Source organism: Lysobacter sp. N42 (assembly GCF_004344885.1).
Map to the genome: position 1 here is coordinate 403,700 of NZ_SKFB01000002.1, position 57,368 is coordinate 461,067.

Here is a 57,368-nt window from a genome sequence, read left to right on the forward strand (position 1 = left end):
CACCTTGATAGGTATCCATGTGATCGGGCTCTATATTGGTCACAATAGCGACCATCGGCTGCAAGTGCAGAAATGAAGCGTCGCTTTCGTCTGCTTCTGCAATCAAATACTTAGAAGACCCTAACCGCGCATTAGCACCAGCGCTGTTCAGCAAGCCGCCAATTACAAATGTAGGATCACTGCCTGCCTCGGCAAAAATACTCGCTACTAAGCTCGTTGTTGTGGTTTTACCGTGTGTCCCAGCAACCGCAACTCCATGCCTAAAGCGCATCAATTCGGCGAGCATTTCAGCTCTGCGCACCACTGGAATCAATAGTTCTTTCGCTGCTACAACTTCGGCGTTGTCAGCTTTCACCGCAGACGACACCACCACAACACTTGCGCTAGATATGTTTGACGCCGCATGACCCAACTTAATTTCCGCGCCTAGACTACGTAATCGCGTCGTATTGTTATTTTCAGCAATGTCACTACCTGAAACTTGGTAGCCTTGGTTCAACAACACTTCTGCGATACCCGCCATACCGGCGCCACCGATACCCACAAAGTGAATCACACGCACCCGACGCATCTCGGGTACGGTCACCACTTTAAACGGTTGTTTGCTCGCTAGCATCGTCACTTAGTGTTGCTCCACATTCATTTCAGTATTCATTTCCTCAGCACAAATAGCCGCTACCTTCGCCGCAGCGTCAGGTTGAGCTATTTGTCTGGCATGCTCTCCCATCTCTTTCACTTGTTCTGGGTGAGCCGATAGCTCTTGTAAAACTTGAGTTACATGCGCACAAGTAAACTCGTGTTGTTTAATCAATCTTGCCGCGCCTGCGCTCACTAGTTCACCTGCATTTTTAGTCTGGTGATCGTCCACGGCATAAGGATAAGGCACCAACAAGCTTGCACGGCCAACGCAGGCCAACTCGCTACACGTTAATGCTCCAGCACGGCAAACCACTAAATTTGCATTTAAGTAAGCCGCTTTCATATCTTCAATAAATTCAACAACTTCACTTTTAACGGTGTCATTATCAATGGCGCTATATGCCGTCAATACTTGCTCGCGCTTACCTTTCCCCGTTTGGTGTAGCACGCTAACCTTTCCGCCAGTCCATTGACTTAAAACTTCAGGCATTACTTCATTCAAATGTTGAGCACCTAAACTGCCGCCAACCACTAAAATTTTTAATTCTATTTCCGGCAGTGGCACGGCCTCTTGCATCAGATGAGCGATGTCTTGACGCACAGGGTTTCCTACCCATTCACTTCTTTTTAACTGTTCACTGGCGCCACGAAAGCCGAGTAACACTCGCGCAGATAATGGCGCCAGTAATTTGTTCGTCATACCCGCTGCAGCATTTTGCTCATGAATAATCAGCGGTATACCTTTACTTTTCGCAGCAACGCCCGCAGGACCAGCTGTATAACCACCAAAACCCAGCACTAAGTCAGGCTTTTTCAGCGCCAAAAAGCGACGCATTTTAATCACTCCTGCAAGCAAACGGAAGGGGGCAATTAACCACCCTAACGCACCTTTACCGCGAACGGCTTTTTGCTCTATTCCGGTAAAGTCGAACCCCGCCTTTGGCACCACCTGTGCTTCCATTCGATCTTCCGTGCCTAACCAGCTAATTGTGAAGCCAGCGTCTTTGAGCTCTTGCGCAACCGCAAGTGCTGGAAATACATGTCCGCCCGTTCCGCCTGCGGTAATCAGTACATGCTTCATGCCTGACCCTCCGCAGATTTCCACTTAAAACCATTTCGCACTTCATAGTCGATGCGAAGTAGCAGGGCTACACCAATACAGGTCACCATCAAACTACTTCCGCCATAACTTACCAACGGTAATGTTAAGCCTTTGGTTGGTATTAAACCTGCAGACGCACCTACGTTCACCGCTGCTTGGAAGAAAAACCAAATACCAATACCGTGTGCTAGATAACCTGCAAAAGGCTTTTTCTGACGTAACGCTTTTTGTCCCAACATCAGCGCCTTAAGAACTAGAACCAATACCAACGCAATAACTGCAACCACGCCAGTAAAACCAAGCTCTTCACCAATAACCGCCATAATAAAGTCGGTGTGAGCTTCAGGTAAGAACTGTAACTTCTGAACACTATTACCTAAGCCCTGACCAAACACATCGCCACGCCCAAACGCCATGAGCGACTGCGTTAACTGATAGCCACTGCCGAATGGGTCTTCCCACGGGTCAAGAAATGAAGTGACTCGGCGCATCCGGTATGGCTCGAAAATAATTAAGCCAATGAACAGCACCAACATGGTTAACGCCAACGCAATAAAGTGAGGAATTCTTGCGCCTGCAATAAACAACATGGCCATTGCTGTAACCGTTAATACAATAACCGAGCCCAAATCTGGCTGAAGAAGAATAAGGAAAGTAATAATCCCCATAACCAGCAGTGCTTTCATAAATCCGCGCCAGTTCTTTCTTACTTCATCATGTCTGCGGTTAAGGTAACTTGCCAAAAATACAAAGAAGAATAGTTTGGCAAACTCTGCAACCTGCAACGTTAGTGGACCTACCTTCAGCCAACGAGTCGCGCCATTTACGGTATGACCAATCACTAGTACAGCCATTAACATCACGATTGCGACCACACATAAAAATAAGTTATGACGATCCCAGATTGCCGTGGGCACAAGCAACGTTACGGTTGCCATAAAGCCACTCACCAGCAAGTAAAAGCTATGGCGAAATACAAAGTGGAAAGGGTTGCCTGTTAATCGCTCAGCCACTGGCATCGAAGATGACGCCACCATAATTAAACCGAAACTCAGCAGGAATATTGCGCACCACAGCAATAAGCGATCAAACGCTTGCTGGTCATTGCCACCATTCCAGAAGCTTTTCAGCCCCTGCAACATCGAGTCGTTGGCACTCATAGTTAGGTCTAGCTGCTGTTCATTAGCTGCCATAAGCAACCTCCACAGCCTTCTTAAATGCCATACCTCGGTGCTTGTAATCTTTAAACATATCAAGGCTTGCGCATGCAGGAGAAAGCAAGACCACAGCGCCTTTATTCAACTGTCCTTTAGCCGCTTCTACGGCTTCGTCCATAGTTTTTACCGTTATGGCACCTTCTTTCAGCACGGCTATTTTGTGACCGTCGCGCCCTAACGTAATAAGCACATCCACTTGTTCTAGTACTGGAGCTAATACACTTAAGTCTGCTCCTTTGGCATCACCACCAGCAATGAGTATCAGCTTCCCTTTTACATCGGGTCGCATACCGTTAATCGCAGCAATGGTTGCACCAGCATTCGTTGCCTTTGAGTCGTCAATCCAACGCACACCAAAGCGGTCAAAAACCACCTCACAACGATGAGGTAATGCTTTAAAATCCTTAATCAGTTTTACTGCGTCCGCTGGTTCTATACCCAATGGGCGACAAAGCCCACATGCAGCCATAATGTTGAGCCAGTTATGCACACCGGCAAGCGGAAGGTCGCGTGTGCGAATCAAACGAAGTCCGCGCCAGCTCAACCAAAACTCATTCTTCTCTTGTTGCAAACCAAAGCCGTCGGGTAATGCGCTGCTGCCAAACTTGGTATTTCTAGATTTAGCTGAGCTACCGCGTGGTTTTGTAAGTGCGTCGTCGCAATTCCATACTCTACTTTTTGCGTGGCGATATATACGTTGCTTAGCACGTTGATAGCCGCGCTCATCATCGTAACGATCTAAGTGGTCTGCCGTTATATTTAAAATACAGGCGGCTTCGAGGCGCAAACTTTCGGTAAGCTCCAGTTGGAAACTCGACAATTCCAACACAATAGCTTCGTACGCTGGCTTAGCAAGCAGTAGATCTAAAGCTGGAATACCAATATTGCCACCCATCGCTGCTCGCATACCCGACTTCTTAAGGATGTGGTAACAAAGCTCCGTGACCGTCGACTTACCATTCGAACCAGTCACTGCTATTACAGGCACTTTGACGAACCAGGCCATCATTTCGATATCAGAAATCAATCGAATACCTGCGTCTGCAGCCATGCGCAAGTTACCAAAACGCGTGTCTAAACCTGGGCTTACAACAATCAGGTCTGCAGCAAGTAAATGCTCTAACGCAAAGTCACCAAAATAGGCCTCAACCTGACTGAGCAGTTCAGGGGCTTCTTTCGCTCCCGGCGGTTCTGCTCGAGAGTCTAAAACTACCGGAACCACGCCTTTTGCAAGCAAGAAACGCGCACACGCAACACCAGTCATGCCGAAACCGGCAATCACGATATTGTCATACTGTTTCAAGTTTGCTTGCATCAATATGTTCCTTATCTAAGCTTCAGCGTCGCTAAGCCAATAAGCACTAAAATGAGTGAAATAATCCAAAAACGAACGATTACTCTAGGTTCAGGCCAACCTTTCAATTCATAGTGATGGTGAATAGGCGCCATTCTAAAAATACGTTTCCCGCGCAGCTTGTAAGAGCCTACTTGTAGCATTACCGACACGGTTTCCATGACGAACACACCGCCCATGATAAATAACACCAACTCTTGGCGAACCATTACCGCGATAACACCCAGTATTCCGCCCAATGCTAGTGAGCCAACATCGCCCATAAACACTTGCGCTGGGTAAGTGTTAAACCAAAGAAATCCGAGTCCTGCCCCCACGATGGCTGCACAAACTACAGTAAGCTCCGCAGCTTCTGGAATATAAGGTATTTGTAAATAAGCTGAGAAGTTTACGTGCCCTGTGACATACGCAAACACACCTAACGCGCCAGCAACCATAATAGTGGGCATAATCGCCAAACCATCTAACCCGTCGGTAAGATTCACGGCATTACTTGTACCTACCATGACGAAGTAAGCTAACAAAATGTAAAACAAGCCTAGCTGCGGCATAACGTCTTTGAAGAAAGGCACTAACAAGCTTGTTTCAGCAGGTTGCTGGGCACTAAAGAACAGGTAAGTAGCAACCGTGGCGGCAATCACGCTTTGCCAAAAGTACTTCCACTTCGCGGGTAGACCGCGTGGATTTTTACGCACCACTTTTCGGTAGTCGTCGATAAACCCAACCCATCCGAAGCCAAGTAAAATCGCCAGTACAGCCCATATATAGCGGTTGGTTAAATCAGTCCATAACACCACTGACACCAGAATGGCTCCGAGAATCAGAATGCCGCCCATGGTGGGTGTACCAGACTTACTCAAATGACTCTCTGGTCCGTCATCACGCACAACTTGACCCATTTGCAGCTTCTGCAACCCGCGAATAAGTGCAGGGCCGAGCCAAAGTGAAAGAATCAGCGCAGTAAGTACACTGAGTATTGAGCGCATGGTGAGGTACGAAAGAACGTTAAATCCAGACGCTACCGTTGCTTGTAGAAACTCTGCTAGCCAAACTAACATGCCTCTTTCCCCCGACTATTTTTATTATTTTGAGAGGGCGCATAGCTTTCTAATAAGGCTTCGACCACACTTTCCATGTGCGCACTGCGCGATCCTTTGACTAAAATCGTAAGCTCTGAATGTTCCGCTATTTGCTGATGAAGAGCTGCAATCAACTCTTCTTTATGCTCAAAGTGCTTACCACCTCGACCATTAAATACTTCACTCGCACTTTGGCTTAACACGCCCAGTGTGAACAACGCATCAATACCCGAGTGAATCGCGTATTCGCCAACTTCTTCATGGTAGCCTCGTGCGTTTTCACCGAGCTCGCCCATGTCACCAAGCACAAAGATACGCTTGCCTGGCAATGTTGAGAGCACGTCTAGAGCTGCGCGAACTGAGCCTACGTTAGCGTTGTAGGCGTCATCGATAATACGCAGTCCTACTTTTGGCTCGTGTACCCACATTCTTCCGGGTACCGGTGACAAGCCGCCTAACCCTCGTACGACTTGCGCTATAGGAATACCCAGTGCAAAGCAGCAAGTTGCGGCAGCCAACGCGTTATTCACGTTATGCTTGCCCGGAATATTGAGGCGTACAGCTTCGCGTTGGTGCGGTGTACAAAGTGTAAACTGCGCACACCCATGACTATCTACAGAAACATCTTCAGCCCACACATCGGCTTCTTTATGCTGTGAGGAAAACAGCTGATGTCTTTTGTCTGCAAGCTCACGCATCCAAAACTCATGGAACTCCGAGTCTGCAGAAGTAACTGCCGTTCCTGTATCGCCAAGGCCTCTAAATATTTCTGTTTTCGCTCTCGCTATACCGCAAATATCACCAAAACCTTCAACGTGTGCGGGCGACACATTATTAATCATGGCTACATCTGGTTTTGTAAGTCCCGTGGTGTAAGCAATCTCACCCCGGTGATTCGCCCCTAATTCAATCACTGCATACTGATGTTGAGGTTCTATGCGTAGCAAGGTTAAAGGCACTCCAATATCATTATTGAAGTTACCTTGAGTGGCTAAAACTTCTCCTTGCTCGCGCAAAATACTCGCAAGCATTTCTTTCACTGTTGTTTTTCCGCTGCTTCCTGTTACCGCTATAGTTTTCGGTGCGACTTCATCCTTTACCGCTCCAGCTAGCTGCCCTAAAGCATGGCGTGTGTCAGCAACAATAATCTGCGGAATACTCAAGTTTTGTTGCGACTCAACAATCAGTGCGGCTGCACCTTCAGCTTCAGCTTGCTCAGCAAAAGTATGGCCATCAAAGTTTGGTCCCTTAATGGCGATAAACAAATCTCCCGATCGAATTTGCCTGCTGTCGATAGTTACGCTTTCCACAGTCACGTTCTGTGAATTCTCAGGAACAAGTTCACCCTGCACGGCTTCTGCTATCCACTTCAAGCTAACCTTAATCATGAGCTGACTCCTCGATGAGTTGTGTCACGTAGGTTCTTTCGTCGTAGTCTGTTCTTCTTGTGCCGATCACTTGGTAGGTTTCATGCCCTTTACCTGCAAGCACCGCTACATCGTTCGGCTTTAATTTTGCTAATGTCTGGCGCACTGCATTGGCGCGCCCTTCCGTTGCCTCGTATGCAATACCACCCGGCATACCCGAGACAATATCGTTAATTATCTGCTGAGGATCTTCAGTTCTAGGGTTGTCATCCGTAATCACAATACGGTCTGCAAATTGAGCGGCAACTTGCCCCATTTGCGGACGCTTACCACGGTCGCGGTCACCGCCACAGCCAAACAAACACCAAAGTTCACCTTTGCAATGTCTGCGCGCAGCTTGCAATACATGATCTAACGCGTCTGGCGTATGCGCATAGTCAACAATAGCGAGCGCACCATTCTGTAATTTGAAAGTTTCCATGCGACCAGGAACCGCCGTAAGTTCGCCAATAAGCGCACCTAACTCTGCAAGCGACATCCCTTTTGCTAATGCTGTCGCGCACGCACCCAAAATGTTGGCAATATTGAACTCACCCAACAATTGAGTATGGGTTCGCACGCTTTCATTCTCCCAGTTCAACGTGAATCTTGAACCTTCATGGGTAAATTCAATGTCAGTGGCGACAAGCGTGTTTGGATTACCCAGCCATTCGTCATTCAAGCTAAAGCCGATGGTGTCTTGTTGTCGCCACTCGCGAATAATCACATCATCTAAGTTCACAACTTGAATGGGTGAATGAAACTCGGTAAATAAACGTTTTTTAGCGCTTTCGTAAGCTTCCATAGTGCCGTGGTAGTCAAGGTGGTCACGACTCAAATTAGTCGCTACTACACCGGCAAATTGAATACCTTCCACACGGCCTTGAGCTAGCGCATGCGATGACACTTCAATACACACGCAAGCAGCGCCTTCGGCGCGTAAACTCGCCAGCCGTTGTTGTAAAGTCACGGGATCTGGCGTAGTTAATGTTTCTGGAATTAGCGCTTTGATCATGCCACTACCCACGGTGCCAATAACGGCGGTAGGCGGTGTAACGCGGTCAAACAACTGAGCCAGCAAATGACTCACCGTAGTTTTACCATTGGTGCCAGTTACGCCATAAACGTCCATACCCTGTGAGGGATAACCATAGAAGTGACTAGCCAGTTTAGATAGGTGTTTAGACAAGTCTGGAATATGAATCATAGGCACAGACTCAATGTTTTCGATTCCCCAATTCGAGCCTTCTGCCAACACCACAATCGCGCCTGCAGCTACAGCACCACTTATAAAGTCCCTGCCGTCTACATCGTGCCCGGGAACTGCAATAAAGGCATCACCGACAGCTACTTTTCGACTGTCTAATTTCAGTCCTTTCACGTCGATATCAGGAAGCTCGAGCGTGCAATGTAAAACGTGAAGTAAGCTATTCAGTTTCATTGTGAACGCCCTCCACTAAATCCTGCAACACGTACACCAGAGCCTTCCACCGCGTCTGGAGCTATATTCAAAATACGTGTCGCTTGCTCCGCAATAGCTGAGAAAACAGGAGCTGAAACACTGCCGCCGTGGTAACTGTCACCAGCTGGTTCATTAATCATGACAACAATGGCCAGTTGTGGGTCATTGGCAGGAATTAATCCAGCAAACAGAGCTACATACTCATCCCCATAACCACCAGCAATCGCTTTTCGTGTTGTTCCCGTTTTACCTGCAACACGATAACCAGGAACTTGCGCACGAGATCCTGTACCACCCTCTGCTGTAACTTCTTGCATTAGAGCCACGACTCGTTCAGTAATGTCTTCTGGAAACACTCGTACTGCTTCTGCAGGTTGCTCGCGACGTAAAATACTTAGTGGGCGGCTTAAGCCTCCACTACCTAAAATGGTGTACATCTGCGCCAGCTGCATCGAGGTGGTTGTTAAACCGTAACCATAAGAAAGCGCCGCAATTTCATGTTCCGACCAGCGTGTGCGATGGCGAAGTTGACCCATAGCCTCGCCAAATAAAGCGGTTCCAGTGTCATTACCAAAGCCAACCGAATAGTAATTCTCTAACAGTTCGTCGATACCCAAATCGAGCGCTAGTTGCGACGTACCGACGTTACTTGAGCGAGCGAGTACGCCGCCTAATGTCAACACACCTTCATTCTTAGCATCTTGAACCCGTCGACCACCTACTGTCATCCAGCCCGGGCTTGTATCGATTAACGAAGATTCGTCGTACTCGCCACTCGCTAGTGCCTGCATAATCACCAAAGGTTTTACCGTTGAACCAGGTTCAAAGGCATCGGCAATGGCGCGATTACGAATTTGATGAGGTTGCAAATTACTGCGGTTATTCGGGTTATAGGAAGGGCTATTCGCCATCGCTAGCACTTCACTGGTGTTCACGTCGACAATAACCACCGAACCCGAGGTTGCTTGGTGATAGCCCACAGCTCTTTTAAGCTCTCTATACGCAAACGTTTGAATGCGCTGGTCAATGCTAAGTTCAATAGACTGCGGCGGTTGAGCTTCGGTAACTTCAAGCTCTTCAATTACACGACCCTGGCCATCTCTACGATAGGTTCTTTGTCCTGCTGTGCCAGTTAAATATTCGTTGTACAACGCTTCTACACCATCAAGTCCGGTTCCATCGATATTGGTAATGCCCACAAGATGCGCAGAAATTTCACCGGTTGGGTAAAAACGTCTCGACTCTTCTTTTAACGAAACGCCTGGAATATCCAATTCGCGAACGTAGCGCGCTACAGCAGGAGTCACCATGCGCTCAAGGTACACGAAACGTCGTTCCGGATTTTCAACTTTACCTAATAATTGCTCTAACGGCGTGTTAAACACTTCAGCTAGCGCTTCCCAACGACGCATGTCATTTAAACCGCCTTCGTTATGCACACGCTGAGGATCGGCCCAAACTGTTTGTACTGGAACGCTGACCGCAAGCTCTACGCCATTTCGGTCGGAAATTGTGCCGCGCTGCACGCGGTCTTCACTTACGCGAACCGTTCGTAAGTCGCCTTCGTGGCGCAAGCGGTCTGGCTCAATAACCTGAATATATGCAGCACGAGCAACAAGCGCGAAAAACACCATGCCCATGCACAGTAAAATAGTGATAAAGCGCCCTTTCATCGGCTCTGGCCGTAAAATTTTCTGGTTGCGTTTTATTGCCATGGTACAAGCACCTCCTGTTCTTCATCAGGACGGTTCATACCAAGCTCGTTGCGTGCAATAGTCTCAATGCGACTATGTTCACTGAGTGCATTTTGCTCAACAAGCAAGTGGCGCCACTCTACGTCGAGTTGGTCTCGCTCTTGTAACAACGACTCTCGCTCGCCCATGAGTTCACGGTAGCTGTGCGTTTGGTAAATAATCGTTAACGCACTTGCTATCGCAACCACGGTAAAAAAGAGTAGGCCTCGATAACGCTTTAAGTCGCGGTACAAAGCCACGACTAATTGGTTATGAATAGGAAGTTCGAATTGCATGAGCTTTTTCATGGTAAACGCTCCGCAACTCTGAGTACCGAACTGCGACACCGAGGATTTTCAGCTATCTCCTCCACGCTGGGCTTTATAGCTTTACCCACCAATTTCAGTTTTCGGTGATCTGGAATTTCGTCTTCTCGCAGTGGTAAACCCGCAGGTATTTGTTCCCGTTGACTCAACCGACGCATCAAACGTTTAGTCAGTCGGTCTTCCAAGCTATGAAAGCTAATAACAGCTAAGCGTCCACCAGGGCGTAACACATCTACCGCCGCTTCTAACGCAAGCTCTGCTTCCTGTAACTCTTCGTTGATAGCAATACGAATCGCTTGAAACACACGTGTTGCAGGGTGTTTATGACGTTCTTTCTTGGGACTAGCGTCTGAAATAAGCTGCGCCAACTGCGAGGTTCTTTCTAATGGCTGCTCTTCTCTCTTCTCGCATATAGCACGAGCGATACGACCAGCAAACTTTTCTTCTCCATATTCTCTGAAGACCCGCGCCATTTCACCCATTTCAGTGGTAGCTAACCACTGTGCGGCCGAAAGCCCCTGCTCAGGGTTCATGCGCATGTCTAGTGGACCATCATTCATAAAGCTGAAGCCACGATCGGCATTGTCTAATTGTGGGGAAGACACGCCTAAGTCGAATAGTACTCCAGCTACTTGCTGTGTAAGGTTGTTTTCCGCTGCAATGTGGGGAAGCGCAGAAAACGCTGTGTGGAAAAAAGTAAACCGAGGATCGTGCGCTAATTCTTGAGCAGCCTTAGCGGCAGAAGGATCACGGTCAAAGGCGTACAAATGCCCTTGCTCGTTAAGTTGACTTAAAATGGCACGACTATGCCCACCGCGTCCGAAGGTTGCGTCGATATAAATCCCAGCAGGATCAATAGCGAGACCTTGTATAGACTCGGCGAGCAATACAGAGATGTGCTGCGTCGACTGTGCCATTATAATGTGAAATCTTTGATTCGATCAGTTAACGTCAAGTCGTCTGCTTGCTCGGCAGCCATATCCGCGGCTACCTGCTCTTGCCAAGCTTGTTCATCCCAAATTTCGAATTTATTAAGCTGGCCAACGAGCATAAGCTTTTTGTTCAGTTGAGCATGCTGTCTAAGGGTAGGTGCAATAAGAACACGACCATTCTTGTCCATATCACAGTCTTCCGCATAGCCCAGTAGCAACCTTTGCATACGACGCTCTGCGGGGATCATGCTGGAAAATCCAGCTAAGCGTTGTTCAATCACTTTCCATTCAGGAAGCGGGTACAGCAATAGGCACGGTTGTTTAGTATCAATCGTGCATACAAGTTTCCCCTCGCAATCAATAGACAATAAGTTACGGTACTTAGCTGGGATAGCTAAGCGACCTTTATCATCAAGACTGATTGAACTAGCTCCACGGAACATAATGATTTTTTAGTCGGATCGATAACGATCCACTTTTCTCCACTTTTCCCCACAATGATACAGTCTAGGTCTCTCGATGATCCTCGTCAAGAAAAAATAAGAATAATATTTAACCCACAAACGCCTTGTTTTACGCGCGATCTACAAGTGTGTGATTTCATGTGGGAAATAGTGGAGGAAGTGGGTATATATAATTTGTATAGTTGAACAATTAGACTATAACATCGAATATGGTTAAAACGCTTCAGCGACTAGGGCTTTTGGGTGCATTTACAACGTAATATCGCCGTTACACTATTAATCGCGCTAATCTTCAGCATTATTGTGTTCCGTGTAGTACAAATTGAACAGCGTCGTGACGCGGAGCTTACACGCTTTAACGCGCTTCAAGAATTAAGTACCGTGCGCGCTCGCATTGAGGGCCTTCTCGACGCCAACTTGTTGAGTATGCGCAGCCTGCAAGTCGAGTTCAGCTTAAATCCGGAAGTGAACACCCAACGCTTCAACGCGCTAACCAGCCAACTTTTATCTGGTGAACTCCATACCCGCCACGTTGCCATTGCTCCGAACCTAGTCATTTCCAATGTATTTCCACAAGAAGGCAACGTAGGGGCATTAGGCTTAGATTACCGAACCATTCCTGAGCAATACGCTTCGGTACAAGCCGCTATGCGTGCTCGCGACATTGTGATTAATGGGCCAATAACCTTAGTGCAAGGTGGCGAAGCATTGATTGCGCGTGTTCCCGTATACCACCACGAGACAGACGAGTTCTGGGGCATCATTTCACAGGTTATCGAGCACGAAAGCCTACTCGAAGACGCAGGGCTGCATCAAAGCGAGCGATTCGATATCGCGATACGGGGTGTAAATGGTACCGGAGAGCAAGGTGCGCATATAAGTGGCGCGGAAGCCATTTGGCAACAGTCTCCTGTTGTTTCTCATGTTGCGCTTCCGTCTGGCGTGTGGACTTTAGGAGCATTCCCTAAATCAGGTAGCTGGCAAGCTCCTATTTCCACCTACACACTGCACTGGCTTTCTGGCGGTTTAATCACAATACTATTTAGCTTGCTCGTTTTCTTCTTGCTCAATAGCTTTTGCCGATTACAGTCTGCTTTTGAAACCATTAGTCACCAAGCTCGCTACGACAGCCTCACTTCATTACCCAATCGGCACTATTTTATGCAGGTGCTTAACGACACCATCCGCGAGAAAGCGCGAACCAAGTCGGCCCTTGCGGTTTTGTTTATCGACTTAGACCACTTTAAAGAAATAAACGACTCTTTGGGTCATGAAGCCGGTGATGAATTATTGGTGAAAGTTTCTGAACGCTTGAAAACTTCGTTACGCGGTAGCGACTTAGTGGCTCGTTTTGGCGGCGACGAATTTGTAGTAATGTTAAAAGATCTTGAGGACCCGTTAGACGCCGAACTGCTTGCCAATAAAATTCTAAAAGTCCTGAGTCCCGTCATTGAAGTAGCAAGCCACGATGTCATTATTCAAGGCTCTATTGGCATTGCCATTTTCCCCAACGACGGAGATTCGGCTAGCGACCTTATCAAACACGCCGACTTAGCCATGTATGCCGCGAAGTCTTCTGGGCGAGGCACGTCATACTTCTTTAACGACTCATTGCGAAGTCAAGCTGAGTCGCACCTGCAGTTACACCGTGAGATATTGAAAGGCCTGCAAGAAAACCAATTCCGCGTATTTTATCAGCCCATAATCGAGTATTCGGATCATGCTCCAAATGGACAGGTAGTGAAGGTAGAAGCACTTATACGCTGGCATCATCCTGAATATGGAATCGTAAGCCCAGCGCATTTTATTCCTATCGCTGAGAAAACAGGAACTATTCGGGAACTAGGCGAATTTGTGCTTAAACAGGTATGTGAGGACTATCACAAGTTATCTAACCAAGGCATGTGCCTTCCTGTTTCAATTAACCGTTCTTCTAGAGAGTTTAACGACCCACAAGCAGCCAAGAACTGGCTTGAAACCATCGACGCCATGCAAGTGCCAAGACATGACATTACCTTTGAAATCACAGAGTCGATTCTTATGCCCGACAAAGAGCGACAGCATCAAATGCTGGAAGAGTTAGCTCAAAGCGGCGTAACACTCTCTATTGATGATTTCGGTACTGGGTATTCGTCGGTGACTTATTTACGAAATTTCCCAGTCAAGCAATTAAAAATTGACCGCGCTTTCTTAATTGGAGTGCCTGAGAGCCCTCAACAAGTTGCTTTAGTTGAAGCGATTATGAAAATGGCTAAAGCATTGGAACTCGAAGTAGTGGCCGAAGGAATTGAGCAGCAAAACCAAGCAGATCGCTTAAAGCTTATGGGTTGCCACTTTATGCAGGGTTTTCTTTACGCCCGCCCTGTCGCTTTAGAAGACTTAGTTAGTATGTATCACCCTGAAACAGGGTTTGCAGCGGAAAGAGTTGGAGTCGGCCAGTAAGCCGGGTTTTGTCGTGGGCAATCATTCCTCTACGACTACAGTCACCTGCAGCCTCTAGCAACCTACCCGGATCCGATGCGGGCCACAACGAGGATCCCTATTTGGTCTTGCTCCGAGTGGAGTTTACCGTGCCACAAACTGTTACCAGTTGCGCGGTGCGCTCTTACCGCACCCTTTCACCCTTACCTGTGCTCGCAAGCGAGTCATCGGCGGTTTACTCTCTGTTGCACTAGTCGTCGGCTTTCGCCGCCCAGGCGTTACCTGGCACCCTGCCCTTTGGAGCCCGGACTTTCCTCCCCTTGCATAAGCAAGCAGCGATTGCCTTGGCCGACTCCGCAGCGGAGTATACATGAGCACCGGAATAAGAGCTATAAATTCAGCTTATATAGCTCGTTTGCACTTAGGTCATAATGCTGGGCAACTATCTTGGCTGCTTTCTTCGGAGGCAACTCGGCACGAAGTGCCTCAAGAAGTCGTATAGCTTCTTGCGGAATATCATCTTTTTGTGGCGACTGACCCGCTATCATCAGCACCATTTCACCCTTTTGCTGATTCGGATCTTTTTCAATTTTCTCCGCTAATTGCTGTGCGGTTCCCGAAAGGAAGGTTTCGAATTGTTTGGTAAGCTCTCGACCAAGAACTATTTCTCGTTCATCGCCCAAAACTTCTGAAATGTCTGCCAAACAATCTAAAATCCGCCGCGGTGCTTCGTAGAAAACTAGCGTTTCTGTAGCTTCGGCATAGTTCTTTAATACTTTTTTACGCGCCCCACTTTTAGCAGGCAAAAAACCGCAGAATTTGAACTGGTCTGTAGGTAATCCCGACCCCGCAAGCGCAACCACAGCGGCGCAAGGGCCTGGTAAACTGACCACCTGAATATTGTGTTCGCGACAACCTCTTACTAACGGAAAGCCAGGGTCGCTAATTAACGGCGTTCCAGCGTCGCTAATCAATGCAATAGATTGTCCTTCCAGCAACTTAGCCACCACGGAATCAACTTTCTGGCGCTCATTGTGCTCGTGTACTGCAAACAAAGGAGTAGTGATACCAAAGTGGCTTAATAACGTTTTCGAATGACGCGTGTCTTCTGCCGCTATCGCATCAACCTCCTCAAGCACACGCAATGCCCTAGAGCTCATGTCTTCAAGGTTGCCGATTGGTGTGGGCACAATATAGAGAATTCCCGCTGTCATTGAACACCTTTGTTTGTCTGTGGACGCCTAGCAGTTTATAGTATGCACAGGCTAATTATGGAAGAGAATTGCATTGTGCCAAAGAAGCTGTTTACGTGCATCGCTATTTTAATACTTACAGGTTGCGGAAGCACGCCTGAACCTGTTGAAACAGTTACTCCTGTAACGGTTGAACCCGAACCTGTAGAAGTTATTCCTCCTACGGCAGAAGAGTGGCTAGAAATGGCGCAAGAAACTACGTCTGCCTACGAAGCCCAGTCTAACCTGCTCATGAGTGCGACTGAATTCCTAAACGAAAACCGCCATCATCATGCCGGCGCGATTCTCACCCAAATGACTCCGCGCTTGTTACGACCAGAAGAACTTCAAAAGTACCGACTACAGCGTGCACGTTTTTTCGTGGCGATTGAAGACTGGGAATCTGCCGAAAGCATGATGACAGACCTTGTTCCACGATTAAGTGACATCGAAGATCAATTACAGGGCATGCAAATCAATTATCAGCTGGCGGCAGCAAAAGAAGCGCATTTCTCTGCAGCTACCCAGCTTATAGCGTTACAAGAAGCTACAGAGGGTAATGACCTCACACAAGACATTTGGAATCATTTACGCAAAGTACCAGTCGACGTATGGCGCGAAGATGTGAGAGCCCGAAACGATATTGAACGTGGCTGGTTCGAGTTCATGAAAACACTCACGCGAGCCCTAGATCGCTTAGAGAACATGAGTTTCGCTATCGAAAGCTGGCAGACAAACTACCCAGACCATCAAGCGACGCGCATCGCGGCTGACATTCTAGGTAACCCAAGTTTGAGTACCCTGGCTCAACGAGTAGCAGTTTTACTACCACTTTCAGGCCAGTACGCGGCACAGGGCGAAGCTGTTAGATACGGTATGCTAGCTGCCCTCTCTCAGCGTGGTCAGGTCGACGTTCGATTTATTGATACTAGCCAATTTAATCGTGACGAAATCGCAGAGCAGCTAGAATTATTCGACGCACAAGTTGTCATTGGGCCTTTAGATCGCCCAGCTGTACAGCGCGTTGCAGGAATTGAAGATCGTCAGTGGTCACAGCTCACTTTGAACCATGCGCCAGACGATATTCAACTCGACAATACAGCATATTTCGCACTAGACCTCTCCGCAGAAACGCAAGCAGCAGCGTATGCAATGAACTTAAATGGTCATCGCAACATTTTATTGCTTGGACCAAACAACAACAGAGGTCAGCAGCTTGCTGAACTATTTACCGACTTTTGGAGTGATAACCACCCACGCGAGTCAGTCGACGCGCACTTTTACAGCACCAGTAATGAAATGCGTGACGTGGTCAGGCAGTCTATGGGCGTGCAAGCTAGTGAAGATCGCCAAGCATATCTTGAAAGCCAATTTAGTGGTGAAGACATTGAAATGGAATTTCGTAGTCGCCAGGACATCGACGCTATTTACCTACTTGGCGATGCGACTCAAGCAAGATTACTTAAACCATTTATCGACGTAAGCATCAGTGCGTTTGCCAACCGCATTCCGGTATACGCTAACTCTACCGTGAACCGCGAAGCTGTTACCGAAGGCGAAGCCGACCTTGATGGTGTACTGTTCTCAGATGCACCGTGGCTATTACCAAACCACGAGCAAGCCGATCTTCACCAAGAAATGGTGGGACTCTTAAATGGTTGGGACCGAAACCAACAACGGCTTACAGCAATGGGTTACGACAGTATTCGTTTGGCGCCACGCTTTAATTTAATGCGCCTTATTCACGGTTATGAATACAACGGATTAACTGGTCGATTACGGATAGAAAACAACACAGTGGTACGTCGATTATCTTGGGCTACGTTTGAAGGAAGTACAATTCAAATGGAGCCTATAGGTTATGTCAACGAAGCAGGTCGGCGATAATAACGAAACCATCGCGTTAGAATTCTTAGAACAACATAAACTAGAACTCGTTACACGAAACTTTAAAGTAAATGACGGTGAAATTGACCTTATTATGAGGCACCGTGATTACTGGGTGTTTGTCGAAGTTAAATATCGAGCAAATAACCACTTTAGAGACGTAAAAGAGATTTTAACGACCGAACAACGTGCCAGAATAAGAAGAACAGCAAGGTTATTTTTATATCAACATCAGATAAATGAACACGACACACGGTGTCGCTTCGACTTTGTTGGTGTTACAGGCAAACCCTTTGAAATTGAATGGTTACAGGACGCTTTTTGAATGAGCCAAGAAACAATTCAAACGCTTTTTAATGACAGTATTCAAACTCAAGTTGCGACCGCAGATAGCTTAGGCGACATAATCGAGTCAGCAACCTCTAAACTTGTTGCCGCTCTTTTGAATGGCAACCGTGTATTTAGCTGTGGCGACGATAGTAGTCAGTTTGTCGCGGCACATTTTGCAGAGCTACTCGTGCATGGCTCTGAACTTGAGCGCCCTCCTTTCCCAGCCATTCACCTTGTCAGCCAAGCCCGGGACTCCGTCAATCAGGAATGCTTTTCTAGACAAGTGAGTGCACTTGGGCAAGAACGTGATGTGCTAGTGGTGTTTGTTTCACAAAAGCAAAGTGAAAGCCTACACCAAGCCATGACAGCTGCAGTGTCCAGAGACATGCAGATTATTACCATTACGGGTGAAGACGCAGGAGAAATAACAGGCTTACTCGGTCCGAACGACGTAGAAGTAAGAATACCTTCAAACTCGCGCGCTAGAATTGTCGAACAACAGCTCTTCTTAAGCCAAACCTTTTGTGACCTGATTGAAAATCAAATATTCGGGGGTATGTAGTATGAATATTTTTAGGCTCGCTCTGGCACTCACATTTTTAGCGCTACTATCAGGTTGTGCGGCGGTGGTTGTTGGCGGCGCTGTTGCTACCACTTCAGTCGTACTAGATACACGCGATGTAGGTACACAAATCGAAGACTCTGGTATGCGCCTACGGTTAAGCAGCTTAGTGAATAGTAACGAGACACTAGCAGAGCAACGCATTCGAATTGTTCCATTCAATGGCGATGTGTTATTGGTAGGCCAAGTTGCTTCTGAGAGTATGAAACGACAAGCCGAACAATTGGTTCGTGACAGTAACGAAGCCATGAACGTTTTTAATCAATTGACCGTTGGCGAGATTTCATCGCTGGCAGATCGCTCTCAAGATACTTGGATTACTACAAAGGTTAAAACGTTATTACTCAGAGCACCTGAATACGACACCGCAGGCATCAAAGTAGTAACTGAAAACAATGAAGTGTATCTACTAGGGTTGGTTGACGAACCTACAGCAGCGCACGCAGTCGAGGTAGCTCGAAACGTTCGAGGCGTAACCCGAGTTGTCGACGTACTATTTAGAGAAACAACTAACTAGTTATTTAATCACTTTTAGAGTTGGCTTACCGCGAGGGGGTGGCGTTGGTTCATCTCCGTCGCCATCATCTGATTCTGACTTGCCTTGCCCCAATTTGCTCTCTCCTGCATCATCAGGAACAGGCGCGAGCTCTACGTCTCGTCCACTCTCCGGATACTGTGCTTCAGGGTCGTCATAGGCTTGTTCTGGCTCAAATATTGAACCTGCACCGTTCTCGCGCGCATATATGGCTAGCAAAGAACCATAAGGCGCGACAACTTTACGAGGAACACCACCAAAACGTGCTTGGAAGCGCACGTCGAAATCGCCCATTTCAAAAGCAGTTGTTGCTTCTGGATGTACGTTCAGAACGATTTGACCGTCCTGAACGAACTCTTGTGGCACTTCGGCACCCGGCCAATTCGCGTCAATTACAATATGCGGGGTCATTTGATTGTCTAACAACCACTCATATAGGGCACGGACTAGATACGGACGTTTTGGTGTCATATTCATAACTTACTTATGCTTTACCAAGCTCGCGCTCGGCTTCGGTCAGTGAGTCTTGGAACGACTGACGTTCAAATACACGTAGCATGTAACCTTTAACTTCTTTCGCACCCGCACCCGTTAGTTCGATGCCGTACATAGGAAGTCTCCACAATAATGGAGCTAGGTAGCAGTCTACTAAAGTGAATTCTTCACTCATAAAGTAAGGCTGGTCAGCAAATGCAGGAGCTAACGCTAAAAGGCTTTCTTTAAGCTCTTGGCGCGCTTGTTCTGCTTTCTTACCACCTTTCAAAATCACGTCTGTGAGCGCATACCAGTCGCGCTCAATGCGATACATTGTTAAACGGCTAGTACCGCGGCTAACAGGGTATACTGGCATAAGTGGAGGATGCGGGAAACGCTCATCTAGATACTCAACAATGATACGCGCGTTATAAAGAACTAAGTCGCGGTCAACCAAAGTAGGTACATTGTCTGGGTATGGATTTAATTGCGTTAAGTCTTCTGGCACGTTGTCGCTTTCTACGAAGTTGATTTCGTAAGTTACGCCTTTTTCGGCAAGCACAATACGGGCCTGATGGCTGAATAAATCGTCACGACCTGAATATAAAGTCATAACCGAACGTTTGTTGGCAGATGCAGCCATGTTTTTCTCCATTCTATGCAAACAGCAAAGGGGGCGATAAACGCCCCCGTATTCTTATACGTACATTGGAAAGCACGTTACTACTTGATATCTCGCCAATATTCTTTCTTCAGGAAGATAGTCCACAGTAGCAATACAATAAGGAAGCCAATGACGAAGTAACCTAAACGTTTACGCTCAAGTTGCATTGGTTCACCCATGTATACCAAGAAGTTAGTTAGATCTAACATTGCTTGGTCAAACTCTTCTGAGCTTAGTCGGCCGTTGCCGTCTGAACGAATACCTACGTAAACGTCTTTCATTTCACCGTCAACCATGCGGCGTTCCCAAGTTTTACGTGGCGTGCCTTGTAGTTCTTCAAGAACCCACGGCATACCTACGTTTGAGAACACTTCATTATTCACGCCAAAAGGACGAGCCTGGTCAACGTAGAAGCTCCGGAAAAAGGTGTACAACCAATCAGCACCACGAACACGCGCAACCATTGTAAGGTCTGGAGGCGCAATACCGAACCACTCACCCGCGGCTTCAGTGTCGATAGCTGAATACATGTGGTCGCCCACAGCTTCGCCCGTAAACTGCATGTACTCTTCACCCAACTCTAGCGGAATACCAATGTCGTTAAACGTTCTTTGGTAACGCTGGTACTGAGCGTTGTGACAACCCATGCAGTAGTTCATGAAAATTTGTGCGCCACGCTGTAACGAAGCATTGTCCGTTAAGTCAATCTCAGCTTTGTCTAGTGGCCCACTATAGCCGGCTGCGAAAACCGCAGACGGCATAATGAACGCCAGAGCTAGAAGAAATCTTTTCATCATTTCGTCAACCTCTCTGGAAGTGGCTTGGTTTTTTCGTTCTTACTGTAGAACCAAAGGAACACAAAGAACGCAAAGTATAAGAAGGTAAAGATCTGCGCTAATAGTACGTAGATACCTTCTGCAGGCTGAACACCCAAATAACCAAGCACAATAAAGCTAATCACAAACTGTGTCAGGTTCGCCTTGTGGAAACCGCTACGGTAGCGCGTAGAGCGTACTTTAGCGCGGTCGATCCAAGGAATAAGGAACAAGAACACAATTGACGCGAACATCAAAATTACACCCAGTAGCTTAATCGGTACTGCGCGCAAAATTGCGTAGAACGGCGTGAAGTACCATACCGGAGCAATATGCTCTGGAGTCTTCATTGGGTTCGCAATTTCAAAGTTAGGTGGCTCTAGGAAGTAGCCGCCCATCGTTGGCGCGAAGAAGATTACCGCAGCAAACAGGATTAAGAATCCAGCAAGGCCAACTAAGTCTTTCACCGTGTAATACGGGTGGAAAGGAATTGAGTCGACGATGTCGTATTTACTTGTGTAACGTTCGTGGAATTCAAACTTCGACTGTTCTTCTTTAGGAATACTTCCTTTCTTACGCTTAACTTCAACGCCGTCTGGGTTATTCGAACCCACTTCGTGAAGTGCAATAAGGTGTAAGAATACAAGAATAACCAGTACCAACGGCAACGCAATAACATGCAATGCGAAGAAACGGTTTAGCGTAGCGCCAGAAATAACGTAGTCACCACGTATCCAAGTGGTTAGTGCGTCACCCACATAAGGAATAGCACCAAACAAGGAAATAATAACCTGGGCTCCCCAGTAAGACATTTGTCCCCAAGGTAGGATGTAACCCATGAACGCTTCAGCCATCAACACGAGGAAGATAAGCATGCCGAAAACCCACAGCAATTCGCGTGGCTTCTGGTAAGAACCGTACATTAGACCGCGCATCATGTGTAAGTATACAACCACAAAGAATGCAGAAGCACCTGTGGAGTGCATATAACGCAGCAACCAACCGTACTCTACGTCACGCATAATGTATTCAACAGAGCGGAACGCATCTTCAGCACTTGGCGTGTAGTTCATAGTTAACCAAATACCAGTAACGATTTGGTTAACAAGCACGACTAGAGCCAATGAGCCCATTAAGTACCAGAAGTTAAAGTTCTTCGGAGCAGGATACTGAGTCACATGCAAGCGCATGGTGTTGGTCATTGGAATGCGCTTATCGATCCATTCAATCAATGCTTTCATTACGCATTACCTCCATCTTCACCAATCAGTACCGTTGCATCGTCAATGAAGTAATGCGGTGGTATAACTAGGTTGCTTGGCGCTGGAACGCTTTTGAATACACGCCCCGCGATATCAAACCTAGAACCGTGACACGGACAGAAGAAACCTGATTCTACGCCGTCTGCTGTAGCAAAGTTCTCCGGCATAAACGTAGGTGAACAACCTAGGTGCGTACAAATACCAACCGCAATAAACCACTCTGGGTTTCTTGAACGGTGTTGGTTTTGCGCATATTCAGGCTGCTGTGGCTTTTCTGATTGCGGGTCACGAACTTGATCGTTCGTAGTATCTAAGCTCGCCAACATTTCCGGCGTACGGCGCACAACCCATACAGGGCTACCACGCCATTCAGCACGTACTAGCTGACCTGGCTCAACTTTATCTATTTTCACTTCAACTGGCGCACCCGCAATTCGCGCTTTAGCGCTCGGGTTCCACGAAGCTATAAAAGGAACGGCTGCACCGACTGCACCGATAGCACCTACTACTGAGGTTCCAACAGTTAAGAAACGGCGGCGGCCTTTATCTACAGGCGCATTGCTCATCCATCTTTCTCCAATTTTGGACGCTGTGCGGCTATTACCGCAGCACAAGTACCTAATACTCGCGACAAAAAAATGCCACACGATCATAAAGAAAAGCCCTTGCTTTTACAAGGTAATTAACCCCCGAAACGAACACCAAAACACAAAAAACCCGGCACAAGGCCGGGTTTTTGAAAAATTCTTTGGCGTTGAAAAATTAACGCTTCGAGAATTGTGGGCGCTTACGCGCTTTGTGAAGACCGATTTTCTTACGCTCAACTTGACGCGCGTCACGAGTTACATAACCCGCACGACGTAAGTCACCACGTAGAGCTTCGTCATATTGCATCAACGCACGCGTGATACCGTGACGAATTGCACCTGCTTGGCCAGTAGTACCACCGCCAGTTACAGTGATGTGCAAATCGAATTTATCAGCCATTTCCAACAACTCTAGAGGTTGACGAACAACCATACGCGCTGTTTCACGACCGAAGTATTCTTCTAAAGTTCGGTTGTTGATCTTGATCGCACCGCTACCCGCGCGCAGGAAAACCCGCGCTGTAGAGCTTTTGCGACGACCTGTACCGTAGTATTGAGTATCTGCCATAGTCATCTGCTCCGTTAAATTTCTAGGGTTTTAGGTTGCTGTGCGGCATGCTTATGCTCACTGCCCGCATATACTTTAAGCTTGCGGAACATTTCGCGACCTAGAGGTCCACGAGGTAACATTCCTTTTACAGCAGCTTCAATGATCATTTCAGGTTTTTTCGCTTGAAGTTTTTCAAAGCTGATTGACTTCAAACCACCTGGGTAACCACTGTGAGCGTGATACATTTTGTCCTGTGCCTTGTTACCAGTCACAGCGATCTGCTCAGCATTGATTACGATAATGTAGTCACCAGTGTCAACGTGTGGCGTATAAATAGCTTTATGTTTACCACGTAAACGACTTGCGATTTCAGTTGCTAAACGACCAAGGGTTTTACCCGCAGCGTCAACAACATACCAGTCGCGTGTTACACTTTCCGGTTTTGCAACAAAGGTTTTCATTTTAAATACCCAGAATTCAATTAGTTAGCCGTGGCTTCTCCGAGCTTCCCCGCGAGAATGCCGCTTAGTTCCCTAAGGTGCTTAGCACCAACCGCGTTGGGAAAAACGCAGGGGAAGTAACGTGGGCAGCGCGGAGTATACAGAAATTCAATGGCTAGATCAAAGCGTTTTGCGCATTAAATAAGCGTGTTTATGCTTTGTGTGCGTACCCCAAATATTCACGCGACTGCATTTCTAATAAGCGGCTTAAACAACGCTTAAACTCGAACGTTAACTTGCCACCCGCATAGATATGCTCTAAATCTGTCTCGCCCGACATAATCAGCTTTACTTTGCGCTCATAGAATTCGTCAACGAGCGCAATAAACCGGCGTGCTGTGTCGTCGGTATCGGCATTCATGATTTTCACGTCGCTAATAAGCACCGCATGGTATATCCGAGCTATTTCAATGTAGTCGTTTTGGCTACGTGCTGTTTCGCAAATGTCTTTAAACGAAAACAGAACCACGTCGTCCGATTCCATTCGTGCCTGAATATTTCTCCCGTTTATTACAATATGCGTGTTTTCAGCATGCGCTTGGTGGTCAGGAGCTAGTTCATGGAAGTAGCGCACTAAGTTTTTGTCCGCGTCTTCGTCGAGTGGCGAATGGTAGATTTCAGCTTTCTCTAATGTGCGCAAACGGTAATCGACACCGCTGTCTACGTTCACTACTTCACAGTGTTGGTTGATAAGTTCAATCGCTGGCACAAACCTGGCGCGTTGGAGCCCATTGCGATAGAGCTCGTCAGGCACAATATTAGATGTTGCTACAAGCACCACACCGCGCTTAAATAGACCTTTCAACAAGGTTGCCAATATCATTGCATCGGCGATGTCTTGTACAAAGAACTCATCGAAACAAATAACACGCACCTCTTTGGCGAATGCAGCAGCAATTTTGTCTAGCGGGTCCGACTGCCCTTTCAACTTCTCAAGCTCTTGATGAACTCTGTACATAAAACGGTGAAAGTGAACACGCCATTTATTCTCAAACGGCAAGGCGTTGTAGAAAGTATCCACTAAATAGGTTTTGCCTCTTCCTACGCCACCCCAAAAGTAGAGCCCCTGAATATTGTGGGTAGCTTCCTCTTTAGTGAATATTTTCTTTAGTGCGCGTATGGGCGAGCGTAAAGACGTTGTATGCTCCTTTTCGAAAGCAACAAGTTCGTCAAACAAACGCTGAAGATGTTTTACCGCCTGCTCTTGGGCTTCATCATGTTGGAAACCATTTTCGGCAAGATCATGTTGATACAAAGACCAAGGTGTATGGTCTACCATAAAAATACTCTCACATCTGACGACTTCGATTTAAAATAAATGATACCATTAATGTAATCGACAACCTATCGGTGGCAAGGAGATTGAACATGGGATGGCTGGTCGGAATTATTTTAGTTTTACTCGGCGCGGTGATTGGCTTCTTTGCAGCGCGTTACTGGATTATGCAGCACAGTGACCAAGCCGACTTGCAAGCGCAGTTAGACGACAGCAAACAGCAGTTTGAAGCGTACAAGCGCGACGTGGTTGATCACATTGCAACGGCAAGACAACTTTCTGAGCAGGTTGCCGACGTTCAAGGCAAACTAAGCAAGTTCTTAGGTGACAGCGAGCAATTGTTGCAAAGCGACAAGGAGTGGCAACAACCTTTGCCATTCTTCTCAGAAGACACCATGAAGCAATTGCGCCAGGCAAGTATTTTAGACCCTGATCGCAGAGACCGAGACGGAGACGCGTCTTTACCTCCTCGCGATTACTCAGAGCCAGGTAGCGGGTTATTTAAAGCTGCTGAAACTGAGAAACAAGAGTCAGAAAACAAAGCCTAACGCCTAGCGTTCATAATGATCGATATTCAGAAGCCCTGCCTATATACGCAGGGCTTTTTTATTTACACCTTGAAATACTTTTTTCAGAACTTATTTTGCTTCTTATAGGTCATTAGTACATTGCGTCTGTACCGCATACGTTTTTAGTTGATGGACTTAGGAGTAATAAATCAATGAAAAAGTACTTCGCTTGGTTTTCTATTGCTGTGCTTAGTTTTGCAGCGCTAAGCTTGCCTGCAACAGCACAAATTCCATTTTTCCGTTCTAATGAAACACCGACGCTAGCACCTATGCTAGAGGACGTAACCCCCGCTGTAGTGAACATTTCAGTGGAAGGTCGTCGCGTTACACGTCAGCGAATTCCAGAGGCATTCCGCTACTTCTTCGGACAACGTGGTCCACAAGAGCAAGTTCGCGAAGAGCCCTTCCAAGGTTTAGGTTCGGGCGTAATTATTGACGCAGACGAAGGCTACGTTGTGACCAACAACCATGTCGTCGACGGTGCAACCGAAATTGTCGTAACACTTAAAGACGGCCGTACCTTCGAAGCTACGGTACTGGGTACAGACCCTGACTCTGATATCGCGTTACTTCAATTAGCAGACCCAGAAGACTTAACTGAAATTGAAATCGGTGACTCCGACGAGCTACGCGTGGGCGACTTTGCGGTAGCTATCGGAAACCCATTCGGACTCGGTCAAACCGTTACTTCAGGCATAATTTCAGCACTCGGCCGCTCGGGTATTGGTAACGACCAGCTACAGAACTTCATTCAAACCGACGCTGCTATTAACCGTGGTAACTCAGGTGGTGCATTGGTCGACCTAGAAGGCAACCTCATTGGCATCAACACGGCCATTCTTGGTGCTGCGGGTAATATTGGTATCGGTTTCGCTATTCCTTCCAACATGATGAAGAACCTCGTGGACCAAATTGTAGAATTTGGCGAAGTACGACGCGGTGTACTTGGTGTACGCGGTAGAAACCTGAACCAAGAACTTGCAGAAGCGCTCGACATCAACATTTCACGTGGCGCTTGGGTAAGCGAAGTGGTTGAAGGTGGTGCTGCAGATGAAGCAGGTATACAAGCCGGAGATGTCATCGTCAGTATGAACGATGCGCCAATTCAGTCATTTGGAGAGCTTGCCGCTAAAATCGGTAGTGCCGGCGCAGGAACAGAAGTTGAGCTGGGTATTTTACGTGACGGCGAAACACTGTCTATCGATGTAGAGTTGCAACAAGGCTCAGCAGCGCCAGTTACTCAACTATCACACCCAGCACTTCAGGGTGCGACCTTTTCTGAAGAAGGTCGTGGCATTGAAGTACGCGAAGTTACACCGAACTCACCGGCTGAACGCATCGGTTTAACCACGGGTGACATTATTGCAGCCGTGAATCGTCAGCCAGTAAATACCATGAGTGCCCTACAAGAAGGTATAGACAACAGCAAAGGCGTTACCGCGCTTACTATAATTCGCGGCAACAGCCAGCTTTACCTACTACTCCCCAACTAACCCCAAATGGGGTCAGAGCACTTTGGGGTCAGAGCAAAAAGTGCTCTGACCCCATTTTTTATTCACGACTACCGACACGATGGAATCGGTGCTAACATTCCGAACATAAGTTTCTAACCGACACGAACATGCCTTTGAATCGCAAATCACCATTGACTCAATACATTATAAAACCGGCTTTGCTGGGCTTTATTGTTGCCGCTCTGGTGTTGCTCATTTTGCCTATTTTGCAAAACAGCGATTCAGAACCACAGCGCGTAGCACCAAGCGCATTAATGTCTTATGCGGAAGCGGTCGAAGTTGCTGCGCCAGCGGTAGTGAATATTTATACCGAAAGAGCATATGCCGATCGGCGCGCACCAGGAAGAACCACATCTTCTGTGCGCTTGGGCTCTGGCGTTATCATGGATGCACGAGGCTATATTCTTACCGCACTTCACGTAGTTGCATCGGTCGACCATATCCATGTTGCTCTTCAAGACGGACGCTTTTTGTCTGCCGATCTCGTAGGAATTGATCAATTTACAGACCTAGCCGTGCTTCGCATAGACGCAGACAATCTACCGGTTATTCCGAGAAATAGTGAATATCGTCCACGCGTTGGCGACGTGGTTCTAGCCATCGGTAACCCATTTAATATTGGACAAGCGGTGACTCAAGGTATTATCTCAGCGGCAGGTTCAGTGAATATTCCTGTAGCTGGGAGAAGTCCGGAACAAAGTGGATATGCAGAGTTTATTCAAATGGACGCTGCCATTAGTGACGGCAATTCAGGCGGTGCGCTGGTCAACAGCCGCGGTGAATTAGTAGGTATTAACAGTGCTCGTTTTATGGCAGAGCAAGGCGCAACAGGCATTCACTTCTCAGTTGAGGCACGCCAAGCTGAAGAAATTATGAATCAAATTATCGGTGAAGGCGTAGTCACCCGAGGATATCTGGGCATAGACGCAGGCCAAGACATTACCGGACTTAACCAAAGTGGAATTACTGTCGACGGCGTTACGCCGAATAGCCCTGCGGAAATCGGCGGGCTAAGACAAGGTGACGTGATTACGCATATTGATGAAGTGATGATTCACAGTGTTAACCAGGCGCTGGACATTGTTGCCCAAACACGCCCGGGTACGACCTTACAAATAGACTTCATTCGAAATGAAGAAGAAATGCAAACCGAAGTGACGATTCAACGCCTAGACACGCGCGGCTAACTACATTTGCACGCGTTGAATGTTAGCGCCCAATGCTGACAGTTTAGCTTCGATACGTTCATAACCGCGGTCGATATGGTAAATACGCTCGACCTCGGTTTTACCTTCAGCCACCATACCCGCAATAACCAACGAAGCAGAAGCGCGTAAATCTGTACACATCACCTGCGCACCACTTAAACGGGCTGCGCCTCGGCAAATTGCAGTGTTACCTTCCAAGTCGATATCGGCACCCATGCGCTTTAACTCAGGAACGTGCATAAACCGGTTTTCAAAAATGGTTTCACGAACCCAGCCAGTTCCCTCGGCAATAGCATTGAGCGCGGTGAATTGCGCTTGCATGTCAGTAGGGAAAGCAGGATGCGGCGCGGTCACAATATTTACCGACCGCGGTGCGGCAACACTTTTTAAAGTAATACTGTTTTCTGTTCTCTCAATTTCAGCGCCAGCTTCGTTCAACTTTTTCAACACTGCGTCCAACTGCTTTGGATCTGCGTGGTTACATTTCACAAAACCTTGTGTTGCTAATGCAGCCACCAAAAACGTGCCTGTTTCGATACGATCAGGTAGTACGCTATATTCGCCGCCGTGCAAACGCTTAACACCCTGAATACGAATGGTGTCTGTGCCTGCACCGGTAATTTGAGCGCCTAACGCATTCAAGAAGTTTGCAAGGTCGACCACTTCTGGCTCACGTGCAGCGTTCTCAATAATGGTTTCGCCTTCAGCAAGCGTTGCTGCAGCCATCAAGTTTTCTGTGCCGGTTACACTTACCATATCCATCAGAATAAGCGCACCTTTCAAACCATGTGGTGCTTTGGCTTTTATGTAACCCTCTTCAACCACGATCTCCCCGCCCATTTGGCGCAAACCTTCAATATGCAAATTCACAGGGCGTGCGCCAATAGCACAACCACCCGGCAAACTAACCTCGGCTTCATGGCATTTCGCTAACAGCGGGCCTAGAACTAAAACCGATGCGCGCATGGTTTTCACCAATTCATACGGTGCGATATGTCCATGCTTCGATGAAGGGTCAATTTTGTAACTAGCTTGCTCAACACGGTCAGTAGGAATACCTAGCTTCTCTAGCAATGCTAATGAAGTCACCACATCTTGAAGGCGAGGAACGTTATGAATAACTACCGGCTCGTCGGCTAGAAGTGACGCTAATAAAATGGGAAGTGCCGCATTTTTTGCGCCCGAAATGGTAACTTCGCCTTCTAAGCGCGTACCGCCTTCAATTATAAATTTTTCCATGGAGTGTTTGTTTCTCTAGAGGTATAGGCCTTTGTCACGTTTCCACGTGTCGGGCGTCATCGCTTTAATGGTTAATGCGTGAATACTGCCATCAGCAATCTTATCGTTCAATGGCCCGTAAATCATTTGCTGTTGTTTTACACGACTTAGTTCAGCAAATTTGTCACTTACCGCGATAACTTGATAATGCGAACCGTCACTCTTCACATGAACTTCGTCTAGCTCCAATGCTTCAAGTAAAATTTTCTCGATGTCCTGTGTTTCCATTTTTATACCTTTCTTCGCGTCTATGTGCGCTTAGTCATTCAGCCCGAGCAATTCAGTTACACCGCTCATTTCAGCGAATGCCTTAAGTTGCTCGTTCGCCCCCTGCAACGTCAGCTCTTGCTTATTTTGCTCCAGCTCAGACTTAAGCTGAATAAGCATGGCGAGCCCCGCAGAGTCTACGCTGTCTATATTTTCTAGATCGGCGGTAAACGTTTTGTCTGTTGTCATCCACGTTTTCCGCTCGCGCCATACCTTAGGTACGGTATTACGATTCAGAGTACCCTGAAACTTAACGCCAGCCGACAACGAATGAACCTGTAACTCACTCATTAGCCTTCTTCACCTTGACTGAATAGGAACTGGCCGATCAGGTTTTCCAATACAATGGCCGAGTTCGTGTTCGGAACTTCATCACCATCTTCAAGCATCATCACAAAGTCGTCGATGAAACCTGGCTCTAAACCTACATATTGCTCGCCTAACAAACCAGAAGTCAGAATAGACGCAGTACTGGTTTCAGGAAATGCGTCGTACTGAGTGCTTATTTGCATCTCTACGATAGGCTCGTAATATTCACCCGTTAATTGAATGCTCGACACTCGTCCTACTACAACACCGCCAACCTTAACTGGCGAGCGCACTTTTAAGCCACCAATATTGTCGAACTTAGCCACTAGCGTGTAAGTTTCACCTCGGGTCGCGTCGGAGTTATTTGCAACTTGCAGTGCTAAAAACACCAATGCTGCAATTGCCGCTGCAACGAAAACACCTACTAATAATTCCATTGTGCGTGTGGTCATATTTCACCTAATCTCAATTTTCTAATTCGTTACAAAATGCATTAACTAAACATAATTGCAGTTAATACAAAGTCTAATCCAAGCACGGCTAGCGAACTGTACACTACCGTTTGTGTGGTTGCGGCACTAATACCCGGCGACGTAGGCTCTGCGGTATAACCCTTGTACAAGGCAATCCATGTCACCACGAGCGCAAAAACCAAGCTTTTGATAAAGCCATTCAAAATATCTTGGCCCCATTCTACGTTAGCTTGCATTACCGACCAGAAAGCACCGTCGTCGACACCTAGCCACTGCACGCCCACTATAAATCCGCCATAGATACCTATTGCGCTGAACATTAAAGCCAGTAACGGCATACTTATAAAGCCAGCCCAAAAACGCGGAGCTACCACACGACGTAATGGGTCAACTGCCATCATTTCCAAACTCGACAACTGTTCTGTCGCTTTCATTAACCCAATTTCCGCCGTTAAAGCAGAGCCTGCTCGACCTGCGAAAAGCAATGCTGTAACCACAGGGCCTAACTCACGCAGTAACGACAACGAAACCATAGGACCTAGAGCTTGTTCCGCACCGAAGTCCACCAAAATGGTGTAGCCCTGCAAACCGAGCACCATGCCTATAAACAATCCTGAAATTAGAATAATAAGCATCGACTGCACACCCACCACATAAAGTTGGCGAATGAGCAGTGGGAACATTTTCAGCGGTTGCGGTTTACCCACAATAGATTGAAACAGCATGATAGAAGCAGAACCAACGCCTGCTAATACCGACAGAGTATTTCTGCCAAGTTTCACCAATGCATTAATCATTGCGCACCTCCCAACAAGTCTTCATGGTAAGGGTTCGACTTGTAGTGGAAAGGTACAGGACCGTCGGCAGCGCCTGTTAAAAACTGCTGCACAAGTTCCGAGTCATGGTTTCTTAATTCTTCCGGTGAACCCTCTGCAATAACCTGCTTGTTGGCAAAAATCACCAAGTGATCAGCTATCGACATAACTTCATGAATATCGTGCGAAACCACAATACTGGTTAAGCCTAGCGTTTCATTTAAAGACTTAATCAGCTTCACCAGCATTCCCATAGAAATTGGATCTTGTCCGGCAAAGGGTTCGTCGTACATGATCAGTTCCGGATCCAGCGCAATTGACCGCGCTAACGCCGCTCTTCGTGCCATACCACCAGACAATTCAGACGGATACAAATGCCCTGCACCGCGCAGGCCTACCGACTGAAGTTTCATTTTTACGATCGTGCGAATAATGTTGTCGCTTAACTGCGTGTGCTCACGCAATGGGAAAGCCACATTTTCGAATACGGTAAGGTCTGAAAATAACGCGCCGCTTTGAAACAGCATGCTCATTCTTTTGCGGGCTTCGTATAGGTCTGAACGACCTAACTGCGCAACATTTTGTCCTGCAAACTCTACTTCGCCTGCGTGCGCTTTTAGCTGACCACCGATAAGCCTGAGCAGTGTCGTTTTACCACAGCCGCTTGGACCCATAACGCCGGTCACTTTACCTCGAGGGATGCGTAAAGACACACCTTCATATATCGGAGTTTCGCCCCGACTGAAGAACACGTCTTTAACTTCTACAAGATTCTCCACAATGCCTCTACTGTCCTTTTTAAAGAGCGCAAAGTATAGCGAACAATACCCTGCGGTGTCATTGCGTATCCAGTAATAAAATGTTGCGCAACGACAAGTTTGAATAACGGTCGATTAAGACTCCGGCGTAATTAACTTCAACAAATATCGAGTCAGCGCCTCGTCGTTATCTTCTTCGCCATGGTTCATACCAAATTGGCGTGCCAAACGGTGTCCTATAACAGCGTACCAAGCAACGCGTGCCTGAATAGGACCTACGCCACACTGGTCAAGTAATCTAAACAGCTCTTGTTGGCGCGGCTGCACAATCTCTGTAAGTTCGGGGTTACTTGCTACTGCCGCCAAAATAGCACTGTCGACACCAAGCTTACCACGTTTGTTGTGCGCTAATTCCGCGCGAATCATGGCATTAATTTCAGCATCAACTCCTGTTGCTTCACCTTGAATTTCAGCTTTAAGCTTCATTCTTTGCTCAACATAGCGCTCTAGCATGGCACTGATTAAAGCGTCTTTACTTTCGAAGTGGTAAAGCAACCCACCTTTACTGATACCCGTGATTTCAGTAAGTGCGTCGAACGTAAGGTGTGCGGCACCTTTTGAATGCACAAGCTCTTCTGCGCTTTCTAAAATCATGTCGCGTTTACTAGGTCGACCGCCTCTGGCTCTTACGGGCTTAATAATCGTGTCTTGCTGCATATTACAAATCCTTAAACTTGTGTTTACCGTCTGGTTGGTATAGTAATAGTAACTTGGCTAAAAGTAAAGGATATAGGTCTGCAATCCTGCTCCGCAGTGATATACTCAGGGCTCAAAATTAGCCGAACAAGTAAGTGGAACTTTCTTAGGAAACGATATGGCGAATACTGATTACCTTTCTCAAGCGCGAAACGTACTCGATATCGAACGTGCGGCCATCGACGAGTTATACGGAAGCTTAGACGAAAAGTTCACCGCAGCATGCGAACTGATGATGCACTGCCAAGGGCGTGTTGTCGTAACGGGCATGGGTAAGTCAGGTCATATCGGCGGCAAAATAGCCGCTACTTTAGCGAGTACAGGAACCCCAGCATTTTTCGTGCACCCAGGCGAAGCAAGCCACGGCGACCTCGGCATGATCACCAAGCAAGACGTGGTGCTCGCTATCTCAAACTCCGGCGAAACCGGCGAGTTAGTCAGTATCATACCGGTCTTGAAGCGCTTGAATGTACCCATGATAGCCATGACCGGTCGACCAGACTCGACACTGGCTACACTAGCAGACGTGCACATTAAAGTTGCGGTAAAAGAAGAGGCATGTCCGTTGGGTTTAGCACCTACGGCAAGCACCACAGCAACCTTGGTTATGGGCGACGCCCTAGCCGTAAGCTTGTTGCGTGCTCGCGGCTTTACTGCCGACGACTTCGCCCTGTCTCATCCGGGCGGAAGTTTAGGCAAACGATTGTTACTTCACGTCAACGACCTTATGCATGCAGGCGAGCGTGTTCCTGTGGTGCCAGAAACAGCCATCATTTCCGAGGCTTTATTGGAAATGTCTAGAAAGGGCCTAGGCATGACCACAGTGGTCGACGCAAACCAGAAACTATCCGGATTGTTTACCGACGGCGATTTGCGTCGTATTTTGGACCAGCGCGTAGACGTGCATAAAACCTCTATTAAAGAAGTGATGACTCAAGGCTGCGTCACCGTGAAGCAAAACTTACTAGCTGCTGAAGCATTGCAGCTTATGGAGTCGCGGAAAATTAATGGTCTTATTGTAGTTGACGAAGAACATCGTCCAGTGGGCGCATTTAATATGCAAGACATGCTACAAGCAGGAGTAATTTAATGATTAGTACTTGGTATGGCGAAATTACCGAAGAGCTATTCGATCGCCTGCAAAAAATTAAACTGCTGGTGTGTGACATCGACGGCGTGTTTTCCGACGGTCGTATTTACATGGGTAACGACGGGGAGGAGCTTAAAGCTTTTCACACACGCGACGGCTTAGGCGTGAAAGCATTACGTAGTGCTGGAGTGGAAGTCGCCGTGATTACTGGTCGGAAATCAAAGATCGTCGAAACCCGCATGACAGCCCTAGGCGTTCCATATATTTTCCAAGGACAAGAGAATAAACAAGCAAGTTACGACTCGGTATGTAAAACGCTTAATCTGACTCCGGAACAAACCGGTTACATTGGCGACGACACTCCAGATCTCGAGCTTATTAAAAGTTGTGGCTTAGGTGTAGCGGTATTCGACGCACACCCTTCTGTTCAGCTTGCTGCAGACTATGTCACCATTCAACGCGGCGGTTTCGGTGCCGTTCGCGAAATAGCTGATCTTATATTATTGGCGCAAGGTAAACTCAGCCAAGTGGTGGAGTCGAGTACGTGAATTTAAGAACGATTCTTCTTATTCTCGCTATATCCATAGTGGCGATATTCCTTTTATGGCAGCCTCAGCGTGAGCAAGTTATTGAAGAAGAGTCACAGGCTTCTGAGCAATTAGTACCGGACTTCATTGCAGAAAACTTAGAAACGAGAATTTACGACCAAACAGGCCGACTGTCTCATCGTATTCAAGCGCAAGAAATGTCGCATTACATTCAACAGAACCGCACAGAGCTAATTCAGCCCATTTACACGAGTTATTTACGCGAATTGTCGGCGTCCACGGGCAACCTCTGGCAAATATCTGCAGAGCTTGGTGAATTCCTCGACGACGAACGACTAGAGCTCATGAATTCAGTACAAATCAGTAACCTGTCACAAATGGGTTACATTCAAAATATTGAAACCCAAGCATTACAAATTGACATCCCTAAACGAGAAATGACAAGCTCCGAGCCGGTACAGATTACGGGGCCACAAATTAACATCAAGGGAATAGGTTTTCGTGTAGACTTAGAAAGTCAGCAATTGGAATTAATCGAGCATGTGGAAAGCATTTACTACCCTAGCGCTATTACTCGCGACTAACTTACTCGCTACACCGGCGAGTGCGCAAAGCAGTCAGTTGGAAGAAGACTTCCGACAGCCTGTGCATGTCAGCTCCGACCGCGAGTCGCTCGATCTACGTGAAAATATTTATGTTGCCGAAGGCCATGTGGAAATTAAACAAGGCTCGCTAACTATTCTTGCAGACCGACTTGAAGTGCAGGGTTTTAGTAACGAAGAAGCCCCTGCTGAAAAGTTTGTCGCCGTCGGTACGCCAGCAACGTATAGCCAAGAAATTGCACCGGGCATTATTGTAACTGCGAGCGCCAACGAAATTATTTACGACGCCACGCTTCGTACCCTTACCCTTACCGGTAACGCAGAACTTTTCCAAAGCGGTAACCAACTAAAAGCGGCCACCATTACTTATAATATTGGCTCGCAGCAGGTTAGTGCAGAGCGAGACGAAAGCCAACGCGTGCAAACCACTTTCCAACCGCGTGAAAGCGACGACTCAACAGAAGAAAATTCTGGGAATAATAATTAATGACGGTGCAACTTAAAGCGGAAAACCTAGCAAAAGCTTATAAAGGTCGCACGGTAGTAAGCGACGTTTCTCTTACCGTAGACGCAGGCCAAGTTGTAGGTTTGTTAGGCCCAAATGGTGCGGGTAAAACAACAACGTTCTACATGATTGTCGGTTTAGTGCCCAACGACAAAGGGAAAATAACGCTAAACAACGAAGACATTACGTTAAAGCCGATGCACGAAAGAGCCCGTGAAGGTATTGGTTATTTACCTCAAGAAGCATCTGTATTCCGAAAGTTGTCGGTTCGCGACAATATCATGGCTATTCTCGAAACCCGTAAAGACCTCACTCCAGCACAACGAGAAGACAAGCTTGACAGCTTGGTAAGTGAATTCAGCATTGGCCACATTATTAATAATTTAGGAATGGCACTTTCCGGCGGTGAAAGACGTCGTGTAGAAATTGCTCGCGCGCTAGCCGCAGACCCGAAGTTTATTCTACTCGACGAGCCTTTTGCCGGCGTAGACCCTATTTCGGTTATCGACATTAAGAAAATAATTCAGCAACTCAAACAACGTGGTATTGGGGTACTGATTACCGACCACAACGTACGAGAAACCTTGTCTGTGTGCGAGCAAGCTTACATTGTGAGCCAAGGGCAAATGATAGCAACAGGAACCGCGCAGCAAGTTTTAGCGAATCAAAAAGTAAAAGACGTATACTTAGGCGAACAATTCTCCTTGTAATTCGCCGCAAAAGCGCAATCATATAAGTAGAGATTAAAAAAATAATGAGCTGTATTCGTATATGAAGCAAAGTCTGCAGTTAAAAATTGGCCAACAACTCACGATGACGCCTCAGCTGCAGCAGGCGATTCGTCTACTTCAGCTGTCCTCGCTAGACTTACAACAGGAAATTCAAGACGCACTCGACAGTAACCCTCTGCTTGAAACCGCAGAAGAGTTCGAGGGCGACACTCCACAAGAATCAAACACGTCTTCAGAAGACACCAGCGCAATGGACACCGACCAAGCGATGGCCAATGAAGACATGCCGAACGACTTGCCCACCGACTCAACTTGGGAAGACACCTGGTCGGCAGAGAGTGCTCCGATCTCGAAAGGCACAGGCTCTGGTGTAGCGAGCGAAGACGACTACGTTTATCAAGGTGAAACGAGCGAATCATTGCAAGACTACTTGCTGTGGCAAATGCGGTTGTCTCACTTCACGGAACTTGACGAGCGTATCGGTGAAATGATCATCGACGGCATCGACGAAAACGGCTACTTGCAACAAGACTTAGAAGACATCCTTGCGGCAGTGCAAAAAGAGTTCCCCGAAACAGAAATGGACGAAGTTTGCGTGGTACTGAAGCGCATTCAATACTTCGACCCTATCGGTGTAGCTGCACGTGACGTGGGCGAATGTATGTGTTTGCAGCTTAATCAGTTAGCGCCTGAAACGCCTTGGTTAAATGAAGCAAAAACAGTGGTTTCTGAGCATTTACAGCTGCTAGCCAACCGCGACTACCGCACACTGGCTCGTAAAACACGCCTAAAAGAACCTGAATTGAAAGAGGTGATTCGGCTCATTCACACCTTACAACCAAGGCCTGGTGAGAACTTCACTCAGCGTGAATCTGAATATGTCATTCCCGATGTTTCTGTAAGAAAACACAAAAATCGCTGGATTGTTGAGCTAAATCCAGATGCTTTGCCTAAAATAAGAGTAAACGAGGAATATGCGGCCCTTTCTAAAAGCGCGCGCAACTCCGAAGACAGCCAATACATTAAAAACCATGTGCAAGAAGCGCGCTGGTTTATCAAAAGTTTAGAGAGCCGAAACGAAACGCTTTTGAAAGTAACCAATTGTATTGTGCAACGACAACAGGCATTCTTTGAATATGGTGAAGAGGCCATGAAACCCATGGTTCTTAACGATGTAGCAGAAAGCATCGACATGCATGAATCTACGGTTTCACGAGTTACAACGCAGAAGTTTATGCACACGCCGCGCGGCATATTTGAATTGAAGTATTTCTTTTCAAGCCATGTCGGCACGGAAGACGGCGGCGAGTGTTCATCAACTGCGATTCGTGCGTTTATACGCAAACTTATTGCAGCGGAACGCTCTGAAAAACCATTGAGCGACAGTAAAATTGCTGAACTCATGGCTGATCAGGGTATCAAAGTAGCACGGCGGACGATTGCGAAGTATCGGGAAGCTATGAATATTCCCCCTTCCAATCAACGAAAAAGCCTTTTATAAACGGCAACAGAAGGAAGACGTATTATGCAAATTAACCTCACCGGTCATCACATTGAAATTACTGAAGCCTTACGCGACTACGTCGATACTAAATTCGCGAAACTCGAGCGACATTTTGACCATATCAACAACGTGCACGTCATACTCAATGTTGAAAAACTCAACCAAAAAGCCGAAGCTACTGTGCACCTGAATGGGGGTGAGGTGTTCGCCACATCTGAACACACCGACATGTACGCAGCCATTGATGGTTTAATCGACAAACTCGACCGTCAAGTTATTAAACACAAAGAAAAGCTTAAACAGCACTAGGTAGTTATGGACCTTCGGGAAATTCTTACTCCGGACTGCACGAAATGTGCAGTTCCGGAACTCAGCAAAAAGAAAGTTTTGGAAACCATCAGCCAAATGGTGGCGCCCAAACTAGGTGGAGTCTCACGCGACGACGTTTTTGAAAGCTTGTTGCAAAGGGAGAGGCTTGGAAGTACAGGTATTGGTCTGGGTATCGCTATTCCCCATGGCCGCCTGAGTAACGCCAGCCACCCTGTCGCGGTGCTTATTACTTTAGACGCACCCATTGAGTTTGAAGCGATAGACAACCAACCGGTTGACATTATTTTTGCCTTATTAGTACCCGAAAATGAACCAGAGAAACATTTACAAACGCTTTCTGTAGTTGCACAGCGGTTAAATAGCCGTGAATGTTGCAGGAAGTTGAGAGCGGCCTCGGAAGACCTAGATCTCTATAACTTATTCACGGATGACAAAGAAAAATGCAACTAATTATTGTAAGCGGCCGGTCTGGCTCAGGTAAAACTATTGCGTTACGCGTTCTCGAAGACTTAGGTTTTTACTGTGTCGACAACCTGCCCTTACAACTGCTTCCTGCACTTATCCATTGTGTAAACGATTATGAATCGGTAGCCGTTAGTGTAGACGTTAGAAACCTACCCAAAGACGAAGACGAACTAGCCGACGCGCTCGACTTTCTTCCGGGTAAAATAGAAGCAGAATTCCTCTTTATCGACTCTTCTGACGAAGTGCTCTTGCGCCGCTACGGCGAAACGCGCCGTATGCACCCGCTTTCGAAACAAGAAAGCTCGCTACCCGACGCCATTGCGTTGGAGCACAAACTGCTAGAACCATTAGTTTCTAGAACCACTTGGCACATCGACTCGAGTAAGTTGAGTGTTCACGAACTTAGCGAAATGGTTCGCGAGCATGTGTTAGGCCATAAAGACGGACAACTGATTCTGACGTTTCTCTCTTTTGGCTTTAAACATGGTGCGCCAGCAAACGCCGACACGGTGCTAGACGCACGCATACTGCCAAACCCTCATTGGGAACCGGAACTAAAGGCACTTACGGGGCTAGACCAACCGGTAATCAACTATCTGCAAGAACAGCCGTTGGTTACGAAGTTCATTCAGCAGGTGGGTACGTTCATCGACACCTGGTTGCCGTACTTTGAACGCAGCAACCGTAGCTATCTGACTATTGCTATCGGTTGTACTGGCGGCCAACACCGTTCGGTGTACATTGCAGAAAGCCTTGCCAACCGTTACAGCACTAAAGGGCATAAGGTTCGTGTAAAACACAGAGAATTGGAGAAGTAACATGGCTAAGCTTGATCGCGTCATGACCATAAGAAACAAGTTGGGTTTACATGCGCGTGCAGCAACTAAGTTAGCCAAGTTAAGTAACCAATTCGAAGCTACCGTAACGATTGAGCAGAACGGCCAGAAGGTGGATGCTTCGAGCGTTATGGGGCTTATGCTGCTAGCAAGTCAACAAGGTAAAGACATCAACGTTACGGCTGAGGGTAACGACGCTGAAGCTGCCTTAGATGCGATTGAACAGCTGATTCAAGATAGGTTTGACGAAGAAGCTTAGGCTGGGGACTGGCTTCAGCCCGTCCCCATGTGGTTAAAGGTGCTAGGCATCCGTTCATAGGGCTTGTACGGACCGCTGTGCGGTCTCCACGGGATGGTTAAAGGTTTTAGTTTAGGAGGTTGTGCCCCGATATCAGGGCACTTTTCAGTTTTATATTAACGCTCTAGAGCTCTATCCAATTCAGATCCTGAGTTCTCTTCACTCTCATCGAACTCTACAGGCGCTTTCTGAGTATTGCGAATAACGACTGTACCAACGAGCATATCGTGCCATCCGCGCTTTTTGTGATCGATACCTACCCATATAAAGCCTAAACCAAACGAAAGGATCGAAACGATATAAGCGAAATACCTAGCAACAGCTTGAAGGGTACTCATCTTTTTCCCCGTCTTGGCATCCACAATTTCTAATCGTGTAGCCATTTTACCAGGGGTCCCCAAATACCGAACCCAAAACCAGATTGTTGCTATAAATGGAACTATATAGCCGAGGACTACATCCCAGAAGCCGTAAATGAGCTCGTCTCCAACAAAGTATTGCTGCCCATATATCAACCTCAAAGGAATGGTCAAAACGATGAAGATGACGACCGCATCAATGATCACAGCTCCAAACCGTATCCAGAAGCCGGCGTATTCTCTATTTTCCATGTAAAATATCTCCGTTGGTTTTAAATTGCGGGGTCCTCTACAGCGCTCCACTCTGCACAGCGACTATAATTAAATCCCGTTCTCCATGCATCAATAATAGGTCTGCCTTCAATCATGTTCATTAACCTAAGGGTTTCTTCTCTGTCACCTGCTAAACACGAGAACAACGCAAAGTAATTGATGTTCCATTGGTCCGGGTAATCTTGAAGAACATCATCAATACCTGACTTCATTTTCTCCCAACTAATATCGGAGTGCGAGAAAAGGTTAAAGCTGTAATGATCACTGTATGCAACCCAATATATTCTTGCGTACAAACCATACCCTTCAGACTCTTCGGATTTTTCGACAGCATAATTAGCAAAATTCTCAATTTTTTCTGCGGAGCCGTGCCAATTTGGAAGGAGGTATCTTAGAGCGCTAAAGTAAATAGGATAGTATGCAGGATGCTGCGTAAATGCTTCATCGATCAATGCATTAAATCTCGACTCCTCCCAACTTTGGGCTCGTGCAACGTCAATCATTCTATGAAACCAATGTGGATCGCGGCTCTTCATAGACTCATGCTCCAACAAGTAGAGTCTGGCCTCTTCGATATTTTGGTCAAATAGCACCCGGTCCTCATCACGGACGGTATGTCTCCTATACATCCAAGCTTGCGCAATTAGTGTCTCTACATACGCGAGATGAGCGACACTAGAGTCTGGCTCCATCTCAGTCCACTCTTTCATCTCGGACTTTAAGTTATTCCAATAATCGAGATCAGGAATATTTCGGTTGGAAATTCCATAAAGACTGACATAGAAGAGCCTGAGCTTCCAAAGACCACTCGAAGTTCTTGCTTCTGTGTCTATGAATTCGTTTCCCAAATTACTCAACTGTTCATATTCACCCGAATGAAAAAGAGCGTTGACCCTATTTGATATCTGCTCCCTAGTAGCTAACTCACTCGCCATCAAGCTCGTCGAGGCAAAGACCAGAAATAAAACTAAGACAAGTCTCAATTTGATTCTCCTTTCCAAATCAATAAAACCGTATACATTACAATGCAATTTAAAACTTGTTGCTGAACTTAATAATTTGCTGCCACCGGTCTTTGGACTAAGCAAACGACAACACAGGGTTAATAAACAAGCTGTATAAGCCAAAGCCAATAGACAAAATCCCCGTAACCAAAATAGATAGTCTTTGGCTCGCGCTAGCATCTTCGTCGTGAAGCTTAGGAAAAATTTTGATTCCCGTAGCTGGTATGAATGCCAAGATACAATATCCACCACTAAGAATTACAGTGATAGAAAGGATGATATTTAAATCCATTCGATTCCCCTAAAAACAAATTTCCAAAGCTGATTTTGCTAAAAAGACAGGCTAAAAGGAGGAGAATAGGAATAACGAGGTAGGCTCTTCCTTAAGTAAAATAAGCGAACTCGCGTTTATCATCATCGCTACGCTTAAGTTCCATCTTTTTGCTGTTGTTATTATTTTGTAATCTTACGGGATGAGGTCGCTTACGACAAGTTGGTGGAGGGGAATACTAAACATAATGTGGATGTATTAATAAGCGATTACTCACAGCGACTTTTAGCTTCAACTTTATCCCAGTCAGTAGTGTCGACTAACAAATTCCACGTTTTAAAGTGCTTATAAATCCAAATGATTTCTTGAACCTGAGAACCCACGACAAGTCCTATAAACAGAAACTTAATTTCAGTAGGGAATACCTGAGGCAAAAACAAATCGCTAAAAACTACCAGAAGTATGCTCAGTAAGCGAAATAGAATTAAAGGCAGGTGCCTTTTGTACTGGCCCGCGAGCGTAAAGCCGTCTTTTCTGTACTTTAATAACCTTGCGTATATATTTGTTTTCATCACTGATGAGTGCTCTGCTGCTTCGTAGTTTTCATGACTTAGCGTTAACAATAAGCTCGCCGGGTGACGTTTGCACAGCTAGACGGAGAAAAAGACATTGGTTTGATACGTATGGTTAAATTCTTACTCAAGTCGAGCCTCACACAGACTGACGGATAGCTCATATTCAAACAGTTGCACTCCTTCTACTCCAGAACAAGCAAGTAGCAAATCCTCCGAGATATGCCGTGCAACAATAATGCCTCGAACCGACTGCCCAGATTCTGTCTGATTTTTCCTTATCCAGGCCATGTAGCGCAGTAATTGACCTACAACCCTGTCGTAGCCTTTAGATACTTTTAACTCTATGACCACGTAGTTGCCATCAGAATCCGTGCCCAGTATATCGATAAACCTTCCACCTACAGGAAACTCTAAGCCATTGATCCCTTCATCTTCGAACAGTGTGAGTCCTGACTCTATAAGGTGAAGGTTCCTCGCGAGATAATTCTGCAGGTCCTTTTCATACGCAAATTCTGGGCTACCTTCCTCTGCTAGCTCTTCAACTTCCCCCTTTATAGACTGTTCAACATCATCCCCTGGGTAAATTGGTGCTGGGTCATTCTGACGCCTATAGAGACGAAAATGTTTGGGGTCGACTTGAAAGAAGAGGTCATCCTCTCCCGGTTTCGCCCCGTAATGTACCCGGCTTTTCGAGTTGACCGACATTCGAAGCAGATGGGCGGCGATCGTTCCGTCTTTTATTTTTGGATAGTTTTCCTTAAACCAAGAACGGACTCGATCACGCGAAATCACAGTATCCGGTTTCAAATCTATGTCAGACACCATCTCATGCATAAGGGTGCGGACTGGCTTGTCATAAATTGATGCCATAAAACCTCTTAGAGTTAACGCCGTACACAAGGGCAGCCGAAGCAACGTTTAAGCTGTCTGAACGGTACAGCCGCGTTGTGCAGATCCTAGTTAAGTGGACCTCTCTGCATTGGATTGCGCCTTGTTTTTTGCACGTAGCTCAAATGCCCGAACTATAACGTATGCAATTAGTGCGAATATAAAGAATACCAATAACATCCAGGCTATAGATTGCAAAGATTCTATGATCGTACGGTAGATTTCCAAAACCCAACGATCTGTACTAAGAACCGGAGGTGTAAAGTGCTCTGTTGGATCGCGTAGAAAATTTTCTAAGTAGTGAATCCGCACACCGCCAGATATACCAACTACATAGATCGCAAATTTCAGGTACTTAGTCCATGCGTAGGCTATGTCGTTGGCTACAATTCTCTCCAAAATTCCATCTATTGGTTTCGCAAATAATTTCGCTACGATGAAACATACGACCAACGAAACTAAAAAAGTAATTCCTAATAGTGATAGAAACATCTATATCTCCTTGACTGCCTAAGACACGTAACGCTGAGTTAAGATGCAAAAAACGCCAAGCGTTTTTTGTCATTCTTGAACGACATGTTAGCAGAATCGTATTGGCGCATGATCCATTCTGTTCTATTGAGGTGTTTTGCAGCCCAAGCTTGAGATTCCATTTTCGGTTGCGGGTATTTGAGCCTTGCAACAACACCAGCATAAAAACTTAAATCATAAGACTTAAAGGCCAATCGGTCACATAGCGAGGTTACTCCTTGCATGTGCGTACCAAAGAAGGCAATAGACAGGTAGCTCTCGGCAATTTGGAGCTTCGTAAGCCTTAAACAAACTAAATGGGCAAGTAATTGCTCAAGCAACTTCCTTGTCAGAGTTCTTTCATAGCGCCCAATAGCAGTGCGTACAAACTGTTGCTCAATGGTACTAGCTCCTTGGAGCTGACCTTTTGTAATAGCCAAAATTGCTCTAAAAACGCCTATATAATCTACACCAAAATGGCTTTGACCTCGTTTATCTTCGCCAAAGTAAAGGCATTGAATTAGTTCTTGTGAATACATTTTATTGTTTTTACGAGCGGCATTAATACATTGTTTGTAATAAAAGCGGACGTTTCCAAAATTAAACAAGTAGCATAAGAGCGCTGCGGCAATCATCGGGAGCGAAAATAACAAATACACTAGCCTTAAAACGGTTCTCTTTGCCAAATGGAGCCCCCTTCTTGATCTGCTATAAAGGAGCTGAATTTACCAGATAACAACGGTTTATTTACAGTCAACGTGAAGTAGTTAGTTGACTCGCGCCCAGTGCCCTGTTCACTAATATGAATATGAACTCGGTCTTTGCTGAAATAATTTTTCTCATATGCACCAGTCAATTTGCCTCTTGAGCGATTTTTTCCTACGTATTCACGTTCACCTGTTCTAGATATTTCGTAGACTTTTTCAACAGAACCGCAAAGGTTATTACCCTCTCGCCAAACAACACAAACGTAACGCAGTTCCATGCCTTTATATGGGTTGTATGCTGTTCTTTCCGTAATCATATTGAAGTGCCACTTCCCCGTTACATCAGCATCTCCAAAACATTTTTCACGCATCCAAAAGAAGAATACGGCTAAAACGATACCGCCAACAATTGTAGAAGCTGATCCAACTAAGAAGCTTTCAAATAAGTCCATATATTCTCCAGACTGCTAACGCCCTTAAAGCAGCGGTCGCGTCAGTTGTCCGCCTGACTTTTCTTGTTAGCAGTTGCTTGCTCACGTTTTGCTTTCATTTCTTCTAACCATTTCTGGTGCTCTTCTCTTTCCAGTTCTCTATCTTCAGATGAATATGTGTTCACATGGAGCCGCTTTGAGGGTGATTTTGTCATCCTTTCAACTTGCTCTCTGAGTTTTTTAATGTCTCCAGAAATTTTATGAAGAGGGTCACCACCTCCGACTTCTATCACACCCTCAAACTCTTTGAAATCTATGATTAATTCATCAGAATATGAGTTTCCTTCAACATCCTCATAAGATGTTAAAATCTTGAAATATGTTGAAAAAACATCCTCGCCATCGACTTTGCCTTTCACCTCTAAAAAACTAAATAAAAAGCTCTCAAACTTTTGATTAATTCCAAGTGAATGCAGGCCTTTAGATATAGCGTGCAACTTCAGGAACTCATCAACAATAGAATTCTGAGATCCTTCAATTTCGTTATTATTTCTGTCATAGAATCTAAATCGAACATTTCGAGCAATTCCTTTACCAAGGTTGCTAATCTCGAGCATCATCAAATTGAATGATATTTTGCTGCTGAAAAATTTTACGGCCACGTTAGGCCGAATACTCTGCACCCGAAGTTCGTTGACTTGCTCAATTTGAGCCTCTCGTAGATACCAAGTTTCTTTCGCAAGCACAAACGTCAATACTGCTATAGCAACTGTAGCTACAGCACTAACCCATGAAGACAACGAATCTGCAGTCAGAATGTTGGCTAACTGAATCTGGCTACCAACAACAATGCCAAGTATGAATATTAATGGCGCAGCTAAGATGCCTACGACAGCTAATAGTGGAATTAAACTCTTTTCATTTTTACGTTTAGGCACTATCTTTCCTTTGACCGCTAACGCCCGCAGCATGCGCGGCTTTGGAATGGAGGCGAAGCCGCAATGGAAAAGGCGTCGCCATGCCTGCGATTGTTAGCACAGCAGATCACTTGAACCAACGCTCGTATAATAAAGAATGGCAACGTGAGGCGATGCAGCCAAAATACCATACAATAGCCGAATACCCGCCCAAGAGCAGCCATATCCCAATTGCCAGCGGAGGGAGACCATGCTCATTTGTCGCTTTCACCATATCTGGGACGACTGTCGACAGCATAAGCCCCCAATAACCCGCTATAAGAAATGATCCTGAACCTATGATCGCTAGGATTCCCGAATTTAACTCAGATAATTTTTTTGCTTTTCGCCGAGTGATTATTTGAGCAAGCTTGTCCAACTGTGCCATTACCTTTCCTTTCTGATACCGTATAGCCGCGCTAGGCCTTGTAAGAAGTTAACTCCAGTTTAATGCGTGACGTTCACCTACATATGGTACGACTTTCCATTCTTCCTCTTCGTTTTTGCGTGAATAAACTTCTCGGTCGGTACCCTCTGAGTTCGGAATGCTAATACATTGCTCCGCGTCATCGTCGCTGCATATCACCGGCTGGTGTTCAGCTGAAGAACCTGCATATTTATTGTTCTTCACTTTATCCCAGATTTGGCTTATTTCTTTTTGGGTATGTTTCATTGATGTAGCTCCTTGAGTGCTAACATTTTAATACTAAGCGTGCCTCATATCTCCGATACATGCGCATGCACAATAACAAGCATGCTCATTTTCCACGATGAACAATCATAAAACCTATGTATGGTGATCGATTCTCACGATAAACCGAGCGCAAGAATACGCTTCAAAGAGAGCAAAACAGGCATACAAAAGCGAAAAGTAAGAAAGGCTCTTCCATGAGGAAACTATCTGAGCTGGTTCTTTGCAGTAGATTGTTCAACTGCTATTCGCTTGCCATACTCCATCGGCGCGCGTTTATTATTTAAGCACTAACTTACAAGATTGGTTGGGTTGGGGCAAGTCTGGTGTAACCGTCACCGTGGAGACCGCACAGCGGTCCGTACAGACTCCCTAGCTTGATGTCCGGCACACATGCGCAAGTGAAGTGCTCGATGCACTTTGCTTGTGCTGTGACTTTTTCTTTGTGTTGATGTTGTTTGATGCAACGGCTGACCGATATCAGAGGATTGCGAGGTTTCTGACCGCAGGGTCTCTGAGACAGGGACGTCGAAGAGAAGCCCCCATGGATGGGTTCACGGCGTCCCTGCGGCAGATTCTCGCAAGCCTCATCGGTTAGCCGTTGAAACGTGATCAGATGCCTAGCACCTTTAACCATCACCGTGCAGACCGCACAGCGGTCCGTACGTGACTCGATACCTACCTAACCTACAGCCAAATCCTACTCCCCAGCAATCTTCATATTATCAATCCAAATCGAACCCGACTGCACAGCATGGCGCTTGTCTATGTCGTTGCCAATCGCCGTAATCTGCTTGAACATATCTCTTAAATTACCCGCAATTGTCACTTCCGTAACCGGGAACTGAATCTCGCCGTTTTCAACCCAGAAGCCACTCGCACCACGGCTATAGTCACCCGTAACCATGTTAATACCTTGACCCATCAGTTCCGTAACCACCAAACCCGTGCCCATTTCCTTCAACATCGCGTCAAAGCTTAAGTCACCGGTTCCAATTTGCCAGTTATGAATACCACCAGCGTGGCCAGTTGGGTTCATGTTCATGCGGCGTGCTGCGTAGCTGGTGAGCAAGTATGTGTTGAGCTTACCGCCCGAAACAATGTCACGCTCTACAGTTTGCAAACCTTCGTGGTCGAATGCAGTCGACGCCAAACCACCTTTTAACAGCGGGTTTTCATGAATATTGAGCCACTCTGGGAATACTTGCTCGTTCAAATGGTCTAGCAAGAAGCTGGTTTTGCGATACAAATTACCGCCGCTAATGGCACTCACAAAGTGGCCAAATAAACCGTGCGCTACGTCGCGGTGGAAAATAACCGGCGCATTCATCGTTTTCAGCTTTCTTGCACCAAGTCGGCTTACCGTAGACTGAACAGCTTCAGCCGCTACACTTTGTGGTGACGCCAATAGTTCCGGATTGCGCGCTAGCGTGTAAGCATAGTCCCGCTCCATACGCTCGCCTTCTTTGGCAATAGGCATGCAGCTTAAACTTTGGCGAGAACTTAAATAGTGCCCCGTAAACCCGTGCGTATTGCCGTACATTCTAAAGCCGCAATGCGTGCTGTAGCTGGCACCGTCAGAATTCACAATGCGCTCGTCCATGTCGAGCATTGCGCGTTCACAGGTTAACGCCTGCTCGGTTGCATATTCTGGAGTTTGGTTCGCCTCGTAGAACAACTCTAGGTCTGGAATGTCTGTAGCCATCAGCTCTTTTGGGGCAAGCCCGGCGTATTGATCCGCTTCTGTCCATTTGGCAATTTCACAGGCTTTTTCTACTGCTGCCGCGATAGCTTTTGGTGAAAGATCGGCAGTACTGGCGTTACCCTTTCTTTGACCACGATAAACGCTGATACCCAAACCGCCGTCTTGGTTAAACTCAACGGTTTCCACTTCACCTAAGCGCGACGAAACCGACAACCCTTGGCTAAAATTCAACGCACACTCAGCAGCACTAGCGCCTAACTTCTTAGCTTGGCTCAACGCTTCTGCAACCGCCTGTTGTGAACGTTCTACTTCTTCTTGTAACTGGGCGCGACTAGACAACACTGCCTCCTTACTACTTAGCCATTAAACTGCTAAAATTCATTTTTATTTCGTATTACCTACGTGCGGACACATCATGGACATTGAAGACGACGAGTTATATACCAGCAAATCAGACCGAAAGCGTGAAGTGCTGGCCATTACTGACTTAGGGCGCAAGCTTGTAGACCTTACCCCAAACCAGCTTGCTGAATTACCGCTTAGCGACGAATTGCTAGAGGCGGTAAAACTCGCGAAAAAAATCCGTAATAAGCACGTTGGTTTTAAACGCCAAATTCAATACATTGGCAAAGTTTTACGTAACGACGATCCGCAACCTATTCTCGACGCTATCGCCGAGAAGGAAAATGCGCATCTGCACGAACAAAAACACTTTCATGCGTTAGAGCAATGGCGTGACCGTATACTTGAACAAGGTGACGAGGCCATTCAAGCGTTTATCGACGAATATCCTCACGCCGACCGTCAACACATGCGCCAGCTCGTGCGCACTGCGGCAAAGCAAAAAGAGCAGAACAAACCACCCGCTGCTTACCGCGAACTCTTCAAATATTTAAGGGAAGTTTCTAAACCTTAAATACTTACTCAGCACCTTACTCAGTGCCGCCAACGGTCATCATGTCAATTTTGAGCGTTGGCTGCCCGACACCCACAGGTACGCTTTGGCCATCTTTGCCACACACACCAATACCTGTGTCTAAATCTAAGTCATTACCTATCATCGACACTTGGCGCATCGACTCTGGCCCATTACCAATCAGTGTCGCACCTTTAATTGGCGCGGTAATTTTACCGTCTTCAATGAGGTAAGCCTCTGAAGCACTAAACACAAACTTGCCCGAGGTAATGTCGACCTGACCGCCAGAAAACTGTGGCGCATAAATACCTTGTTTCACCGACGCTATGATTTCGTCGCGCTCATAGTCCCCGCCCAGCATGTACGTGTTGGTCATGCGTGGCATGGGTAAATGAGCATAAGACTCACGACGGCCATTTCCCGTTGGGTTTACGCCCATTAAACGGGCATTCATTTTGTCTTGCATGTAACCCACCAGGCGCCCGTCTTCGATTAGCGTGTTGTAACCTGAAGGGGTGCCTTCGTCGTCTACCGACAACGAACCACGGCGATTTAAAATGGTGCCGTCGTCGACAATGGTGCAACCTTTCGCTGCTACTTGCTCACCCATTTTACCGGCATAAGCAGAAGCGCCTTTACGGTTGAAGTCACCCTCTAAACCATGACCCACCGCTTCATGCAGCAACACACCAGGCCAACCTGCACCTAACACTACCGGCATAGCGCCTGCAGGTGCTGGTTTTGCCTCTAACATAATTAATGCTTGGCGAACGGCTTGTTCAACATACGCGATATAGCGTGGCTTCTGCCCTACTTCTGGGTCGGCAAAGTATTGGTAGTTTACACGACCACCACCGCCGGCACTGCCGCGCTCACGGCGACCGTCTTGTTCTGCCAGTACGGTAATATTAAGGCGCACAAGTGGACGAATGTCAGAGGCTAACGTGCCGTCTGTCGCCGCCACGAGAATATGCTCCCAAACACCAGTAAGGCTTACCGACACTTCGCAAATGCGCGGGTCTAGCTTACGTGCTTGTTTGTCCATTTGTTGAAGCATTTCAATTTTCTTCGCTTCCGACAAACTTCTCAGCGGGTCGTCTGGAATATAAAGCGGCTTCGTTTCTGAGGCGCTAAGAATCTTAGTTTTCTTCGACTGACCTACGTCGGTAATACCACGCGCGGCTCTTGCCGAGTCTTGTAATGACTGTGCGGAAATACTGTCGGCATAGGCAAAACCGGTTTTCTCACCTACAACAGCACGAACACCTAAGCCAGACTCAATGGTATAGCTACCACTTTTTACAATGCCGTCTTCGAGTGCCCACATTTCATGTACGCTTTGCTGCAAATAAATGTCGGCAAAGTCTAGTGAGCCCGAATACATGGTGTCTAAGCCCTGCTGTAACACGGCTTCGTCTATTTGGTTTGCGCTTAGCAAAACATCACTTACTTGCTGGTGCATACTCAACGAAATTCACCTCAAATCGATTGTGCTGCACAACAGGCATTTTTTCGCGAATGCTGCGTACAGGTTCTAAATCTAACTCTACAGTGAGCATACCTTCCTCACTGCCTAATTGTTCTACTACCGAGCCCCATGGGTCGACCACCATAGAATGTCCCCAGGTTTCTCGATTGTCCGCATGTTTTCCGGTTTGGTTGGGCGCCAGCATATACACTTGGTTTTCAATAGCGCGGGCTCTAATCAATGCTTCCCAATGGGCGTTGCCTGTCACCTTAGTAAAGGCTGAAGGCAGGGTAATAATGTCCGCGCCCTGCTGCCGTAACGCCTGAAACATGCCAGGAAAGCGAAGATCGTAACATACAGCTAGCCCTAAACTCCCCCAAGGCGTTTCGATTACGGTAATTTCATTTCCCGGTCGGGTAAACTTCGACTCTTGGTAGGTTTTTGTTCCGTCGTCTACGGAAGCATCGAACAAGTGTATTTTGTCATAACGCGTTACTTGCTCGCCTTGCGCATTGAAAAGTATGGATGCAGCAGCATACCTTTCACCTGCTTGTATGGGCATTGTTCCTGCGAGAATCCAAATATTATGTTGCTTGGCAACTTCTGCCAGCCAAGTTTGAATCGGCCCGTTCCCATACGGTTCCGCTAATGCGCCTTGGCGCTTTTCGCCTGCGCCAAATTGCGCGAACATTTCGGGAAGAATAACCAATTGAGGTCTGCACTCGGGAAGTTTCTCTATAAACTCCATGAGCTTCTGCTGGTTGTCTTGCCAACTGGCTAAAGAAGTCCATTGAAGTAACGTAATGCATGGCTTATTCGCCATTACCGCCGTTTCCTTCTTCGTTTGATTCTTCATTAGTCTCTCCTTCTGCGGCTGTGCTTTCATCTTCTGCGGCTCCGCCGGCTTCTTCTGGAGAATTTTCATTCGTACTATCGCCTTGAGCTTCTGAAGACTCTTGTAACTGCTCGAGCTCTTGTATGGCTTCTTCCGGTAACTCAACCTCGGTTGAATCACGTCGAACTTCATTCACTTCAGGGTTTTGTACCGTACCCGTCATACGATATTCAAGGCGCGATATAACCTTTGCGTCGTGTAACACCCTGTCGATAAGCAAGGCTGCAATGCCACTTGGCGGATTCACCATCCAGGCTAACAACACCGGTAAACTCGAAGTTACTTTTGGTGTGTAACTTAGCTTGTAGTCGATAAGCTGCGTATTCCAGTCGGTCGAACCTTGTATTTCTAAGTCACCTGCCGAGCCTAACATGGTGCTGTTGTTGGTGGTAAACACACCATCGACAATTTCTAGGTTTCCGGCAAAGCTATTAAAGAACATACCCCGGGCAAAAATGTCACGAAAATCTAACGTAAGCTTACGTACTAAACTGTCTAAGCTAAGTACCGAGAACAATCGTGCGCCGCCATCGTCGACATCACGTAGATAACCCGATTCCATGTTATAGCGCGTGCTACCGTCCAACGATTGCATATTGAAGTCGAGTAAGCCACCTTCCCATATCAAGGTACTTTCTACTTCCATAGCCGCGTCGCGCACTACTGAGTCGAAACCCCATTGTTGCAATAACGCACTAATATTCGACGTTTCAAACTCGCCTTCTAGGTTGCTGTAAACTTCGCCATCGGTTTCTATCCAACCGCCGGTTAACTCAACACGCGCTCCGCTTTTGAGTATACGCAAATGGCGTAACTGCCCGTCTTCGATGCGAGGATCGAAACCTAAAGTTACGCGACCAAAGTCATTGCCGTTATATCTGCATATACGGCAAATAAACTCGAAAGGAGGCAAAGAGTTGAGCCACGCTGACTTGGTTTCACCAACGCTACTTTCTTGTTGCTCTTGCTGTTCTTGCGTTGGCTCTTCTGGTGAACGCTCACCGAGAATCTCTTTTCCACTCAGCTCTAAGAAGTCTGCTGTTAACCGAACTGAGTCACTATGCTCGGCATAGTCCACCTCAATGCGTGTTTCGGTGGCGTCGATTCTTCCCTGCCACAGGTTGTCAGCTCGCTGTAAGTTAATGCTTACTTCATGAAACGGCAGTCCTACAACGTTAACTTCATCTATATTCGCGGATATGGAACTTAAAGCAGGAATGAAAGCGGCTCTCTCGCTCTCTTCCCCGTCAGTTTTCAATGTGCTTAAAGGTTGCCAAGCTTCTATGTCGAAAGACGCTAGCTCCACCGCTAATTGGCTCTCACCTGTGGCTAATTCTACTGCGTCACTGGTTTCACCGAGCTGCAAAGTAGCGGCATTAAAGCCTTCAACGCCAGTAACTTTACTTGCATCAAACTGAAAATGATCTTCAACGCCCGTGGTTAATCGCAAGCCATCTAAATTCCCCGAAAGCGTTGTTTCCCAGAACCAAATTTCTCCCGGGGCCTTCAGGAATGGTTCGGGTAAATCACTCTCCACAGGGGTTAAATCAGAGCGGAATAAGCCGTCGTAAAGCACACCTTCGCCGTTAAAGGTTAATGTTAGCTCGCCACTGGAACGCACGTCGCCGCGTACCATGGGCGCTAGAGCGTCTAAATTAAGAGAGTTCACCAACCGCGTTGAATTCCATAGCGAATCCATAGCAATAGTCAGTTGATATTGCCCTGCGGAGGAGTCAGTCTCGCTCCCCTGTCCGGTGACCTCGACATTGAACAGCAAGCCCTTCCAACCTACTCGACTCGCTGCAAAGCTTAGTGTGTCCTTGGTAAATTCAAGTCGACCCGAAACGCCTGTAAACTCAGTATTGATGGGTTGAATGAAGACATCTTGGCTTACGATATTCGCATACCCTTCAACTTGCGTATTTTGCGGATCTGCCAAAGGTATCGTTAGCGTAAATGCGCCCGTAACCGGCGCCGAGCCAACAACTTGTTCCATGGCTGCACCTACAGAATTCGCAAGCGGAGATTGTGCAAAAAGTTGCTGTAGCGTGGCAGGGTTTTCCTGGGTTTCGGCGCTAATTATCAATTGTCGTTCAGGCTGTGATATTTCCGGAATACGTGTAACAACATTGCTCATTTCTACTTCCGCGAGCATTGCTGCTGGCGTGGAAATCGATAGCTCTTCATTCTGATAGGAAATAGTTGCCGTTTCTGTACGAAGCGTAGGCCAGTTCGGTGAGAAGCGGAACTCTAAATCATAAAGCTGCGCGCTTGCCTGAAATACACCAGAACCACCACGATAAGGGAAATCGTTTAACGCACCTCGCCACAGCATACGCAAGTTTTCGACATTGCCTGAACGCATTGCGCCCTGTAAGTAATCACTTACTCCTTGGCCAAGTTGCAATGGTAAAAGGCTTAATCCGTCTAAGGTGTTTAGCGATTCTTCACCGCTACTCACAGACCACTCGACATGAGGGCTACGGTTCTTCCCGCCTTCCACACGTAAGCTTTGTACTATAGCTGCGTCTGGTAAGTTGAAACGTGCATTGGGTAGTCGCACGGTCCAGCCTTCTTCGTTGCGACTCCAAAAGCCTTCCCAACGTAAGCTCTTGAGTAATTGATCAGAAGCGAAAGTACTGGGCGAACTGAGCATGACCTGCTCACCGGAAATTTCGAAGCGTCCTTGGTTTCGCTCACTCCAAAATTCAAACTTTAATCCGTCTACCCCTGGGATACCGCGATGAGGTTGCCAGCTTAAATCGTCTGCTAACAAATAAAATTGCCATTGTTGTTCTTGCGTAAGGCGCAACTGAATTTCATGAATGTCACCGGTGGGCTGAATACCCTCAGACCAAGCACTCATTTCCTCCCCAGGAGAACCAAAGAGTCCCCAAACAGGGCTGGCATTAGGAATTTCTAAGTTGCTCACGTTCCAGGTATGCGTACCATTTAGGTATTCCCAGGCTACCGTGTCTACAGGCCAATTTTCTTGGTCTAAACGAATAAACATAGGGTTGGAATTCATTAACCAACCGTCTACCTGTGGTGACAACAACCAAGTTGTCGGGCTGGTAGTAAGTACATGCTCACTTTCGCCACGAACCCACTCTAACCTGTTCTCGTCGAAGTGAACTTGCCCTTGGGTAAACTGACCGTCGGCGAAGTCTAACCAACCGCGTAAGTTAAATTCCGCTTTTTGAATTTCTGCAGTGTGCGTTAACTGGGTAATCCACGGAGAAATGTCGAGGTGACTTGCCTCTACATACATACTTCCCGCGAGCGGCTCTCCGACGCTCGAGTTCAAGTCGATAATGAAGTCTAAGTGATTAGCGGTTACGTTTGGTATATTGAAACGACCAACGCCCTGGCGACGTCCATTTCGGTTCAGCCAACTTAAGTCTTGTATCGAAATTGTGCGCACACCGCCTTGCTGGTCATGCAGCCTAATGAGGCTCTGCTCTACGCTAAACTGGGTTAACTGCTCGAACAACAATCGTTCGATAGCTTCTAATAGCGGCAATGCCGGCAGTTCGCCTTCGCTGTGTCGGTATATGTCTAACTCAACACTCACCAATTCGAAGTCATCAAAAACAATATGCCAGCCTAACAAGCTGTCCCAAAAATTTAGGCGTGCTCGAGTTTCACCTAAAGTAAAACTGATTTGCTCTGAGTTCTCATTCAATAACTGAACGTCTTTAAGCACCAATGCGGGGCCATTCATCGACCATGTAGCGGAAAGCTCGCCGATGTCTACGGGCTGGCCATATTGGGAAAGGACTAATGCTTCAATTTCCGACTTATATCGGTCTGCATAAGGTAGTGCGATGCGGGCAATAGACAGCAATATTGCGGCCGTAACCAGCAATACTGCTACAGTCAGCCAAAGTTTATTGATGGCATAAGCTAAGGCACGGGTAATTTTCACTACATCATCACCACGTCAAACTGCTCTTGGTGATACAACGATTCAGTTTGAATTTTGATCTGCTTACCAACGAATACTTCTAGTTCTGCTAAGGCATGCGACTCTTCATTCAATAAGCGTTCGGCGACCATTGCAGAAACATACACCACAAATTTGTCGGCATCGTAAGCACGGTGTACACGCACAATCTCGCGCATAATTTCATAGCAAACGGTTTCCACCGTTTTCATGGTGCCGCGCCCTTTACACACTGGACACTCTGACGACAACACATGTTCTAAGCTTTCACGGGTGCGCTTGCGGGTAACTTCCACTAAGCCTAGAGAGGTAAAGCCGCTAATGCTGGTACGCGCGCGGTCTTTCGCTAACGCTTGCTCTAAGCTATGCAAAACTCGACGCTTATGATCGGCATTTTGCATATCAATGAAGTCAACAATAATAATGCCGCCCAAGTTGCGTAAGCGCAGTTGCCGCGCAATAGCCTGAGTTGCCTCTACGTTGGTATTAAAAATGGTTTCTTCTAGGTTGCGATGACCTACAAAAGCACCCGTATTAATATCAATAGTGGTCATGGCTTCCGTTTGGTCGATAATCAAACTTCCACCCGACTTTAACGTTACCCGACGATCTAGCGCTCGCTGAATTTCATTTTCTACGTCAAACAGGTCGAAAATAGGACGCTCGCCTTCGTACAGCTCAACACGGTTAACCACTTCGGGAATAAATTCCTCAACAAAGTCGACAAGTTGCTGATGCGCTAACTTAGAGTCCACGCGAATGCGTTCTACCTCTACGCCCACCATGTCTCTTAACACCCGAGAAGCTAGGTTCAGGTCTTGGTACAACACACCACCTTTCGACTTACGTTGTCTGCGCTCTCTCACCTTTTTCCATACTCGGCGAAGAAACTCTGCGTCTTGCTTGAGTTCGTCTTCTTGCACACTTTCGGCTGCCGTGCGCACAATGAAGCCCACTTCATCGTCAGACAAACTTTCGGTTAAACCTTTGAGGCGTTCGCGCTCTTCGTCGTTTTCAATGCGCTGCGACACCCCCACATGTTCAGAGCGTGGCATGAGCACCAAATAACGAGAGGGAATGGTAATTTCTGTGGTTAATCGGGCACCTTTTGTGCCTAAAGGATCTTTCACCACCTGCACCATAATAAACTGGCCTTGAGACACCAGTTCAGTAATGTCTTTGTGTGCCGGGCCGTCGTTTTGCGATCCCGTCTGTGACGTCACCGGCTGCAAAATATCAGACGCGTGAAGAAATGCCGCTTTGTCTAAACCAATATCCACGAATGCAGCCTGCATTCCCGGTAATACACGGCTAACCTTGCCTACATAAATGTTACCCACCAGACCACGCTTTGCTTCTCGTTCAATATGAACTTCTTGCAAAATGCCGTTTTCCACGACAACCACGCGGGTTTCGCTTGGGGTTACGTTGACAAGTACTTCTGCTGTCATGGTTACAACTCCAGTAATTCGGCTTTTGCCAATAGCGACTCGGTTTCACACAAAGGCAGACCTACAACCGCGCTATAGCTACCTGAAATACGTTTAATGAATCGGCCACCTAAACCTTGTATGCCGTATCCGCCGGCTTTGTCTAAAGGCTCTTTGGTGTTCCAATACCATTGAATATCTGCTTCGCTCAGCTTACGAAATTCAACTTGGGTTGGCACAGTGCAACTGAAGGTTTCGCGTTTTGCTCTTTTGACCACTGCAACGGCGGTCATTACTTCGTGCTGAACGCCTGAAAGTGACTGCATCATAGAGTAAAAATGGTCGAAGTTTTCCGGCTTTTCAAATACTTCGTCGCCTAAAGTGACAATAGTGTCGGAGCCCAGAAAGGCATTAAACTCACTAAAACGCTGCAGCCCAGCATCCGCTTTTTCAAGCGCTAGGCGTTGTACATAGTCTGCCGCAGCCTCATTGGGCTTGCGCTTTTCTTCTATATTGACCGGCTGAACATCAAAAGAAACCGGTAACATAGACAATAACTCTCGGCGCCTTGGAGACGCCGAGGCAAGACATAACTTACTCATATCATTTGGAATCGAC

At 46.8% G+C, this 57,368-nt stretch carries 62 protein-coding genes, 1 other RNA gene and 1 pseudogene (2 of these 64 running past the window's edge); 19 read left to right on the forward strand and 45 right to left on the reverse strand.

The window, feature by feature from the left end; genetic code table 11:
• The 11 genes in view from murC to mraZ are tightly spaced (at most 11 nt apart) and all read right to left on the reverse strand, a layout consistent with a single transcriptional unit that may run on beyond the window.
• A protein-coding gene (gene murC / locus EYQ95_RS07055; RefSeq protein ID WP_111915669.1) for a UDP-N-acetylmuramate--L-alanine ligase crosses the window boundary here: on the reverse strand, positions 1-616 show its beginning. Its footprint begins 848 nt before the window's first position; only the first 616 of its 1,464 coding nucleotides appear in the window; its start codon is at positions 614-616; the stop codon falls past the left edge of the window.
• 6 nt (positions 617-622) lie between these two features.
• Entirely contained in the window at positions 623-1,720 is a 1,098-nt protein-coding gene (gene murG / locus EYQ95_RS07060; protein WP_111915195.1) for an undecaprenyldiphospho-muramoylpentapeptide beta-N-acetylglucosaminyltransferase, read from the reverse strand.
• The gene (gene ftsW, locus EYQ95_RS07065) at positions 1,717-2,934 is read right to left on the reverse strand and encodes a putative lipid II flippase FtsW (protein ID WP_111915196.1); all 1,218 of its coding nucleotides are present in this window, start codon (positions 2,932-2,934) and stop codon (positions 1,717-1,719) included. Before ftsW ends, murG begins: the two co-directional genes overlap by 4 nt.
• Entirely contained in the window at positions 2,924-4,273 is a 1,350-nt protein-coding gene (murD, locus tag EYQ95_RS07070) for a UDP-N-acetylmuramoyl-L-alanine--D-glutamate ligase (protein ID WP_111915197.1), read from the reverse strand. Before murD ends, ftsW begins: the two co-directional genes overlap by 11 nt.
• Positions 4,274-4,284: 11 nt before the next feature.
• Entirely contained in the window at positions 4,285-5,370 is a 1,086-nt protein-coding gene (mraY, locus tag EYQ95_RS07075; protein WP_111915198.1) for a phospho-N-acetylmuramoyl-pentapeptide-transferase, read from the reverse strand.
• Complete coding sequence (gene murF, locus EYQ95_RS07080) at positions 5,364-6,779, reverse strand: UDP-N-acetylmuramoyl-tripeptide--D-alanyl-D-alanine ligase (protein WP_111915199.1); 1,416 nt, start codon at positions 6,777-6,779, stop codon at positions 5,364-5,366. The genes mraY and murF overlap by 7 nt, the downstream gene beginning before the upstream one ends.
• Positions 6,772-8,238, reverse strand: coding sequence for a UDP-N-acetylmuramoyl-L-alanyl-D-glutamate--2,6-diaminopimelate ligase (locus EYQ95_RS07085; protein ID WP_111915200.1), 1,467 nt, complete (start codon positions 8,236-8,238; stop codon positions 6,772-6,774). The genes murF and EYQ95_RS07085 overlap by 8 nt, the downstream gene beginning before the upstream one ends.
• Positions 8,235-9,974 carry a penicillin-binding transpeptidase domain-containing protein gene (locus tag EYQ95_RS07090; protein ID WP_111915201.1) on the reverse strand — a complete coding sequence of 580 codons (1,740 nt, stop codon included), beginning with the start codon at positions 9,972-9,974 and terminating at the stop codon, positions 8,235-8,237. Before EYQ95_RS07090 ends, EYQ95_RS07085 begins: the two co-directional genes overlap by 4 nt.
• Positions 9,965-10,300, reverse strand: a complete 336-nt coding sequence (gene ftsL / locus EYQ95_RS07095; protein WP_207916256.1) for a cell division protein FtsL — start codon at positions 10,298-10,300, stop codon at positions 9,965-9,967. Before ftsL ends, EYQ95_RS07090 begins: the two co-directional genes overlap by 10 nt.
• A complete protein-coding gene (rsmH, locus tag EYQ95_RS07100; protein ID WP_111915202.1) occupies positions 10,297-11,235 on the reverse strand; it encodes a 16S rRNA (cytosine(1402)-N(4))-methyltransferase RsmH in 939 nt (312 codons plus the stop codon). The genes ftsL and rsmH overlap by 4 nt, the downstream gene beginning before the upstream one ends.
• Positions 11,235-11,693: a division/cell wall cluster transcriptional repressor MraZ gene (gene mraZ, locus EYQ95_RS07105; protein ID WP_111915203.1), complete on the reverse strand. Its 459-nt coding sequence runs from the start codon at positions 11,691-11,693 to the stop codon at positions 11,235-11,237. The genes rsmH and mraZ overlap by 1 nt, the downstream gene beginning before the upstream one ends.
• Before the next feature lie 447 nt (positions 11,694-12,140).
• Between mraZ and EYQ95_RS27150 the strand changes: the two are divergent.
• A pseudogene (locus EYQ95_RS27150) lies at positions 12,141-14,066 on the forward strand (putative bifunctional diguanylate cyclase/phosphodiesterase); the annotation flags it as partial.
• A 71-nt stretch (positions 14,067-14,137) separates the two neighbouring features.
• Here EYQ95_RS27150 and rnpB read toward each other — a convergent pair.
• An RNA gene (gene rnpB, locus EYQ95_RS07120) (RNase P RNA component class A) lies at positions 14,138-14,491 on the reverse strand.
• A 33-nt stretch (positions 14,492-14,524) separates the two neighbouring features.
• Positions 14,525-15,349: a 16S rRNA (cytidine(1402)-2'-O)-methyltransferase gene (gene rsmI / locus EYQ95_RS07125; RefSeq protein WP_111915204.1), complete on the reverse strand. Its 825-nt coding sequence runs from the start codon at positions 15,347-15,349 to the stop codon at positions 14,525-14,527.
• Positions 15,350-15,424: 75 nt separating this feature from the next.
• On the opposite strand from rsmI, the gene EYQ95_RS07130 reads away from it, so the two are divergent.
• From EYQ95_RS07130 to EYQ95_RS07145, 4 genes are read left to right on the forward strand one after another with little or no spacing between them, the layout of a single operon-like run.
• Complete coding sequence (locus tag EYQ95_RS07130) at positions 15,425-17,254, forward strand: penicillin-binding protein activator (protein WP_165924694.1); 1,830 nt, start codon at positions 15,425-15,427, stop codon at positions 17,252-17,254.
• Positions 17,229-17,579 carry a YraN family protein gene (locus tag EYQ95_RS07135; protein ID WP_111915206.1) on the forward strand — a complete coding sequence of 117 codons (351 nt, stop codon included), beginning with the start codon at positions 17,229-17,231 and terminating at the stop codon, positions 17,577-17,579. The genes EYQ95_RS07130 and EYQ95_RS07135 overlap by 26 nt, the downstream gene beginning before the upstream one ends.
• On the forward strand, positions 17,580-18,146 hold the full coding sequence (locus tag EYQ95_RS07140) for an SIS domain-containing protein (protein ID WP_111915207.1): 567 nt from the start codon (positions 17,580-17,582) through the stop codon (positions 18,144-18,146).
• Position 18,147: 1 nt separating this feature from the next.
• The gene (locus EYQ95_RS07145; protein ID WP_111915208.1) at positions 18,148-18,723 is read left to right on the forward strand and encodes a BON domain-containing protein; all 576 of its coding nucleotides are present in this window, start codon (positions 18,148-18,150) and stop codon (positions 18,721-18,723) included.
• On the opposite strand, the gene EYQ95_RS07150 is transcribed toward EYQ95_RS07145, so the two are convergent.
• The 8 genes from EYQ95_RS07150 to zapE all read right to left on the reverse strand — a co-directional run bounded on the left by EYQ95_RS07150 (position 18,724) and on the right by zapE (position 24,872).
• On the reverse strand, positions 18,724-19,218 hold the full coding sequence (locus EYQ95_RS07150; RefSeq protein WP_111915209.1) for a ClpXP protease specificity-enhancing factor: 495 nt from the start codon (positions 19,216-19,218) through the stop codon (positions 18,724-18,726).
• Between the two features lie 7 nt (positions 19,219-19,225).
• Positions 19,226-19,858: a stringent starvation protein SspA gene (gene sspA, locus EYQ95_RS07155; protein ID WP_111915210.1), complete on the reverse strand. Its 633-nt coding sequence runs from the start codon at positions 19,856-19,858 to the stop codon at positions 19,226-19,228.
• A gap of 80 nt (positions 19,859-19,938) precedes the next feature.
• Positions 19,939-20,640, reverse strand: coding sequence for a cytochrome c1 (locus EYQ95_RS07160; RefSeq protein WP_207916258.1), 702 nt, complete (start codon positions 20,638-20,640; stop codon positions 19,939-19,941).
• 32 nt (positions 20,641-20,672) lie between these two features.
• The gene (locus EYQ95_RS07165) at positions 20,673-21,935 is read right to left on the reverse strand and encodes a cytochrome bc complex cytochrome b subunit (protein WP_111915211.1); all 1,263 of its coding nucleotides are present in this window, start codon (positions 21,933-21,935) and stop codon (positions 20,673-20,675) included.
• Positions 21,935-22,522, reverse strand: a complete 588-nt coding sequence (gene petA, locus EYQ95_RS07170) for a ubiquinol-cytochrome c reductase iron-sulfur subunit (protein ID WP_111915212.1) — start codon at positions 22,520-22,522, stop codon at positions 21,935-21,937. Before petA ends, EYQ95_RS07165 begins: the two co-directional genes overlap by 1 nt.
• 196 nt (positions 22,523-22,718) lie before the next feature.
• On the reverse strand, positions 22,719-23,111 hold the full coding sequence (gene rpsI, locus EYQ95_RS07175; RefSeq protein ID WP_111915213.1) for a 30S ribosomal protein S9: 393 nt from the start codon (positions 23,109-23,111) through the stop codon (positions 22,719-22,721).
• Between the two features lie 14 nt (positions 23,112-23,125).
• Positions 23,126-23,554, reverse strand: a complete 429-nt coding sequence (rplM, locus tag EYQ95_RS07180; RefSeq protein WP_111915214.1) for a 50S ribosomal protein L13 — start codon at positions 23,552-23,554, stop codon at positions 23,126-23,128.
• A gap of 190 nt (positions 23,555-23,744) precedes the next feature.
• On the reverse strand, positions 23,745-24,872 hold the full coding sequence (gene zapE, locus EYQ95_RS07185) for a cell division protein ZapE (RefSeq protein ID WP_111915215.1): 1,128 nt from the start codon (positions 24,870-24,872) through the stop codon (positions 23,745-23,747).
• An 89-nt stretch (positions 24,873-24,961) separates the two neighbouring features.
• Here zapE and EYQ95_RS07190 point away from each other — a divergent pair, with 89 nt between their 5' ends.
• The 3 genes from EYQ95_RS07190 to EYQ95_RS07200 all read left to right on the forward strand — a co-directional run bounded on the left by EYQ95_RS07190 (position 24,962) and on the right by EYQ95_RS07200 (position 28,139).
• Entirely contained in the window at positions 24,962-25,417 is a 456-nt protein-coding gene (locus EYQ95_RS07190; protein ID WP_111915216.1) for a YhcB family protein, read from the forward strand.
• Between the two features lie 173 nt (positions 25,418-25,590).
• The gene (locus EYQ95_RS07195; protein ID WP_111915217.1) at positions 25,591-26,931 is read left to right on the forward strand and encodes a Do family serine endopeptidase; all 1,341 of its coding nucleotides are present in this window, start codon (positions 25,591-25,593) and stop codon (positions 26,929-26,931) included.
• A 128-nt stretch (positions 26,932-27,059) separates the two neighbouring features.
• Positions 27,060-28,139 carry a trypsin-like peptidase domain-containing protein gene (locus EYQ95_RS07200; protein WP_111915218.1) on the forward strand — a complete coding sequence of 360 codons (1,080 nt, stop codon included), beginning with the start codon at positions 27,060-27,062 and terminating at the stop codon, positions 28,137-28,139.
• Here EYQ95_RS07200 and murA read toward each other — a convergent pair whose 3' ends face one another.
• From murA to EYQ95_RS07235, 7 genes are all read right to left on the reverse strand, one after another.
• On the reverse strand, positions 28,140-29,399 hold the full coding sequence (murA, locus tag EYQ95_RS07205) for a UDP-N-acetylglucosamine 1-carboxyvinyltransferase (RefSeq protein ID WP_111915219.1): 1,260 nt from the start codon (positions 29,397-29,399) through the stop codon (positions 28,140-28,142).
• Positions 29,400-29,414: 15 nt separating this feature from the next.
• Positions 29,415-29,666 carry a BolA family protein gene (locus EYQ95_RS07210; RefSeq protein WP_111915220.1) on the reverse strand — a complete coding sequence of 84 codons (252 nt, stop codon included), beginning with the start codon at positions 29,664-29,666 and terminating at the stop codon, positions 29,415-29,417.
• 30 nt (positions 29,667-29,696) lie between these two features.
• Complete coding sequence (locus EYQ95_RS07215) at positions 29,697-29,996, reverse strand: lipid asymmetry maintenance protein MlaB (protein WP_111915221.1); 300 nt, start codon at positions 29,994-29,996, stop codon at positions 29,697-29,699.
• Positions 29,996-30,466, reverse strand: a complete 471-nt coding sequence (gene mlaD / locus EYQ95_RS07220; protein ID WP_111915222.1) for an outer membrane lipid asymmetry maintenance protein MlaD — start codon at positions 30,464-30,466, stop codon at positions 29,996-29,998. The genes EYQ95_RS07215 and mlaD overlap by 1 nt, the downstream gene beginning before the upstream one ends.
• Before the next feature lie 41 nt (positions 30,467-30,507).
• Positions 30,508-31,284 (reverse strand): lipid asymmetry maintenance ABC transporter permease subunit MlaE, encoded by a 777-nt coding sequence (gene mlaE, locus EYQ95_RS07225; protein ID WP_111915223.1) that lies wholly within the window; start codon positions 31,282-31,284, stop codon positions 30,508-30,510.
• Complete coding sequence (locus tag EYQ95_RS07230) at positions 31,281-32,081, reverse strand: ATP-binding cassette domain-containing protein (RefSeq protein ID WP_243699872.1); 801 nt, start codon at positions 32,079-32,081, stop codon at positions 31,281-31,283. The genes mlaE and EYQ95_RS07230 overlap by 4 nt, the downstream gene beginning before the upstream one ends.
• 114 nt (positions 32,082-32,195) lie before the next feature.
• Positions 32,196-32,777: a TetR/AcrR family transcriptional regulator gene (locus EYQ95_RS07235; RefSeq protein WP_111915225.1), complete on the reverse strand. Its 582-nt coding sequence runs from the start codon at positions 32,775-32,777 to the stop codon at positions 32,196-32,198.
• A 157-nt stretch (positions 32,778-32,934) separates the two neighbouring features.
• On the opposite strand from EYQ95_RS07235, the gene EYQ95_RS07240 reads away from it, so the two are divergent.
• The 10 genes from EYQ95_RS07240 (at position 32,935) to EYQ95_RS07285 (ending at position 39,686) form a co-directional block, all read left to right on the forward strand.
• A complete protein-coding gene (locus EYQ95_RS07240) occupies positions 32,935-33,906 on the forward strand; it encodes a KpsF/GutQ family sugar-phosphate isomerase (protein ID WP_111915226.1) in 972 nt (323 codons plus the stop codon).
• The gene (gene kdsC, locus EYQ95_RS07245; RefSeq protein WP_111915227.1) at positions 33,906-34,454 is read left to right on the forward strand and encodes a 3-deoxy-manno-octulosonate-8-phosphatase KdsC; all 549 of its coding nucleotides are present in this window, start codon (positions 33,906-33,908) and stop codon (positions 34,452-34,454) included. Before EYQ95_RS07240 ends, kdsC begins: the two co-directional genes overlap by 1 nt.
• Complete coding sequence (lptC, locus tag EYQ95_RS07250) at positions 34,451-35,038, forward strand: LPS export ABC transporter periplasmic protein LptC (RefSeq protein ID WP_111915228.1); 588 nt, start codon at positions 34,451-34,453, stop codon at positions 35,036-35,038. Before kdsC ends, lptC begins: the two co-directional genes overlap by 4 nt.
• Positions 34,995-35,543 carry a lipopolysaccharide transport periplasmic protein LptA gene (lptA, locus tag EYQ95_RS07255; protein ID WP_111915229.1) on the forward strand — a complete coding sequence of 183 codons (549 nt, stop codon included), beginning with the start codon at positions 34,995-34,997 and terminating at the stop codon, positions 35,541-35,543. Before lptC ends, lptA begins: the two co-directional genes overlap by 44 nt.
• Positions 35,543-36,271 (forward strand): LPS export ABC transporter ATP-binding protein, encoded by a 729-nt coding sequence (gene lptB, locus EYQ95_RS07260; protein WP_207801094.1) that lies wholly within the window; start codon positions 35,543-35,545, stop codon positions 36,269-36,271. The genes lptA and lptB overlap by 1 nt, the downstream gene beginning before the upstream one ends.
• Positions 36,272-36,332: 61 nt before the next feature.
• Complete coding sequence (locus EYQ95_RS07265; RefSeq protein WP_111915230.1) at positions 36,333-37,793, forward strand: RNA polymerase factor sigma-54; 1,461 nt, start codon at positions 36,333-36,335, stop codon at positions 37,791-37,793.
• Positions 37,794-37,817: 24 nt separating this feature from the next.
• Positions 37,818-38,105: a ribosome hibernation promoting factor gene (gene hpf, locus EYQ95_RS07270; RefSeq protein ID WP_111915231.1), complete on the forward strand. Its 288-nt coding sequence runs from the start codon at positions 37,818-37,820 to the stop codon at positions 38,103-38,105.
• A 6-nt stretch (positions 38,106-38,111) separates the two neighbouring features.
• Positions 38,112-38,576 carry a PTS IIA-like nitrogen regulatory protein PtsN gene (gene ptsN / locus EYQ95_RS07275; RefSeq protein ID WP_111915232.1) on the forward strand — a complete coding sequence of 155 codons (465 nt, stop codon included), beginning with the start codon at positions 38,112-38,114 and terminating at the stop codon, positions 38,574-38,576.
• Positions 38,567-39,409, forward strand: coding sequence for an RNase adapter RapZ (rapZ, locus tag EYQ95_RS07280; protein ID WP_111915233.1), 843 nt, complete (start codon positions 38,567-38,569; stop codon positions 39,407-39,409). Before ptsN ends, rapZ begins: the two co-directional genes overlap by 10 nt.
• A gap of 1 nt (position 39,410) precedes the next feature.
• Entirely contained in the window at positions 39,411-39,686 is a 276-nt protein-coding gene (locus EYQ95_RS07285) for an HPr family phosphocarrier protein (protein WP_111915234.1), read from the forward strand.
• Between the two features lie 155 nt (positions 39,687-39,841).
• Here EYQ95_RS07285 and EYQ95_RS07290 read toward each other — a convergent pair whose 3' ends face one another.
• From EYQ95_RS07290 to pmbA, 11 genes are all read right to left on the reverse strand, one after another.
• Complete coding sequence (locus EYQ95_RS07290; RefSeq protein WP_111915235.1) at positions 39,842-40,336, reverse strand: RDD family protein; 495 nt, start codon at positions 40,334-40,336, stop codon at positions 39,842-39,844.
• Between the two features lie 20 nt (positions 40,337-40,356).
• Complete coding sequence (locus EYQ95_RS07295; RefSeq protein WP_111915236.1) at positions 40,357-41,340, reverse strand: hypothetical protein; 984 nt, start codon at positions 41,338-41,340, stop codon at positions 40,357-40,359.
• Positions 41,341-41,437: 97 nt separating this feature from the next.
• On the reverse strand, positions 41,438-41,653 hold the full coding sequence (locus tag EYQ95_RS07300; RefSeq protein WP_111915237.1) for a hypothetical protein: 216 nt from the start codon (positions 41,651-41,653) through the stop codon (positions 41,438-41,440).
• Between the two features lie 674 nt (positions 41,654-42,327).
• Positions 42,328-43,077, reverse strand: coding sequence for an endonuclease NucS domain-containing protein (locus EYQ95_RS07305; RefSeq protein WP_111915239.1), 750 nt, complete (start codon positions 43,075-43,077; stop codon positions 42,328-42,330).
• Positions 43,078-43,167: 90 nt separating this feature from the next.
• A complete protein-coding gene (locus tag EYQ95_RS07310) occupies positions 43,168-43,587 on the reverse strand; it encodes a hypothetical protein (protein WP_111915240.1) in 420 nt (139 codons plus the stop codon).
• 38 nt (positions 43,588-43,625) lie between these two features.
• A complete protein-coding gene (locus tag EYQ95_RS07315; protein WP_126266346.1) occupies positions 43,626-44,258 on the reverse strand; it encodes a transglycosylase domain-containing protein in 633 nt (210 codons plus the stop codon).
• 11 nt (positions 44,259-44,269) lie between these two features.
• Complete coding sequence (locus EYQ95_RS07320) at positions 44,270-44,764, reverse strand: hypothetical protein (RefSeq protein WP_111915242.1); 495 nt, start codon at positions 44,762-44,764, stop codon at positions 44,270-44,272.
• 41 nt (positions 44,765-44,805) lie between these two features.
• On the reverse strand, positions 44,806-45,681 hold the full coding sequence (locus EYQ95_RS07325) for a hypothetical protein (protein WP_111915243.1): 876 nt from the start codon (positions 45,679-45,681) through the stop codon (positions 44,806-44,808).
• Positions 45,682-45,787: 106 nt separating this feature from the next.
• Positions 45,788-46,087 (reverse strand): hypothetical protein, encoded by a 300-nt coding sequence (locus tag EYQ95_RS07330; RefSeq protein WP_111915244.1) that lies wholly within the window; start codon positions 46,085-46,087, stop codon positions 45,788-45,790.
• 48 nt (positions 46,088-46,135) lie between these two features.
• Entirely contained in the window at positions 46,136-46,372 is a 237-nt protein-coding gene (locus EYQ95_RS07335) for a hypothetical protein (protein ID WP_111915245.1), read from the reverse strand.
• A 718-nt stretch (positions 46,373-47,090) separates the two neighbouring features.
• The gene (pmbA, locus tag EYQ95_RS07340; protein ID WP_207916260.1) at positions 47,091-48,434 is read right to left on the reverse strand and encodes a metalloprotease PmbA; all 1,344 of its coding nucleotides are present in this window, start codon (positions 48,432-48,434) and stop codon (positions 47,091-47,093) included.
• A 76-nt stretch (positions 48,435-48,510) separates the two neighbouring features.
• Here pmbA and yjgA point away from each other — a divergent pair, with 76 nt between their 5' ends.
• Positions 48,511-49,011 (forward strand): ribosome biogenesis factor YjgA, encoded by a 501-nt coding sequence (gene yjgA, locus EYQ95_RS07345; protein WP_111915247.1) that lies wholly within the window; start codon positions 48,511-48,513, stop codon positions 49,009-49,011.
• A gap of 16 nt (positions 49,012-49,027) precedes the next feature.
• Here the strand turns inward: yjgA and tldD are convergent, their stop codons facing one another.
• The 6 genes in view from tldD to mreD are tightly spaced (at most 2 nt apart) and all read right to left on the reverse strand, a layout consistent with a single transcriptional unit that may run on beyond the window.
• Positions 49,028-50,473, reverse strand: a complete 1,446-nt coding sequence (gene tldD, locus EYQ95_RS07350) for a metalloprotease TldD (protein ID WP_111915248.1) — start codon at positions 50,471-50,473, stop codon at positions 49,028-49,030.
• Positions 50,454-51,335, reverse strand: a complete 882-nt coding sequence (locus EYQ95_RS07355; protein WP_207916262.1) for a carbon-nitrogen hydrolase family protein — start codon at positions 51,333-51,335, stop codon at positions 50,454-50,456. Before EYQ95_RS07355 ends, tldD begins: the two co-directional genes overlap by 20 nt.
• A complete protein-coding gene (locus EYQ95_RS07360) occupies positions 51,292-55,302 on the reverse strand; it encodes a YhdP family protein (protein ID WP_111915250.1) in 4,011 nt (1,336 codons plus the stop codon). The genes EYQ95_RS07355 and EYQ95_RS07360 overlap by 44 nt, the downstream gene beginning before the upstream one ends.
• Positions 55,302-56,771, reverse strand: a complete 1,470-nt coding sequence (gene rng, locus EYQ95_RS07365) for a ribonuclease G (RefSeq protein ID WP_111915251.1) — start codon at positions 56,769-56,771, stop codon at positions 55,302-55,304. Before rng ends, EYQ95_RS07360 begins: the two co-directional genes overlap by 1 nt.
• 2 nt (positions 56,772-56,773) lie before the next feature.
• Positions 56,774-57,352 carry a nucleoside triphosphate pyrophosphatase gene (locus EYQ95_RS07370; RefSeq protein WP_111915252.1) on the reverse strand — a complete coding sequence of 193 codons (579 nt, stop codon included), beginning with the start codon at positions 57,350-57,352 and terminating at the stop codon, positions 56,774-56,776.
• Positions 57,349-57,368 carry the final stretch of a rod shape-determining protein MreD gene (mreD, locus tag EYQ95_RS07375; RefSeq protein WP_207916264.1) on the reverse strand. Its footprint extends 475 nt past the window's final position, so the window shows 20 of its 495 coding nt (coding positions 476-495); its start codon lies beyond the right edge, outside the window; it ends in the stop codon at positions 57,349-57,351. Before mreD ends, EYQ95_RS07370 begins: the two co-directional genes overlap by 4 nt.

Coding starts and splice junctions, on each gene's coding strand:
- EYQ95_RS07265 (WP_111915230.1), top strand. CDS start 36,333: ATGAAGCAAAGTCTGCAGTTAAAAATTGGCCAACAACTCACGATGACG.
- EYQ95_RS07235 (WP_111915225.1), bottom strand. CDS start 32,777: ATGCAGCAAGACACGATTATTAAGCCCGTAAGAGCCAGAGGCGGTCGA.
- EYQ95_RS07290 (WP_111915235.1), bottom strand. CDS start 40,336: ATGGAAAATAGAGAATACGCCGGCTTCTGGATACGGTTTGGAGCTGTG.
- EYQ95_RS07200 (WP_111915218.1), top strand. CDS start 27,060: ATGCCTTTGAATCGCAAATCACCATTGACTCAATACATTATAAAACCG.
- yjgA (WP_111915247.1), top strand. CDS start 48,511: ATGGACATTGAAGACGACGAGTTATATACCAGCAAATCAGACCGAAAG.
- EYQ95_RS07190 (WP_111915216.1), top strand. CDS start 24,962: ATGGGATGGCTGGTCGGAATTATTTTAGTTTTACTCGGCGCGGTGATT.
- EYQ95_RS07150 (WP_111915209.1), bottom strand. CDS start 19,218: ATGAATATGACACCAAAACGTCCGTATCTAGTCCGTGCCCTATATGAG.
- EYQ95_RS07090 (WP_111915201.1), bottom strand. CDS start 9,974: ATGGCAATAAAACGCAACCAGAAAATTTTACGGCCAGAGCCGATGAAA.
- rsmH (WP_111915202.1), bottom strand. CDS start 11,235: ATGGCACAGTCGACGCAGCACATCTCTGTATTGCTCGCCGAGTCTATA.
- rng (WP_111915251.1), bottom strand. CDS start 56,771: ATGACAGCAGAAGTACTTGTCAACGTAACCCCAAGCGAAACCCGCGTG.
- EYQ95_RS07370 (WP_111915252.1), bottom strand. CDS start 57,352: ATGAGTAAGTTATGTCTTGCCTCGGCGTCTCCAAGGCGCCGAGAGTTA.
- mlaE (WP_111915223.1), bottom strand. CDS start 31,284: ATGATTAATGCATTGGTGAAACTTGGCAGAAATACTCTGTCGGTATTA.
- ftsW (WP_111915196.1), bottom strand. CDS start 2,934: ATGGCAGCTAATGAACAGCAGCTAGACCTAACTATGAGTGCCAACGAC.
- EYQ95_RS07300 (WP_111915237.1), bottom strand. CDS start 41,653: ATGGATTTAAATATCATCCTTTCTATCACTGTAATTCTTAGTGGTGGA.
- tldD (WP_111915248.1), bottom strand. CDS start 50,473: ATGCACCAGCAAGTAAGTGATGTTTTGCTAAGCGCAAACCAAATAGAC.
- mraZ (WP_111915203.1), bottom strand. CDS start 11,693: ATGTTCCGTGGAGCTAGTTCAATCAGTCTTGATGATAAAGGTCGCTTA.
- rpsI (WP_111915213.1), bottom strand. CDS start 23,111: ATGGCAGATACTCAATACTACGGTACAGGTCGTCGCAAAAGCTCTACA.
- EYQ95_RS07240 (WP_111915226.1), top strand. CDS start 32,935: ATGGCGAATACTGATTACCTTTCTCAAGCGCGAAACGTACTCGATATC.
- EYQ95_RS07335 (WP_111915245.1), bottom strand. CDS start 46,372: ATGAAACATACCCAAAAAGAAATAAGCCAAATCTGGGATAAAGTGAAG.
- murA (WP_111915219.1), bottom strand. CDS start 29,399: ATGGAAAAATTTATAATTGAAGGCGGTACGCGCTTAGAAGGCGAAGTT.
- EYQ95_RS07215 (WP_111915221.1), bottom strand. CDS start 29,996: ATGAGTGAGTTACAGGTTCATTCGTTGTCGGCTGGCGTTAAGTTTCAG.
- EYQ95_RS07320 (WP_111915242.1), bottom strand. CDS start 44,764: ATGGACTTATTTGAAAGCTTCTTAGTTGGATCAGCTTCTACAATTGTT.
- mraY (WP_111915198.1), bottom strand. CDS start 5,370: ATGTTAGTTTGGCTAGCAGAGTTTCTACAAGCAACGGTAGCGTCTGGA.
- ftsL (WP_207916256.1), bottom strand. CDS start 10,300: ATGAAAAAGCTCATGCAATTCGAACTTCCTATTCATAACCAATTAGTC.
- EYQ95_RS07165 (WP_111915211.1), bottom strand. CDS start 21,935: ATGAAAGCATTGATTGAATGGATCGATAAGCGCATTCCAATGACCAAC.
- hpf (WP_111915231.1), top strand. CDS start 37,818: ATGCAAATTAACCTCACCGGTCATCACATTGAAATTACTGAAGCCTTA.
- EYQ95_RS07305 (WP_111915239.1), bottom strand. CDS start 43,077: ATGGCATCAATTTATGACAAGCCAGTCCGCACCCTTATGCATGAGATG.
- EYQ95_RS07135 (WP_111915206.1), top strand. CDS start 17,229: ATGTCAACGAAGCAGGTCGGCGATAATAACGAAACCATCGCGTTAGAA.
- EYQ95_RS07195 (WP_111915217.1), top strand. CDS start 25,591: ATGAAAAAGTACTTCGCTTGGTTTTCTATTGCTGTGCTTAGTTTTGCA.
- ptsN (WP_111915232.1), top strand. CDS start 38,112: ATGGACCTTCGGGAAATTCTTACTCCGGACTGCACGAAATGTGCAGTT.
- EYQ95_RS07310 (WP_111915240.1), bottom strand. CDS start 43,587: ATGTTTCTATCACTATTAGGAATTACTTTTTTAGTTTCGTTGGTCGTA.
- rapZ (WP_111915233.1), top strand. CDS start 38,567: ATGCAACTAATTATTGTAAGCGGCCGGTCTGGCTCAGGTAAAACTATT.
- EYQ95_RS07285 (WP_111915234.1), top strand. CDS start 39,411: ATGGCTAAGCTTGATCGCGTCATGACCATAAGAAACAAGTTGGGTTTA.
- kdsC (WP_111915227.1), top strand. CDS start 33,906: ATGATTAGTACTTGGTATGGCGAAATTACCGAAGAGCTATTCGATCGC.
- EYQ95_RS07355 (WP_207916262.1), bottom strand. CDS start 51,335: ATGAAGAATCAAACGAAGAAGGAAACGGCGGTAATGGCGAATAAGCCA.
- EYQ95_RS07085 (WP_111915200.1), bottom strand. CDS start 8,238: ATGAAACTGAATAGCTTACTTCACGTTTTACATTGCACGCTCGAGCTT.
- EYQ95_RS07160 (WP_207916258.1), bottom strand. CDS start 20,640: ATGCCGTCTGCGGTTTTCGCAGCCGGCTATAGTGGGCCACTAGACAAA.
- lptA (WP_111915229.1), top strand. CDS start 34,995: ATGTGGAAAGCATTTACTACCCTAGCGCTATTACTCGCGACTAACTTA.
- EYQ95_RS07140 (WP_111915207.1), top strand. CDS start 17,580: ATGAGCCAAGAAACAATTCAAACGCTTTTTAATGACAGTATTCAAACT.
- rplM (WP_111915214.1), bottom strand. CDS start 23,554: ATGAAAACCTTTGTTGCAAAACCGGAAAGTGTAACACGCGACTGGTAT.
- zapE (WP_111915215.1), bottom strand. CDS start 24,872: ATGGTAGACCATACACCTTGGTCTTTGTATCAACATGATCTTGCCGAA.
- EYQ95_RS07330 (WP_111915244.1), bottom strand. CDS start 46,087: ATGGCACAGTTGGACAAGCTTGCTCAAATAATCACTCGGCGAAAAGCA.
- EYQ95_RS07210 (WP_111915220.1), bottom strand. CDS start 29,666: ATGGAAACACAGGACATCGAGAAAATTTTACTTGAAGCATTGGAGCTA.
- EYQ95_RS07145 (WP_111915208.1), top strand. CDS start 18,148: ATGAATATTTTTAGGCTCGCTCTGGCACTCACATTTTTAGCGCTACTA.
- sspA (WP_111915210.1), bottom strand. CDS start 19,858: ATGGCTGCATCTGCCAACAAACGTTCGGTTATGACTTTATATTCAGGT.
- murF (WP_111915199.1), bottom strand. CDS start 6,779: ATGATTAAGGTTAGCTTGAAGTGGATAGCAGAAGCCGTGCAGGGTGAA.
- petA (WP_111915212.1), bottom strand. CDS start 22,522: ATGAGCAATGCGCCTGTAGATAAAGGCCGCCGCCGTTTCTTAACTGTT.
- rsmI (WP_111915204.1), bottom strand. CDS start 15,349: ATGACAGCGGGAATTCTCTATATTGTGCCCACACCAATCGGCAACCTT.
- mlaD (WP_111915222.1), bottom strand. CDS start 30,466: ATGACCACACGCACAATGGAATTATTAGTAGGTGTTTTCGTTGCAGCG.
- murG (WP_111915195.1), bottom strand. CDS start 1,720: ATGAAGCATGTACTGATTACCGCAGGCGGAACGGGCGGACATGTATTT.
- lptB (WP_207801094.1), top strand. CDS start 35,543: ATGACGGTGCAACTTAAAGCGGAAAACCTAGCAAAAGCTTATAAAGGT.
- murD (WP_111915197.1), bottom strand. CDS start 4,273: ATGCAAGCAAACTTGAAACAGTATGACAATATCGTGATTGCCGGTTTC.